At 68.5% G+C, this 57437-nt stretch carries 47 protein-coding genes and 3 pseudogenes (2 of these 50 cut by a window edge); 28 read left to right on the top strand and 22 right to left on the bottom strand.

Features of this window, described 5'->3' with window-relative positions:
* Positions 1-1470, bottom strand: partial view of a sensor domain-containing diguanylate cyclase gene (locus tag LK409_RS02890; RefSeq protein WP_010927801.1) — the 5' portion only. The gene continues 234 nt to the left of window position 1, outside the view; 1470 of the gene's 1704 nt are visible here — the first part of the coding sequence; it begins with the start codon at positions 1468-1470; the stop codon falls past the left edge of the window.
* Between the two features lie 65 nt (positions 1471-1535).
* Between LK409_RS02890 and LK409_RS02885 the strand changes: the two genes are divergently transcribed.
* Positions 1536-2453, top strand: a complete 918-nt coding sequence (locus LK409_RS02885; protein WP_010927800.1) for a LysR family transcriptional regulator — start codon at positions 1536-1538, stop codon at positions 2451-2453.
* A gap of 8 nt (positions 2454-2461) precedes the next feature.
* On the opposite strand, the gene LK409_RS02880 is transcribed toward LK409_RS02885, so the two are convergent.
* The 6 genes from LK409_RS02880 to LK409_RS02855 form a co-directional block, all read right to left on the bottom strand.
* Positions 2462-3253 (bottom strand): enoyl-CoA hydratase, encoded by a 792-nt coding sequence (locus tag LK409_RS02880; protein ID WP_010927799.1) that lies wholly within the window; start codon positions 3251-3253, stop codon positions 2462-2464.
* 16 nt (positions 3254-3269) lie between these two features.
* Positions 3270-4469 carry a CaiB/BaiF CoA transferase family protein gene (locus LK409_RS02875; RefSeq protein WP_010927798.1) on the bottom strand — a complete coding sequence of 400 codons (1200 nt, stop codon included), beginning with the start codon at positions 4467-4469 and terminating at the stop codon, positions 3270-3272.
* Positions 4470-4510: 41 nt separating this feature from the next.
* Positions 4511-5938 (bottom strand): aldehyde dehydrogenase family protein, encoded by a 1428-nt coding sequence (locus LK409_RS02870; protein ID WP_010927797.1) that lies wholly within the window; start codon positions 5936-5938, stop codon positions 4511-4513.
* A gap of 15 nt (positions 5939-5953) precedes the next feature.
* Entirely contained in the window at positions 5954-7612 is a 1659-nt protein-coding gene (locus LK409_RS02865) for a thiamine pyrophosphate-binding protein (protein WP_010927796.1), read from the bottom strand.
* Between the two features lies 1 nt (position 7613).
* Complete coding sequence (locus LK409_RS02860; RefSeq protein WP_003809104.1) at positions 7614-8591, bottom strand: Bug family tripartite tricarboxylate transporter substrate binding protein; 978 nt, start codon at positions 8589-8591, stop codon at positions 7614-7616.
* Positions 8592-8765: 174 nt separating this feature from the next.
* Entirely contained in the window at positions 8766-9194 is a 429-nt protein-coding gene (locus tag LK409_RS02855; RefSeq protein ID WP_003809102.1) for a hypothetical protein, read from the bottom strand.
* Between the two features lie 101 nt (positions 9195-9295).
* On the opposite strand from LK409_RS02855, the gene LK409_RS02850 reads away from it, so the two are divergent.
* Positions 9296-10723 carry a hypothetical protein gene (locus LK409_RS02850; RefSeq protein WP_226376507.1) on the top strand — a complete coding sequence of 476 codons (1428 nt, stop codon included), beginning with the start codon at positions 9296-9298 and terminating at the stop codon, positions 10721-10723.
* Position 10724: 1 nt separating this feature from the next.
* Here LK409_RS02850 and LK409_RS02845 read toward each other — a convergent pair whose 3' ends face one another.
* Complete coding sequence (locus tag LK409_RS02845) at positions 10725-11174, bottom strand: carboxymuconolactone decarboxylase family protein (RefSeq protein WP_010927794.1); 450 nt, start codon at positions 11172-11174, stop codon at positions 10725-10727.
* Positions 11171-11614, bottom strand: coding sequence for a cupin domain-containing protein (locus LK409_RS02840; RefSeq protein WP_003809095.1), 444 nt, complete (start codon positions 11612-11614; stop codon positions 11171-11173). Before LK409_RS02840 ends, LK409_RS02845 begins: the two co-directional genes overlap by 4 nt.
* A gap of 108 nt (positions 11615-11722) precedes the next feature.
* Between LK409_RS02840 and LK409_RS02835 the strand changes: the two genes are divergently transcribed.
* Positions 11723-12640 (top strand): LysR family transcriptional regulator, encoded by a 918-nt coding sequence (locus LK409_RS02835; RefSeq protein ID WP_010927793.1) that lies wholly within the window; start codon positions 11723-11725, stop codon positions 12638-12640.
* Positions 12641-12849: 209 nt separating this feature from the next.
* Here the strand turns inward: LK409_RS02835 and LK409_RS02830 are convergent, their stop codons facing one another.
* On the bottom strand, positions 12850-14346 hold the full coding sequence (locus LK409_RS02830) for a methyl-accepting chemotaxis protein (RefSeq protein ID WP_010927792.1): 1497 nt from the start codon (positions 14344-14346) through the stop codon (positions 12850-12852).
* Between the two features lie 156 nt (positions 14347-14502).
* On the bottom strand, positions 14503-15297 hold the full coding sequence (locus LK409_RS02825; protein WP_010927791.1) for a hypothetical protein: 795 nt from the start codon (positions 15295-15297) through the stop codon (positions 14503-14505).
* A 323-nt stretch (positions 15298-15620) separates the two neighbouring features.
* Here LK409_RS02825 and LK409_RS02820 point away from each other — a divergent pair, with 323 nt between their 5' ends.
* Together LK409_RS02820 and LK409_RS02815 are read left to right on the top strand one after the other, a co-directional pair.
* On the top strand, positions 15621-16148 hold the full coding sequence (locus LK409_RS02820; RefSeq protein ID WP_010927789.1) for a hypothetical protein: 528 nt from the start codon (positions 15621-15623) through the stop codon (positions 16146-16148).
* Positions 16109-16906, top strand: a complete 798-nt coding sequence (locus tag LK409_RS02815) for a hypothetical protein (protein ID WP_226376505.1) — start codon at positions 16109-16111, stop codon at positions 16904-16906. The genes LK409_RS02820 and LK409_RS02815 overlap by 40 nt, the downstream gene beginning before the upstream one ends.
* 72 nt (positions 16907-16978) lie before the next feature.
* Here LK409_RS02815 and LK409_RS02810 read toward each other — a convergent pair whose 3' ends face one another.
* The 3 genes from LK409_RS02810 to LK409_RS02800 are packed head-to-tail and all read right to left on the bottom strand — an operon-like array spanning position 16979 to position 18593.
* Complete coding sequence (locus LK409_RS02810) at positions 16979-17521, bottom strand: TetR/AcrR family transcriptional regulator (RefSeq protein ID WP_010927787.1); 543 nt, start codon at positions 17519-17521, stop codon at positions 16979-16981.
* A complete protein-coding gene (locus tag LK409_RS02805; protein WP_003819574.1) occupies positions 17518-17853 on the bottom strand; it encodes a DMT family transporter in 336 nt (111 codons plus the stop codon). The genes LK409_RS02810 and LK409_RS02805 overlap by 4 nt, the downstream gene beginning before the upstream one ends.
* A 2-nt stretch (positions 17854-17855) precedes the next feature.
* The gene (locus tag LK409_RS02800; RefSeq protein ID WP_010927786.1) at positions 17856-18593 is read right to left on the bottom strand and encodes an SDR family oxidoreductase; all 738 of its coding nucleotides are present in this window, start codon (positions 18591-18593) and stop codon (positions 17856-17858) included.
* Positions 18594-18807: 214 nt separating this feature from the next.
* Here LK409_RS02800 and LK409_RS02795 point away from each other — a divergent pair, with 214 nt between their 5' ends.
* The 5 genes from LK409_RS02795 to LK409_RS02775 are packed head-to-tail and all read left to right on the top strand — an operon-like array spanning position 18808 to position 23836.
* A complete protein-coding gene (locus LK409_RS02795; RefSeq protein ID WP_010927785.1) occupies positions 18808-19941 on the top strand; it encodes an acyl-CoA dehydrogenase family protein in 1134 nt (377 codons plus the stop codon).
* Positions 19942-19943: 2 nt separating this feature from the next.
* Positions 19944-20591: a TetR/AcrR family transcriptional regulator gene (locus LK409_RS02790; protein WP_003809074.1), complete on the top strand. Its 648-nt coding sequence runs from the start codon at positions 19944-19946 to the stop codon at positions 20589-20591.
* Positions 20592-20605: 14 nt separating this feature from the next.
* Complete coding sequence (locus tag LK409_RS02785) at positions 20606-21661, top strand: hypothetical protein (protein ID WP_010927783.1); 1056 nt, start codon at positions 20606-20608, stop codon at positions 21659-21661.
* A gap of 29 nt (positions 21662-21690) precedes the next feature.
* Entirely contained in the window at positions 21691-22827 is a 1137-nt protein-coding gene (locus LK409_RS02780; RefSeq protein ID WP_003809070.1) for a CaiB/BaiF CoA transferase family protein, read from the top strand.
* Positions 22828-22870: 43 nt separating this feature from the next.
* A complete protein-coding gene (locus LK409_RS02775; RefSeq protein ID WP_003809067.1) occupies positions 22871-23836 on the top strand; it encodes a Bug family tripartite tricarboxylate transporter substrate binding protein in 966 nt (321 codons plus the stop codon).
* Positions 23837-23876: 40 nt separating this feature from the next.
* On the opposite strand, the gene LK409_RS02770 is transcribed toward LK409_RS02775, so the two are convergent.
* A complete protein-coding gene (locus LK409_RS02770; protein WP_003809064.1) occupies positions 23877-25157 on the bottom strand; it encodes an arsenic transporter in 1281 nt (426 codons plus the stop codon).
* A complete protein-coding gene (locus tag LK409_RS02765) occupies positions 25154-25480 on the bottom strand; it encodes an ArsR/SmtB family transcription factor (protein WP_010927782.1) in 327 nt (108 codons plus the stop codon). The genes LK409_RS02770 and LK409_RS02765 overlap by 4 nt, the downstream gene beginning before the upstream one ends.
* 152 nt (positions 25481-25632) lie before the next feature.
* On the opposite strand from LK409_RS02765, the gene LK409_RS02760 reads away from it, so the two are divergent.
* The 9 genes from LK409_RS02760 to LK409_RS02720 all read left to right on the top strand — a co-directional run bounded on the left by LK409_RS02760 (position 25633) and on the right by LK409_RS02720 (position 42894).
* Positions 25633-26925: a TIGR03862 family flavoprotein gene (locus tag LK409_RS02760; protein ID WP_076879797.1), complete on the top strand. Its 1293-nt coding sequence runs from the start codon at positions 25633-25635 to the stop codon at positions 26923-26925.
* A gap of 351 nt (positions 26926-27276) precedes the next feature.
* Entirely contained in the window at positions 27277-28746 is a 1470-nt protein-coding gene (locus LK409_RS02755; RefSeq protein WP_010927780.1) for a TolC family outer membrane protein, read from the top strand.
* Between the two features lie 10 nt (positions 28747-28756).
* Positions 28757-28972, top strand: coding sequence for a hypothetical protein (locus LK409_RS02750; protein WP_003809056.1), 216 nt, complete (start codon positions 28757-28759; stop codon positions 28970-28972).
* Entirely contained in the window at positions 28950-31124 is a 2175-nt protein-coding gene (locus LK409_RS02745; protein WP_010927779.1) for a type I secretion system permease/ATPase, read from the top strand. Before LK409_RS02750 ends, LK409_RS02745 begins: the two co-directional genes overlap by 23 nt.
* Before the next feature lie 2 nt (positions 31125-31126).
* Entirely contained in the window at positions 31127-32569 is a 1443-nt protein-coding gene (locus tag LK409_RS02740) for an HlyD family type I secretion periplasmic adaptor subunit (protein WP_003809053.1), read from the top strand.
* A 21-nt stretch (positions 32570-32590) separates the two neighbouring features.
* Complete coding sequence (locus LK409_RS02735) at positions 32591-33256, top strand: response regulator transcription factor (RefSeq protein WP_010927778.1); 666 nt, start codon at positions 32591-32593, stop codon at positions 33254-33256.
* Positions 33257-33490: 234 nt separating this feature from the next.
* Complete coding sequence (locus LK409_RS02730; RefSeq protein ID WP_010927777.1) at positions 33491-40138, top strand: retention module-containing protein; 6648 nt, start codon at positions 33491-33493, stop codon at positions 40136-40138.
* Between the two features lie 80 nt (positions 40139-40218).
* Positions 40219-40902: a transglutaminase-like cysteine peptidase gene (locus LK409_RS02725; protein ID WP_003809046.1), complete on the top strand. Its 684-nt coding sequence runs from the start codon at positions 40219-40221 to the stop codon at positions 40900-40902.
* Between the two features lie 15 nt (positions 40903-40917).
* Positions 40918-42894, top strand: coding sequence for a bifunctional diguanylate cyclase/phosphodiesterase (locus tag LK409_RS02720; protein ID WP_010927776.1), 1977 nt, complete (start codon positions 40918-40920; stop codon positions 42892-42894).
* A gap of 48 nt (positions 42895-42942) precedes the next feature.
* Here the strand turns inward: LK409_RS02720 and ycaC are convergent, their stop codons facing one another.
* From ycaC to LK409_RS02695, 5 genes and pseudogenes are all read right to left on the bottom strand, one after another.
* Positions 42943-43569 (bottom strand): isochorismate family cysteine hydrolase YcaC, encoded by a 627-nt coding sequence (gene ycaC / locus LK409_RS02715; protein ID WP_003809041.1) that lies wholly within the window; start codon positions 43567-43569, stop codon positions 42943-42945.
* A 189-nt stretch (positions 43570-43758) separates the two neighbouring features.
* Positions 43759-44951, bottom strand: a pseudogene (locus LK409_RS02710) (amino acid aminotransferase).
* Between the two features lie 72 nt (positions 44952-45023).
* Complete coding sequence (locus tag LK409_RS02705) at positions 45024-45716, bottom strand: HD domain-containing protein (protein WP_010927775.1); 693 nt, start codon at positions 45714-45716, stop codon at positions 45024-45026.
* Between the two features lie 48 nt (positions 45717-45764).
* The gene (locus tag LK409_RS02700; protein ID WP_041937359.1) at positions 45765-48260 is read right to left on the bottom strand and encodes a heavy metal translocating P-type ATPase; all 2496 of its coding nucleotides are present in this window, start codon (positions 48258-48260) and stop codon (positions 45765-45767) included.
* A gap of 99 nt (positions 48261-48359) precedes the next feature.
* Positions 48360-48728, bottom strand: a complete 369-nt coding sequence (locus tag LK409_RS02695; RefSeq protein ID WP_003809026.1) for a cupin domain-containing protein — start codon at positions 48726-48728, stop codon at positions 48360-48362.
* 286 nt (positions 48729-49014) lie between these two features.
* On the opposite strand from LK409_RS02695, the gene LK409_RS02690 reads away from it, so the two are divergent.
* From LK409_RS02690 to LK409_RS02665, 7 genes and pseudogenes are all read left to right on the top strand, one after another.
* Positions 49015-49941 carry a VOC family protein gene (locus tag LK409_RS02690; protein ID WP_003809025.1) on the top strand — a complete coding sequence of 309 codons (927 nt, stop codon included), beginning with the start codon at positions 49015-49017 and terminating at the stop codon, positions 49939-49941.
* Positions 49942-49984: 43 nt separating this feature from the next.
* Positions 49985-50999, top strand: a pseudogene (locus tag LK409_RS02685) (zinc-binding dehydrogenase).
* Complete coding sequence (locus tag LK409_RS02680) at positions 50996-51430, top strand: PaaI family thioesterase (RefSeq protein ID WP_003809022.1); 435 nt, start codon at positions 50996-50998, stop codon at positions 51428-51430. Before LK409_RS02685 ends, LK409_RS02680 begins: the two are co-directional and overlap by 4 nt.
* A 36-nt stretch (positions 51431-51466) precedes the next feature.
* Positions 51467-51712, top strand: a pseudogene (locus LK409_RS22755) (ABC transporter substrate-binding protein); the annotation flags it as partial.
* A 115-nt stretch (positions 51713-51827) separates the two neighbouring features.
* Positions 51828-52541 carry an ABC transporter substrate-binding protein gene (locus LK409_RS02675; protein ID WP_231840525.1) on the top strand — a complete coding sequence of 238 codons (714 nt, stop codon included), beginning with the start codon at positions 51828-51830 and terminating at the stop codon, positions 52539-52541.
* Positions 52542-52552: 11 nt separating this feature from the next.
* Entirely contained in the window at positions 52553-53341 is a 789-nt protein-coding gene (locus tag LK409_RS02670) for an ABC transporter ATP-binding protein (RefSeq protein ID WP_010927773.1), read from the top strand.
* 9 nt (positions 53342-53350) lie between these two features.
* Positions 53351-54133 carry an ABC transporter permease gene (locus LK409_RS02665; RefSeq protein ID WP_003809017.1) on the top strand — a complete coding sequence of 261 codons (783 nt, stop codon included), beginning with the start codon at positions 53351-53353 and terminating at the stop codon, positions 54131-54133.
* Between the two features lie 3 nt (positions 54134-54136).
* Here LK409_RS02665 and LK409_RS02660 read toward each other — a convergent pair whose 3' ends face one another.
* Positions 54137-55231 (bottom strand): M14 family metallopeptidase, encoded by a 1095-nt coding sequence (locus LK409_RS02660; protein WP_010927772.1) that lies wholly within the window; start codon positions 55229-55231, stop codon positions 54137-54139.
* A 105-nt stretch (positions 55232-55336) separates the two neighbouring features.
* On the opposite strand from LK409_RS02660, the gene LK409_RS02655 reads away from it, so the two are divergent.
* Positions 55337-56827: a class I adenylate-forming enzyme family protein gene (locus LK409_RS02655; RefSeq protein WP_010927771.1), complete on the top strand. Its 1491-nt coding sequence runs from the start codon at positions 55337-55339 to the stop codon at positions 56825-56827.
* A gap of 141 nt (positions 56828-56968) precedes the next feature.
* Positions 56969-57437, top strand: the 5' portion of a protein-coding gene (locus tag LK409_RS02650) for a cysteine dioxygenase family protein (RefSeq protein WP_003809012.1). Its footprint extends 80 nt past the window's final position; the window shows 469 of its 549 coding nt (coding positions 1-469); the start codon lies at positions 56969-56971; the stop codon falls past the right edge of the window.

Genomic DNA, 57437 nt, shown 5'->3' with positions numbered 1-57437 from the left:
CGGGCCGCCCGATGCGGACGCGGGCACCAGCCCCACCACCACGAACTCATCGCCGCCCCACCGGCCCAGCGTGTCGCTGGCCCGCAGGCCGGCCGACATGCGCCGGCCCGCCTCGACCAGGAACTTGTCGCCGATCTCGTGCCCGTAGGTGTCGTTGATCGACTTGAATCCGTCCAGGTCGATGAACGCCACCAGCACGCGCTGCTGGAGGCGTTTCGCCAGCGCGAACAGCCGGCCCAGTTCGGCCAGCACGGCGCGCCGGTTGGGCAGGCCGGTCAGGGCGTCGTAGTTGGCCGCATAGCGCTCGTCCTGGCGGCGCATCACCATCTGCCGCGCCGCCTGGCCGGACAGCAGAATCACCACCAGGCCGACGGCCGCGACCAGCGTGGTCATCCACACGTGCTGCGTGCGCATGGGCGCCAGGTGGTCCAGCGAAGCCAGCGTCAGCAGGCGGTAATGCGTGCCCGACAGCGGCTGGCGCCGCACCAGGTAGGGCTTGCCGTCGATCAGCCATTGCTCGGCGCGGCCGGCGCCGCCCGCGGCGCGCACGTCCATGGGCTCGCCCGGCGCTTCCTCGCCGTCCGGCGGCAATACCGTGCCCGGCGGCAACAGCGCGGCCACGTTGCGCAGCATGAAGGGGTCGGCGGACGCGGTGATCACGCGCCCCTGCCGGTTGACGATCAGCGCGGTATGGCGCCCCGTCAGGTACAGTGCCACCTCGGGCGCGTCGAACTTGACCGTGACCGAGCCCAGCGGCGTGTCGTCGGCGTCCTCGATGCGGCTGGCCACGAAATACGAAGGGCTTTTGTTCAGCCGGGCGATGCCGAACGAATAGCCGTTGCCGGTGCGCAGGGCGTCGATGAGATAGGGCCGGCCCGCGTAGACCATGCCGACGATGCTGTCGGGTTCGGCCCAGTTGCTGGCCGTCACCGTGTCGTCCGACATGTTGTTCATGTAGATGCGGGCGTAGCGCAGGTCGCTGGCCAGCGCGTTCATGAAGTCGCCCACCTTGCGCACCAGGGGATCGCGCGTGAAGAGCGCGGCGCGCTGCTGGCGGGTGAGCGCGGCGGCGCCGGGCGGATCGGTGCGGTAGCGGGCGGCGAGCTCGGTGACCTGGCCCTGGCGCGCCACCATATTGGCCACGCTGACCATTTCGGTGAACAGCCGGTCCATCACCCGCGCGGTGGTCCTGGCCTCGTACTCGGCGCTGGCCGCCAGCCGGTCGAGCTGCGCCGTCACGATCCGCTGCGAGATCCACCAGCCCAGGCCGGCCGCCAGCGCCAGCCAGGCCAGGGCCACGCCCAGCGTCACATGGCGCACGATCCGCTGCATGGGCTGTGCACGCCTGCCTTGGTTGTGCAACACGTTATTCGCTCCCCTCGCTGGCCGGCCGCCAAACCGGCTTTTCCCGGCATTCGTGGTGTTTCCGGGCGTGGACGGGAGTATAGGAGGGTTCCAGCGCACGTGCATGGCCGGGGCGCCCTCGTATCCATATGTTCAAATACCCCTTCCCCACGCCCGCCCCCTTGCGCCCGATGCGATACGAACTTACCGATATGCGTCTATTCGTCGCGATTGCCGATGCGCGCAGTCTGTCCGGCGGCGCGAACGCGGTGCACCTGACGACCTCGGCCGCCAGCTACCGCCTGAAGAACCTGGAGCAGGCGCTGGGCGTGCCGCTGTTCAAGCGCGAGGCGCGCGGCATGGAACTGACCGCCGAGGGGGAGTTCGTGCTCAAGCACGTGCGCGCGATCCTGGCCGGCGTCGAGACCATGCAGGGCGAGGTCAGCAGTTTCGCGCGCGGCATCCGCGACAGCGTGAAGCTGTTCGCCAACAGCAGCTCGCTCAACGGTTTCATCGTGCCCAGCCTGGGGCGCTTCCTGGCCGCCAATCCGCAGGTCAACATCCTGCTCGAAGAGCGCCCCAGCAATACCATCGAGGCGGCCATTGCCGGGCACGAGGCGGACATCGGCATTTTTGCCGGGCAGTCGCAGTCGGTGGGCGTGCTGCCGACCCGCTATGCGCTGGACGAGCTGGTCATCGCCGCGCCGCGCGCGCATCCCGTGGCGGCCGGCGGGCCGGTGAAGTTCGCCGAGGTGCTGGATATCGAGTTCGTCTGCATGAGCCGGGCCAGCAGCAATTTCGTGTTCCTGCGCGACATGGCCAAGCTGACCGGCAAGTCGCCGCGGGTGCGCATCCACGCGCATACGTTCGAGGCCCTGCTGACGATGGTGCAAGCCGGCGTGGGCGTGGCGCTGGTGCCGCGCAGCGTGGCGGCCGAGGCGCTGGACAAGCAGCGCATCGCGGTGGCGCCGCTGGACGAACCCTGGGCGCGCCGCGAGCTGACGCTGGTGACGGCCTCGGAGGGCCCGCTGTCGCCCATTGTGAAGCAGGTGACCGCGCACCTGCTGGGCGACCCGGCGGTGTCCGCGACCCGGCCCGCCCCCGGCTGAGCGGCCGCTCAGCGGCTGCGGTTCTTCTTGCTTTCCAGGAATTCGTTCATGAACTTCTGAGGTTCGCCGGTGTTGAAGGCGGCCCCGAATTCGGCCACGCTGTCGTCGATGGCCTGATCCACCGACATGTTCTCCCAGCGGCGCAGCAGCCGCTTCTGCTGGCGCAGCACGGCCGGGCCCAGTTGCGCCAGGCCCAGGGCCATTTGCCGCATCGCGCTGTCAAGCTCCTCGGCCGGCACGCTGCGCGTGACCAGCCCCCAGGCCAGCGCCTGGCGGGCGTCGATGAGTTCGCCGGCCAGCAGCATCCAGGCGCTGTTGGCCGCGCCGATCAGGCGCGGCATCAGCGCCGCGTGGATCACCGAAGGAATGCCGACCTTGACTTCCGGCATGCTGAACTGGGCGGTGTCGGCGCATACGCGCAGGTCGCACGCCAGCGCGAACTCCAGGCCGCCGCCCAGGCACCATGCGGGGATGCGCGCGATGACCGGCACCGGCAGATGCCGCACATCGTCGCACAAGGCCTTGAGCCCGGAGATGAACCGGCGCGCCCTGGCCTCGTCGAGCTGCGCCATCTCGGCGATGTCGGCGCCGGCGATGAAGGCGCGGTCGCTGGCGCCGCGCAGGATCACCACGCGGGCGCCCGGCTGTTCCTTCAGCCAGGCCAGCGCTTCGCGCAGGCTCTCGATGACGGGCGTGCCCAGGATATTGAGCACCCCGGCGTCGCGGATGGTGAGCGTGGCGATGCCGTTGTCTTCGATGACGGCCTGCGCATGGGCCCCTGAATACACTGCGTTGGTCATTCCTGTACTCCTGAAATCAAGGTTCGGTGGCGCGGGCCGCGGCGGCGTCGTGTCCAAGCACGGCCGCGCTGTGCTCGCCCAGCAGCGGCGGACAAGCCTGCAGCGCGTGGGCCGGCGCGCCGGCCAATAACGGGTTGCGCACCAGGCGCATTTCGCCCAGCACGGGATGCCGGACGGTCTGCAGCAATTCGCGGTGCCGCACCTGCGGATGGGCGAACACTTCGTCCAGCGTGTGGATGGGCCCCCACGGCACGCCCGCGGCGTCGAAGGCATCGGTCCAGGCCTGGCGCGGCGCGCCGGCCAGCGCGGCGGCCAGCATGGGGCGCAGCGTGGGCATGTGCTCGAGCCGGGCGCTGTTGGTGGCGTAGCGCGCGTCGCCGGCCCATTCCGGATGGCCGACGACCTTGCAGAAGCGCGCGAACTGGCCGTCGTTGCCGATCGCCAGGATCAGGTGGCCGTCGGCGCACGCGAACACTTCGTACGGCGCGCAGTTGGGATGGGCGTTGCCGGTGCGCTGCGGCGCCTTGCCCGACACCAGGTAGTTGGCGCCCTGGTTGGCGTTCAGCGCCACGGCGACATCCAGCAGGCAGATGTCCAGCGGCAGCCCCTGGCCGGTCTGGTCGCGCTGGCGCAGCGCGGCCAGCACCGCCGAGGTGGCGTACATGCCGGTCATCAGGTCCACCACCGCCACGCCGGTGCGCAAGGGGCCCGCGCCCGGCATGCCGTCGGGCTGGCCGGTATAGCTCATCAGGCCGCCCATGCCCTGGAAGACGTAGTCGTAGCCCGGCTTGCCGGCCATGGGGCCGCTCTGGCCGTAGCCCGTGATGGAAAGATAGATCAGGCGCGGGTTCACGCGCGCCAGCGAGGCATAGTCCAGGCCGTACTTGGCCAGGCCGCCGGCCTTGAAGTTCTCGACCAGGATGTCGGCCTCGGCCGCCAGCCGGCGCACCGTCTGCGCGCCGTCCGGCCAGGAGAAGTCCAGCTCGATCGACTGCTTGCCGCGGTTGCAGGCCATGAAATAAGCCGACATCGAGGCCTGGCCGTCGGGCGACGTCTGGTCGGGCGGCCCCCAGCCGCGCGTATCGTCGCCGCTGCCGGGCTGTTCCACCTTGATGACCTCGGCGCCCATGTCGGCGAGGTTCTGCGTGCACCAGGGGCCGGCGAGAATGCGCGAAAGGTCCAGCACTTTGACGCCGCGCAGCGCGTTGTGAAGCATGACTACTCCAGACTTGTTTGATCCGAAAGCCGGTGCGGCGCTCAGTCGCCAATGTACACCGTTCTCAGCGTGGTGAAGAACTCGATGGCGAACTCGCCCTGTTCGCGCGGACCGTAGCTCGATGCCCCGTTGCCGCCGAACGGCACGTGGAAATCCACCCCCGAGGTCGAGGTGTTGATCGAGGCCAGGCCGCTCTTGGTGTGCGCCTTGAAGTGCTGGGCGTGCTTCATGCTGGTGGTGCACAGGCCGCTGGACAGGCCGAACGGCGTATCGTTGGCGATGGCCAGGGCGTGCTCGTAGTCGCGCGCCGTCAGCACGCAGGCAAACGGTCCGAACACTTCCTCGCGGCACACGGTGGCGCTGTTGTCCAGGCCGGTGACAAGGCACGGCTCGAAGTAATGGCCCCGGGTCGGACGCGACAGGGCCCGGCCGCCGGCCACCGTGCCGCCCTCCTGGCGCGCCAGGTCGGCATAGCGGCGGTTTTTCTCGAACTGCTCGGCGTTGACCACCGGACCGATGACGGTGGCCTCGTCCAGCGCGTGGCCCACGGCCAGGCTGGCGGTCTGCGCCAGCAGCCGCTTAACGAAGGCGGCATGGATGCCCTCGGTGACGATGATGCGGCTCGATGCGGTGCAGCGCTGCCCCGCGTACAGGAAGGCCCCGTCGATGGCGCAGGCCACGGCGGTATCGAGGTCGGCGTCATCGAGCACGATGAGCGGATTCTTGCCGCCCATCTCGAGCTGGATGCGCTTGCCCGCGGCGGCGGCGGCGATGCGCTTGCCCGTGGCCACCGAGCCGGTGAAGCTGACGGCCGCGACCGCCTCGTGCGCCACCAGCGCGGCGCCCGCCTGGCCCGCGCCCAGCACCAGGTTGAACACGCCCGCGGGCAGGCCGGCCTCGCGCATCACGTCGGCCAGGATCCAGGCGCCGCATGGCGCGATCTCCGACGGCTTCATCACCACGGTATTGCCGTAGGCCAGCGCCGCGGCCGCCTTCCAGGCCGGTATCACCACCGGGAAATTCCACGGCGTGACCAGGGCCACCACGCCCACGGGATTGCGCTGCACCTCGACCCGCACACCGGGGCGGATCGACGCATAGGTGTAGCCCTTCTGCCGGATCGTCTCGCTGGCGAAATAGCGAAAGATATCGGCGGCGCGCGTGGCCTCGGCCAGCGCGTCGCGCAGGGGCTTGCCCTGTTCGCGCGCGATCGCCATGGCCAGCTCGTCGCGCCGCCCCACCAGCCCGTCGGCGATGCCGTCGAGCAGGCGGCTGCGCGCCATCGCGTGCAGGCCGCGCCAGGCATCCAGCGCCTCCTCGGCCGCGCGCACGGCCTGGTTGACCATCTCCACCGGGGCATGCATGTAGACCCCGGCCTCCTCCTGGAGGTCGGACGGGTTGTACAGCGCGACGGGCTCGCCGCCGTCCTGCCATTGGCCCGCCACGAAGCTGCGGTATTGCGTCGACATCTCGATTGCTTCCTACTAGTCCTGCCGCGGCGTACCGGCCTTGATATACGGGTAATACATGGGCAAGGCGCCGATGGCGACCATGTCGACCTCGACCACGCACAGGCCGGGGCTTGCATAGGCCTCGGCGGCGATGCGTTCGAAGTCCCGCGCCGCCTCGACCTTCCAGAACTTCGCGCCGGCCAGCTGCGCGATGTCGGCGAAGGCCGGTCCGCCCAGCGCGTCGTAGCGGTGCCGGCCGTCGCAGACCACGTCCTGGATGCCGCGGATGGCGCCGTAGCCCTGGTCGTTCATGACGATGACGAGCATGTCGAGCCGCTCCTGCGCGGCGGTCCACAGCTCGGTCATGTTGAAATAGAAGCCGCCGTCGCCGGTCAGCACCGCCGTCTTGCGCCCCGGGCTGGCCAGCGCCGCGCCGATGCCCAGCTGCAGGCCCTGGCCGATGCCGGCGCTGACCGGATAGATGTTCTGGTGCGCCTTGCGCAAGGGAAACAGGCGATGGCCCCAGGTGCTGTTGCTCTTGGTGATGTCGCGCACCCACAGCGCGTCATCGGGCAGCACCCGGCGCAGCATCGCGGGAAAATCCCGGTACGGACCCAGGCGGCCGAGGTAATCGTCGATGGCCGCCTGCCTGGCGGCGCGCACGTCGGCGTCGAACGCCGGATCGATGTCCAGCCCATCGGCCAGGCCGGCCAGCAGCCGGTCCAGCACCTCGGCGCAATCGCCCTGCACGAACAGTTCGTTGGCGTAGCCCAGGCTGTCGCGCGCCGCGTCGATATCGACGCGCAGCAGCGGCGTGGGCAGCGGCACCGCCTGGTTATCGGTTTCCTGGCCGCGCAGCCGGGAGCCCACCACCAGCATGAGGTCGGCCGACCGGTACAGATCCAGCACGGCGGGCGAGCCGGCGCCATTCAAGGCGCCCAGATTGCGCGGATGATGGTCGTCCACGACGCCGCGCCCCGACCAGCTCGACACCACCCCGAAACCCAGGTCCACCAGGGCGGCCAGCTGGCTGGCCGCGCCCTTGGCGCCCGCGCCCACCCACAGCATGGGCCGGCGCGCCGCCTTGATGCGGCGCACCAGCTCGGCGATGGCGGCCGGCTCGGGCGGCGGCGCGGCGGCGGGCGAGACCTTCAGGGACGCGGGGTCCGGCATGGCGACCTCGCGCCCTTGCAGGTCGACCGGAATCTCCAGACTGACCGGTCCGGCGGGCGCCTGCAGGCATACGCGGATCGCCTCCTGGATGACGGCCAGCGCGCTGTCGGCGTCGGTCACCCGCAGCACCGCCTTGCCGACCGAGCGCAGCATGTCGTGCTGGCTCGGCATGTCGTGCACCGTGCCGCGCCGGCTGCCCAGGTAGGGCGTGGCCGTCTGGCCGGTGATGTGCAGCACGGGCGAGCCGGCGAACTGCGCCTCGGCCAGCCCCGGCACGGCATTGGTCGCGCCCGGGCCGGTGCTGGTGATGACCACGCCCAGGCCTTGCCGCGCCCGCGCATGGCCATCGGCCATGTGCGCCGCGCCGGTCTCGCCGCGCGTCATCACCATGCGCAGCGCCGGGCGCGCGGCGATCGCGTCCATGATGGCCATGTTGTGCACCGACACGATGCCGAAGACCGTATCCACGCCGTTGGCGGCCAGGCAATCGGCCAGCAAGGCTCCCACTGTGTATTTCATGTCAGTCGTTCGCCTTGATGTCCGCGTTCTTCACCAGGGCGGTCACGCTGTCCAGGTCGGCCTTGACGCGCTCGCGCATCACCTGCGGGTCGGTCGACGGCACGCTGTAGCCCCAGTCCTTGAGTTTCTGGCCGAAGGCGGCGCCGGCCACGATCTTCTGGTTGGCGCCCACCAGCTTGCGCGCCACGTCCTGCGGCAGGCCGGCCGGCGCCATCAGGCCGAACCAGCCCTCGAACTCCACGCCGGCCACGCCCGCCTCGGCGGTGGTGGGCACGCTGGGGAAGGCCGGATTGCGCTGCGCCGAGGTAATGGCCAGCGGCCGCACCTTGCCGCCTTCGATATGGCCCTTGGCCGTGGTGGTGATGTCGAACATGAAATCGATGCGGCCGCCCTGCAGGTCGGTCATCGCGGGCGCATTGCCCTTGTACGGCACGTGCAGCATCTTCACTTTGGCCTGGTAGGCCAGCAGCTCGCCGCCCAGGTGGTTCGAGCCGCCGGCGCCGGAAGAACCGAAGGTCACCGCCCCGGGCTGGCTGCGCGCCTGCGCGATCAGGTCGCCCAGGCTCTGGTACCTGGACTCGGTGTTCACCAGCAGCACGTTCGCATAATTGACCACCAGCCCGAGGTAATCGAAGCTGTTGAACGGATCGAAAGGCACCTTCTGCAGCGCCGGCGAAATCGTGAACGTGCCGCTCGATGCCAGCAGCAGCGTATAGCCGTCGGGCTTGGCGTTGGCCACCGCGTTGGCGCCGATGATGCCGTTGGCCCCGGCGCGGTTTTCCACCACCACCGTCTGGCCCAGGATGCCCTGCAGCTCCTGCGCATAGGTGCGGGCCACGATGTCCACCGAACCGCCGGGCGGAAACGGCACGATCAGCCGCACCGACTGCGACGGAAAATCGCCGGCGGCGTGCGCCGACATCGAAAACACCATACCCAAACCGCACAGCGCGCGCGTCCACCGCTTGATACCCAGCATGTCTTTCCTCCGAAGATGGATTGGTCGAACCAATTCTGTTGTTTTCCGCCGCGCCGAACCGCTTGCAAAAGGCCTCAGAATCCCGGAAGAAAGTGTAGGTCAGCCCCCGCCGGCGAGCGTTGGTATTATTGAAAAGCTGAGTTGAAGCGGCACGAACGTAGCGTCCGGCACGGCCTAGCCCTGGCTTGCGGCCCGCCGCGCCCGGCGCGCCGCGACATGGCTGCGGTAGCGCGCAAAATCCTTGCCGGCCAGCGCCAGGTACAGGCCCGTCGCCACCATGAAGGCGCTGAACACATAAATGTGCAGCCAGTTCTGCACGCCATAGCGCAGCATGCCCGTGCCCAGGTACATATTGAGCACCCCGAAGCCCAGCAGCATCACCATCAGGATCCAGCGCGCCCAATCGCTGCCGCGATACAGCCACAGCAGCAACAGCACGGGCACCACCAGCCGTTGCGCCGCCGCTGCGCTGCCCTGCAACGCCTGCAGGATGTCGTAGCCGCTGGCCAGCACGATGCCCGCCAGCGAAACAAACCAGAAGCGGCGTGCGCCGAGGGCGTTGCGGCCCGCGGCGCGCGGGTTGGTTCGGGATTCTCGCGCCATGCTCTCTCCTTGTGGGGTCGCGCCAGTGTAAGGCGTGCCGCGCCGAAGCCGGCGCCCGGACAGGGTAAAGTCATGCACTCAGCCCCTACGCCTTCTTGCCCATGCCCCGCAGCAGAACCGTCGTCCGCCTCGCCGCCGCCGTCCTTGTCATCGCCCTGGCGGGCTACGCCGGCGCCATACTGTGGGCCGAACAGGCCTGGACCTACTCCACGCCCCCGTCCAGGACCATCGGCCAGGCCCCCGACGGCACCGCCGCCGCCGTCACGCCGTACTGCACCGGCATCACGCGCGCCGGCGCGCACACCTGGATGCTGGGACGCGACGCGCCCGGCTTCATCACCAGGCAGAACGCCGGCCCCCAGGCCAACTGGCTGAGCGCCCAGGGCGTGTCCGGCCAGCCGCCCGAGCGCGACATCCGCGCCCGCGACTACAGCGCCCTGTGGCGCCTGGACACCGACGGCAGCTTCCGCATCGCCGCCGCCGTCACCGACTCCGCCTGCCTGGCCGCCACGCCGGACGGCGCCAGCGTGTTCCTGCTCAGCACCCTCAACAGCGCCGCGCTGCGCGCGCAGCGCGGCACGCAGCCTGGCGTGCAGCAGACCCTGGTGTTTCGCTCCGACGACGGCGGAGCCAGCTGGCAACGGCAGGAACAAGGCCTGTTCGCCCAGGCCGCCCTGGTCGCCCCGCACCAGGACATCCATTGGATCGACGCCCGGCGCGCCTGGAGCGTGCGCGACATCCAGGACATGCGCGCAGACGACCGTCGCAAGACCCCGGCGGGTTTTCCCACCGGCTGGTACTACTCCGAAGACCAGGACCGCACCGCCACCCAGGTCTACAGCGAAACCTCGCTGTTTCCCGCGCCCGCCGACTTCGGGCCCGCGCTGCACAACGCACGCCTGTTCGACCCCGGCTACGACAGCGACCAGAGCCACCTCGCCGTGCTGGACGCCGACCGCGCGCTGGGCTGGTACACCCACTGGATCGGCTATCAATCGGCGCAGGGCCGCGCCATCGCCTACCTCACCACCCAGGTGCTGCTGCAGCGCCAGGGCCAGGACTGGCGCATCGCCGGCATCACCCGCCAGCGCGGCGTGCGCATCGCCCAGCTCGCCCAGGCCCCCAACGGCGCCATCCATGCCGTGCTGACCCGCGCCGGCGGCAACGCCACCCTGGCCCGGCTCGACCCCGCCACCCTGGAATGGACCGACGAACGCCCCCTGCCGCGCGTCTTCCCCCTGGGCCTGCCCGCCTACCAGACCGCCACCGCCCTGCGCGTGTCCAACCAGGCCCAGGTCGTCTCCCTGTGGGCCGACCACACCGTGCCGCGCCTGCTCTACCCCTGGGGCGACGCGCCGGCCAGCATATCGGCCACCGGCGAATTCTGGACCGCCGACGGCGGCCAATCGTGGCGGCGGCTGCCGCAGCGCTCGCCCGACGACCTGCTGGGCATGGACGGCGCCCGGAACGTCCTGTTCTGGCCCGAGGACGACGGCAAGGCCATCTCAGGCTACGAACTGGCAAAATGAGCTACACGGCCGCCTTCGGCGTATTCCGAAAACCGATCGCCATCCGGTTGTAGGCGTTCATCAAACCGATCGCCACCGTCAGATCCACCAGCTCCTTCTCGCCGAACACCGCGCGCGCATCCTGGTAATCCTGGTCCGGCACGCCGGTCTGCGCCGCCTGCGTCACCGATTCGGCCCACGCCAGCGCCGCCCGCTCGCGCGCATCGAACAGCCCGCCCGCCTCGCGCCACGCCTGCAGCAGGGCCAGCTTCTCGACCGCCACGCCCTGGTTCAGCAGATCGCGCGTGTGCATATCCAGGCAGTACGCGCAATTATTGATCTGCGACACCCGCAGATAGACCAGCTCCACCAGCGCGGGCGCCAGCCCGCTCTTCATCACATAGCCATACACCCCGGCCAGCGCCGCCGCGGCCCCGGGAGCCACCTGGTTGTAATCGATACGCATCGTCATGGCTTCACTCCTTGATCGGCGACAGGAACGGTCAGCGCCTTGTCGCCGCTGTCCACCACGAACACCGCCAGCAGCCTGGCCGGCTCCGTCCTGCTCGCATTGCGGCTGATCGAATGCGACGCGCCGGGCGGCTCGGACCAGCTCTGGCCGGCCCGATAGACCCGCGCCGGCCCATCGTTGACCTTCGACTCGATCGCCCCCGACACCACATACGCATAGATGAACGCCGACTTCGCATGCAGGTGCGGCGCCGACGCCGCCCCCGGCGCATACGCCACCTCGACAGCAACCAGCGACTTGCCGGGGATATTCGGAATCGCCTCCTCGAAATTCACCGCCACGCGCTCGCCGCCGCCATGGGCCCAGGCGGCCGGGGCCGCCAGCGACAGCGCCGCGGCGCACAGCGCGGCAATCACGCCGCGATTGATCGGAATACCCATCGCTTGCTCCTTACCCTCCGAAAGAGAGGGCATGGCGACCACTTTATTTGATTATTTTCCCCGGATAAACGCCCTATACTCGGTTTGTTTAGACGAGTACTCGCATAAATGGCCCTGGATCGCATCGAGGCAATGCGCGCCTTCTGCCGCATCGTCGAACTCGGCAGCTTCACCCGCGCGGCCGACTCCCTCGGCGTGGCCAGCACCACCCTGTCCGAACAGATCCAGGCGCTGGAACGGCTGCTCGACATCCGGCTGCTTCACCGCAGCACGCGCAAAGTCCACCCCACCAACGAAGGCCTGGCCTACTACCAGCGCGCCCGCAAAGTCATCGAGGACATCGACGACCTGGAAGCCTCGGTCTCCATCAGCCGCGCCGTCGTCAAGGGCCGCGTCGCCGTGGAAATGCCCACCCCCGTCAGCATCCACCTCGTCATCCCCGCCCTGCACGGCTTCACGGAACGATACCCGCACATCCATCTGGACATCGGCTGCAGCGAACGCGTCGTCGGCCTGATGCAGGAAGGCATCGACTGCGCCATCCGCGGCGGCGACATCGCCGACCAGGACCTCATCGCGCGCCGCGTCGGCCAGATGCGCTTCTGCCTGTGCGCCGCCCCCGCCTACCTGGACGCGCATCCCGCCATCACCCACCCCGCCCAGCTCGCCCGGCACCGGCACCTGGGCTTTCGCTTTCCCGGCACCGGCAAACGATTCGTCGCCACCCTGCGCAAACAGCGCGACAGCCACCCGCTTGACCACCCGCCGCACGTCTACTTCAACAACGGCACCGCCGTCACCGCCGGCGCCGCCGCCGGCCTGGGCATCGCCGCCCTGCCGCGCGCCGAAGTGCGCCACCTGCTCGAAGCCGGCGCGCTGCGCGAGATCCTGCCCGACTGGACCCTGACCAGCATGCCCATGTCCGTCGTCTACCCCCAGACCCACCAGCTGTCCGCGCGCGTGCAGGTTTTTGTCCAGTGGGTGGCGGAGTTGTTCGAGGGGGATGGGTTGTGGAAGGATGCGTGACCGGATTGCGTCGTGAGAGGGCACGGGCCAGCGCATCCGCAAGTCAGCTGACGACAGAGAATCGAGGGATTCCTGCCCATTGAATGACTGGCTTGTGGCATTGATCCATCGGCAGCTCAGCCCCGCGAACGAGCGCCCAGGAACGCCCCGCAGCCAGCCATCAGCGACAACTTGGCCGGTGGCCAAGAACCTCTATCGAGACGCGCCGCTCATGAACCGGCCAACGCCGGCGCGGCCGGCCGAAACGACTCAGCCCCTGTCGACGCCACGGGCTCATCGGACCGCCGGCCGTCTTGCAAGCGGAACACGCCAACCGCCTGCAGCAATTGGGCGGCCTGGCCTTGCAAGGCCGTCGAGGCGCTGGCGGCCTGCGCGACCAGGTCGGCGGTCTGCCGGGTGAGTTCGTCCATCCTGGCCACGACCCGGTTCACCTCCTCGATATCCGTGCCTTGGGCACGGCCCGCGTCGCCGATCTGGCCGACCACGCCGGCGACCTCGTCAATGCTGGCAACGACTTCACGGATCATGCCCGCGGCGTTATCCGCCTGCCGAAAACCCTTGCCGGTCTTCTCCAGCGAGCCCTCGATAAGGCCGCGGATCTCGCGCGCCGCGCCGGCGCTGCGTTCGGCCAGCGCGCGGACCTCGAAGGCCACCACCGCAAAGCCCTTGCCGCTTTCGCCCGCGCGGGCCGCCTCCACCGCCGCGTTCAGGGCCAGGATGTTGGTCTGAAACGCGATGCTGTCGATCACGCCGATGATTTCCGAGATTTTCTGCGCCTCCTGCTGGATCTCTCCCATCACGGTCGCGACGCCAGCGACTGCCGCGCTGCCCGTGCCGACGCTCTGGCGGGCCTGGTCGGTCAGTTGCCCAGCCTGCAGGGCATGCGCCGCATTGGCATGGACATTGGCGGCCAGGTCGCGCATCGACGCCACGGTCCGCGCCAGCGACTCGGCCTGTGCGCGCGAGCGCTCCTCCAGCTCCAGGTTGCCCTGCATCATGTCGCGCGAGGCCCCCGACAGCGCCGTCGCCGTCTCCCGCACTTCGCTCATGGTCCGATGCACCGCGTCCATGGTGGTCTTGAACGCGCGGCCGAGCCCGCTTTCCATCTCCGAGCCGCCGAATCGCAGGTCGAAGACCCCAGGCTCGCGGCCGATCCGTGCGCTGAGCCGGGCCAGCTCTTCGGCGGCCACGGCGGCGCGCTCCATCCGCCAGGCCAGCCATCCCAGCGCCGCGGCCTGCACCACGACATAGGCCGCATGCAAGAACACCATCCCCAGGCTGGGCTCGGTGAAGCAGATCGCGCCATATCCCCATTGCTGGAGAAAATTGAACGACAGGTGATGCACCGCGATCACCACGGCCGCGCACAGAATGGTCCGCCAGTCCCGATATGCCAGAAGCAGCGAGAGCAGCACGAAGATGCCGAAGTGGATTTCGGTCATGCCCGACATGAGGTGGATGTGCAGCCCCGCCAACGCCATCAGTCCACAGGCGACGGCCAGGCGAGTCGACAGCTTGCCGGGACGCCAGAGGATCAACAGCGTGGGCAGGCCGGCCGCCAATACGCCTACCGTGACAGCGGCCGTCCATCGGCCGTACTGCGGCGCCATGCAAAGACCGACGATGACCAGCACCCAGAGCAGCGGCAACATCGCCCGGTCGGCCCGGCGATACGAGTCTTCCAGCAAACGGCTTGCGGTGCGCATTGACAGGTCCTTCGGCAGAGGAGACGGGCGGGTCCGCGCAAACCCAATTCTGCAACATAAATAACGAATTGTGAATATTTATTCCAAATTTGCTGCCTTTCCGCCCTACGTGTCTTCCTGCGATTGCAATACTGTTACGGTCCTGGCGAGTCCCTATCAATCGCCGACATGCCTGCCCACATAGCCGTACAACGCCTCCGGCATTCCGCACACCGCTTCGGACGGCGGCGCGTCCTCCCGCAGCTCGACATAAAGCGCCGCAGCAGCCAGCAATGCCGCGCGCACCGAGGCCCTGTCAGGCCGCGGCACCGTGGCCGCCAGTTGCGCGCCGGCCTCCCCCGCCACCGCCTCGATCCGCCTGACCCCGCGCTGCGGGCGCCCCGCCCGGCGGTGCAGCATGGGCCCCAGCACCTGCTCGCGAAAGAAGCCCAGAATCCCGATGGCCTCGTACAACTCGCCGCGCGCCAGCTTGCTCGCGCCGTAATGCAGCCAGATCCACGCCCTGCGCTCGAACCAATCGGGCGTGGCCTCCGGCCAGGCTATCGCCGCCGCATCCAGCCGGGCCTCCACCGCCTGGGCGTCGCGCGCGAACAGCACGGCCGGGCGTTCCACCAGCCGGTCCAGGTCGCCCAGGGTCACGAACTTGAAATCCACGTGCAGCAACTGCGGCCCGTACAGGCAGATCAACAGCCTGGGCTCGCCCACATGCTCGCCGGTAAAGGCAGACAGCAGCCCGCCCATCCGCTGCGCGAACTCGAGCCGTGCAGCCATGACCTCGTCGTAGCTGCGGTCGTCACAGACGATGACGAAATCCAGGTCCGAATACTCGTCGAAGCCGCCATGGATGTATGAGCCGGCGGCCAGCAGCGCAGTCAGCCGCGGGTCGGCGGCGACTGCGGTGCGGATTTTGTCCAGGAATTGGTTGTGTAGCGGGGGGAGTTTGGAAGGCATGGATTCTCCTGGGAGGGACATCCAGAGTACCGGTTTTTTAGGGGCGGGGTGGCCAGTATGACTGGCGGGCTCTCCGTGCACGCTACCTGCTAGACTGACCGGCGCGGCGGATTCGCCGCGGAGTCGAGCGACGCGAACTCGAAGGCAATTGGATATTCATCGGTTTGTCTCGGGTTGGCCGCATCGGGACTCTCCGCCTTCAGGCGCTTCGGCGCATAATCATCGGCATTTCTTCGGTAGGCGGCTGGACGCCTACTAATCACGTTACGGGCAAGGTGCCGACGTCCGTGCCCGGAAATCCAGAAAACACTGCCGACAGACTGATGAGACTCGAAAGACATTCCAAACACCACGTGGACATTGAGGTTCAGCTCGCCATTCAGCAGGTTGGAACGGCGAGCAATCCGCTCAAGGCATTGCAGGCGTTCCAGCATCACCACGCTCTCTTGAAAGATTGGCGGATCGTCTACGCCGCTGAGGACGGTCACGGCCCCTTCAAGCTGAGACGCCAGCAGTTTTCCAGCAAGGGCTTTGTCTCGACGCTGTTTCGTGGCGAGTCACTTTGGGTTATCGATCATGAAGCCGCCACTTCGGAAACGATAAATATTCACATGGGCACCGCGACCTTCGTCGATTCCAATGCGGCCAGCTTCATCCAACGGTTGGCATACCGGGAGGCACCGGCTGCTCCACTGCTGGAATTCTGCAAGGCCATGTCCGACGCCTTCACTATTGACGAACTCTCACGGATTAATCCGTTTCTTTATCTCTGGGAAGCGCAGCGCGACAAGGGGCCAAGACACTGGCCGGCGTGCGCCAGACCATGGCGGCGCTTCATGCGATCAAGTTGATCCAGCAGCCGCTCGATGCGCATTGGGGTCGGACGTTCCGCGCTCGCTATAGACAGGAGGCGGAGGCTCACGCGGACCGGTTCTTAATGGAGTTTTACCGGGACATGGATTACACCGGCCAGCATATAGAGGATCAAGTTGACCTGATGGAGGCAATGCTCATCAGAACCAAGATCATCGAATATTCGTCGCAAAAATCGTCACAGGCAAAGATGACGGCGCTCGTGCAGTTTATGCACGAGGAAATGTCGACGCTGATGCTGCGCGAACTGATCGTCTGTGCCGATATCCCGTGCCAAGGTGGTCGCTCGCAGCTATCGCAGAAACTGAATGCCTTGCATGACAAGCCAGCGCCGCTCGCCGTCCTCAGAAATTGCGCCTGGGATCTTCATCTCCTGCGATCGATGGACCGCATGTCGAATACCTCCAGCCAGGCCGGCCTGGGCGAGTTCTATGTAGCAAATCTAATCACGTTCGACCGAGATCTGGCCGACACGCTACGCTTGGCGGAATTGCGGGCGTATGCCTTGCATCGATCTTCCCCTATGTATTTTCCGGTTTACAACGAATCACTCGATTCGTGGCTGAAGGCCCGTGTCGGAGAAAAACGCATGTCCCAGCTTGGCGAATTCTTTATGGAAGACGGGATCAATCAGCGCGCGCGCAGAAGGTCACACAGCCACATTCGAGCGCTGCTCGAAGAAGATCGGCGCACACTGATCGATTTGTTCGCTCGCAAGAAGTCTGGTCAAACCTGAGGCCGGTCTTCCTGCCAGAGCACGTGGATGGGCGCTGGCCCGGGTTCGAAGTCTTCGGTCCGCCGGGCGGGTTCAGGCCGGCCAGGCGAGCATGGCGGCATCGATGATCATGCCGAGTTTGTCCGCGGTGGGCGCCAGGTCGCCTTGCGCGATGCCTTGCGCGAGGCGGTCTTGCAGCAGGGCTTCCCCGGCCAGGCGGTTGTCGGCCAGGAACGCGCGCACGCGCGCGTTCTCGGGCGCGCCCAGCAGGGATGACAGCACGATCATGCAGCCGCGCGGTCCTTCAGCCACGGTATAGGCGCGCGCGTTGGCGCGCAGCATGGTCTCGACCGCCTCGCGGGCGGTGCGGGCGTCCGCGAGGCTTTGCGAGGTGGCGCGCCCCTCGACGCGGTCGTAGAGTTCGACCGCCTCGCGAAAGATTTCTTCCTTGCAGCCGAAGGTGGCATACAGGCTGGGCTTGTTCACGCCCATGGCCTGCACCAGGTCCTGGATCGAAGTGCCTTCGTAACCTTGGGTCCAGAAGGTGCGCATGGCCGCGAGCAGGGCCGCGTCCCGGTCGAAGGCGCGCGGGCGGCCGATTTTCCGGGTGGGCGCGGCTCGGGGTTTGGCGCTCATGGTTCGATCATCCGCAGGCCCGCCACGCCGATGCCGATCAGCGCCAGGAACAGCAGCTTGGCCCATGACATGGGCTCGCCCAGCACCAGGGTTCCAAACACCGCCACGCCGAAGGCGCCGATGCCCACCCAGATGGCGTAGGCGGTGCCCACCGGCAGGTGCCTGAGCGCGAGCGCGAGCAGGACGAGGCTGAGCATGGCCACGCTTATGCCGATCAGGCTGGGCCACAGCCGGGTGAGTCCGTCCGCCTGCTTGAGCGCCAGGGCCCAGACGATTTCCAGGGCGCCGGCCAGCGCCAGGAGCATCCAGGCTGTGTGGGGAGGCATGGGCATCGCTATGCGGTGAAGCCGCCGTCGATGGCGAGCGAGGCGCCGGTGATGAACTGGCTCTCGGCCCCCGCCAGGTAGCCGACCGCGGCGGCGATCTCGTCGGGCTGGGCGTAGCGCTTGACCGCCATGAGTTCCAGCTCGGCGCTGACCGTCGGGCCGTCGGCGGGGTTCATGTCGGTGTCGGTCGAGCCCGGGTCGACGATGTTGACCGTGATGCCGCGCGGGCCGACCTCGCGCGCCAGGCCCTTGGTGAAGCCGATCAGCGCGGATTTGCTCATCGCATAAAGCGTCACGCCGCCATAGGGCACCCGCTGCGCGAAGCACGAGCCGATGGAGATGATGCGCCCGCCTTCGCCCATATGGGCAAGCGCGGCCTGCGAGGCCACGAAGACCGCCGCCGCGTGGATGGCCAGCGTGTCGTTGCCCTGCTCGAGCGTGGCGTCCTCGATGGGCCCGGCGGGGAACACCCCGGCGCTGTTGACCAGTATGTCCAGGCCGCCCAGTTCCCTGGCCGTCTGCGCCACCGCCGCGCGGACGGCGAGCGGGTCGCGGCTGTCGGCCTTGATGGCCAGGATCCTGGCCCCGCTGGCGCCGAGTTCGCGTGCGAGTTCGGCGGCGGCCCGATCCGAGCTGGCGGAGGTGAAGGCAACGGCGGCCCCCTTCTGCGCGAGCCGGCGGACGATGGCGGCGCCGATGCCGCGCGTGCCCCCTGTGACGAGGGCGGCCTTGCCTTGGAATTCCATGTCTGCGGTTTCTTTTATACCGATCGGTATAAAAGACTACGCGAAGCGGCATGGCGCGTCAACAAAGATTGGCGCAGCGCCCGGGGCAGTGGCTGGTGTGGCACGGCGGGCCGTATGATGCGGGTTTTTCCCCAATCCCGCTATCAAATACTGAGTAGTATCTTTCTCTCCAGCAAATTAAATACTGAGTAGTATGTATCACGGAGACGAACCTATGCATGGGATCTGGCAACCGGCGCTGACACAGGAAGCGGCGGCCTGGCGGGACAAGGCCGCGGTGTTGACGCGCGAGCGCTTCGCGCCGCTGGCGGCGGAGATCGACCGGGATCAGCGCTATCCGGAGGAGCATCTGGCGCCGCTGCGCGAGAGCGGGATTTCCGGGATGTTCGTGCCGAAGGAGTATGGCGGCGGCGGCGCGTCGCTGACCTCGGTGATCGCGGTGGTCGAGACGGTGGCCCAGGGCTGCGCGTCGAGCGCGGCGATCCTGGCGGCCTTGTCGCTGGGCGCGTTTCCGGTGCTGCTGGGCGGGCTGGCGCGCGAGGGCCGCGCGGTGAATTTCGCGCTGAGCGAGCGCGGCGCGGGCTCGGACGCGGGCGCGGTGCAGGCCACCGCCGAGCGCGAGGGCGCGGGCTGGCGCATCCGCGGCGAGAAGTGCTGGCTGGGCAATGGCGGGCACTCGCACCATTTCATCGTGTTCGCACGCACGGGGCCCGAGGGGCAGCGCAACAACATCAGCGCGTTCGTGGTGGCGCGCGAGGCCGACGGCGTGGTGGTCGATTTCTACGAAGACAAGATGGGCATCCGCGGCACGACGACCACCAACCTGAAGCTGGATACCTGGGTGGCCGAGGACGCGCTGGTGGGCGAGCTGGGCCATGGCCTGAAGCTGGCCCTGGCGACGCTGACGATCGGGCGCGTGGTGGTGGCGGCGCAGGCCAACGGGATCGCGCTGTGCGCGTATGCCGAGGCGTGCGATTTCGCGGTGTCGCGCGAGACTTTCGGGCGCAGCATCATCGATCATCAGGGCATCGGTTTCAAGCTGGCCGATGCAATGACGGGCCTGTCGTCGTCGCGGATGATGGTGTACGAAGCGGCGCGCGCGTACGACGCGGGCGAAGATATCAGCACGCTGGGCGCGATGGCCAAGCTGCTGGCCAGCGAGGTCTCGCACACCGTGGTCGACGACGCCATGCAGGTGCTGGGCGGGCGCGGCTACGTGAAGCCGAGCGCGGCCGAGCGCTGCTACCGCGACCAGCGCATCACCGAGATCTACGAAGGGACCTCGGAGATCCAGCGCGTGGTACTAGCGCGCGCAATCAAGAAAAGCGTGCTGGCGGCGCGGGGCTGACGATGAAGGCCCGGGCCGCGGTCGCGTACGAGGAGATGCCGCTGCGCCAGGTGGAGCTGCTGGACGCGGCCGCCCGGGCGTTCACCGAGATGGGGTTCAGCGCCGCGACGATCGATTCGGTGGCGGACCTGATCGGGGTGACCAAGGGCAGCGTGTATTACTACTACCGCAGCAAGACGGACCTGTTCTTCGCGGTGCACCGGCGCGCCATGCAGCTGAACCTGGACGCGGTCGAGCCCCTGGCGGCGGACCTGTCGGTGACGCCGGCGCGGCGCTTGTGGAACATGGCGCACGCGCATACGCACCTGATGATGGCGTACCTGCCCTACCAGCGCGTGACGGTGCAGGGCATCGAGCTGCGGCTGGCCGGGCGCACCACGGCGGGCCAGCGCGCCGAGCTGGAAGAGCTGGTGCAACTGCGCGACCGCTACGAGTCGCTGTTTCGCGCGGTGGTGGAAGCGGGCGTGGCGGCCGGGCAGTTTCGCGCGGCGCCGCCGGCGCTGGCGGTCAAGCCGCTGCTGGGCGCGCTGAACTGGACGACATTGTGGTACCGCCCGCGCGAGGGCGAGACCGAGGCCGAGCGCGAATCGATCGCGCACGGGATTGCCGACGCGATCGTGGGCAGCGTGATGCCGCTGCCGGCGATCTGAACATTTTCTGGGAATTGATGATGCAGAACCCGCAACAGGATGAGCGCGCGTGGCGCGCGGTGGCCGAGTGGTATCACGCCTATTTCACGGGCATCGTGCTGTCGACGGTGACGCGGCGCGGCACGCCGCGCGCGGCCGAGCTGGTCTACGAGATCTTCTGCCGGCAGCGCAACCAGCGCTTCCTGGCCGGGCTGGAGAAGCTGGGCATCGCGCACCTGCCGCCGGCAGTGGCCGCGGCGCAGTACCACTATCTGTCCAACCATATCGGCGGCGTGGCGGTGCAATACATGTACGAGTCGGACCGCAAGGCGTGGATCCGCTACTCGGCGCCGCGCTGGATCTGGTCGGGCACGGCCCTGTGCGGGATTCCGTCGGAGGTGTCGCGCGCGATGCTGGCGGGCTGGCATGCGCAGAACGGCGTGACGCTGAACAACCCGCGCCTGGGTTTCGTGTGCACCAAGCAGGCGGCCGACGGGCAGTCGGGCCTGGAGGGCTATTACTACGAGTACGACCGCGACCTGCTGCCGCACGAGCGGCTGCGCTTCGCGCGCAACGAGGACGCGCCGGATTTCGACCCGGCGGCCGCGCCGGTGCTGCCCACCGCCACGTGGCCGGCCACGCGCCTGGCCAAGGCCAGCCGCAACTACGCCATGGAATACGTGCGCACGGCGCTGCCGACGGCGGTGACGCTGTGGGGGCCGGACGAGGCCACGCATCTGCTGCGCGTGACGGCGCACATGATAGGCATGCAGTTCTACCACGAGACGGCGCGCGCGCTGGGGTTCGAGCCCGACGGCACGGCGGCGCAGTTCGCGCGCTTCATGCAGGCGCTGGGCCAGGCGCAGGGCGACGCCTGCGAGGTGGTCGAGGCCGATGGCGAGGCGCGCGTGCGGCAGGCCGGCTGGACGCTGATGGACGACGTGCAGGACGCGCACCCCTGCGTGGCGCAGGCCTGGCAAGGCCTGCTGACCGGCGCGCTGGACGCGCACAACCACCGGCTGGCGCTGCAGGGCACGGTGCGCCGCGGCGCGGCCGGCCATGAATTCGAGTGGCGCATCGCGCGCGCCTGAGCGCCGCGCCGCGCAAAGGAGATCACGATATGCAAAGCAGCGATAGCGGCGGCGCGCTGGCCGGCCTGCGCGTCATCGACGCCTCGCGCGTCCTGGCCGGGCCGTTCTGCGGCCAGATGCTGGGCGACCACGGCGCCGAGGTCATCAAGATCGAGTCGCCCGAAGGCGACGAGTGCCGCGGTTTCGGGCCGCCCTTCGTCGACGGCGCGTCGGCGTACTTCCGGGCGGTCAACCGCAACAAGCGCAGCATGGTGCTGGACCTGAACAGCGAGGCCGGGCGCGAGACGCTGTGGCAGCTGCTGGAGACGGCCGATGTGCTGATCGAGAATTTCAAGGCCAGCACGCTGCGCGCCTGGGGAATTGCCGACCCGGCCGAGATCACCGCGCGCTTTCCCCGGCTGGTGCATTGCCGCATCACGGGCTTCGGCGACGACGGGCCGCTGGGCCAGCTGCCGGGCTACGACGCGGCGGTGCAGGCCATCGCGGGCCTGCTTAGCATCAACGGCGAGGCCGGCGGCCCGCCGGTGCGCCTGGGCGTGCCGGTGGTGGACCTGACCACCGGCATGAACGCGGCCATCGCGGTGCTGCTGGCGCTGCAGGCGCGCCACCGCACCGGCCGCGGCCAGATGGCCGACGTGGCGCTGTACGACTCGGCGGTCTCGGTGGCGCATCCGTTCCTGACCAACTACCTGGCCTCGGGCAAGACGCCCGGCCCCAGCGGCAACGGCCACCCCAACATCGTGCCGTACAACGTGTACCGCACGCGCACCTGCCCGCTGTTCATCGCGGTGGCCAACGACCGGCTGTTCGCCAAGCTGTGCGCGCAACTGGGCGTGGCCGAGCTGGCCGCCGACGCGCGCTTTGCCACCAACGGCCAGCGCGTGGTCAACCGCGAGGCGCTGGACGCCGCGCTGTCGCAGGCTTTCGCGCAGGTCGACGGCGAGCCGTTCGGCCAGCAGCTGCTGGCGCAGAACGTGCCGGCCGCGCCCATCCTGGACATTGCCGCCGTGGCGGCCGCGCCGCACACGGCGCACCGCCGCATGGTGGTGCAACAGCCCGACTACACCGGCCCGGGCATTCCGATCAAGCTGTCGCACACCCCGGCGGCGATCCGGCGCGGTCCGCCCGCGCTGGGCGAAATGGCGGCCCCGCCGCCCAAGCGCTGAGCGCTTGCCCATTCCTATTCCTATAAAGCACAGGAGACCACTCATGCATAGCTTCAAATCCGCGCTGCTGGCCAGCGCCGTCCTGGCCCTGGCCGCCGGCACGGCGGGCGCAGCCGACACCTATCCGGGCGACAAGCCGATCAAGATCGTGGCCGCCTTCTCGCCCGGCAGCGCCACCGACACCAGCGCGCGCATCATCGCCGAGGAACTGCGCAAGGACCTGGGCGCCAACGTCATCGTCGAGAACAAGCCCGGCGCGCAAGGCCTGATCGGCACCGAATACGCCGTGCGCCAGCCCGGCGACGGCTACACGCTGACGATCGCCAGCAGCTCGCTGAACTCGATCAACCCGGGCCTGTTCAAGAAGCTGCCGTACGACGCGCAGAAGGACTTCACGCACATCTCGCGCCTGACCACCATGCCCATGCTGGTGCTGGTGCGCGGCGACGGCGACATCAAGACGCTGGACCAGCTGGTGCAGAAGGCCAAGGCGGGCTCGCTGAACTACGGCTACGGCTCGCCCGGCGGCCAGGTGGGCGCGGTGGCCTTCAACAATATCGCCGGCATACGCGCCGAAGGCGTGCCGTACAAAAGCCAGCCGCCGGCGCTGACCGACCTGGCCGGCGGCCAGGTGGACTACGTGCTGGGCGACCTGTCGGTGGCCACGCCGCTGCTGCGCGCCGGCAAGATCCGCGCGCTGGCGGTCAGCACCGAGCAGCGCCTGCCCGACCTGCCCGAGGTGCCGACCTTCGCCGAGACCGACTACAAGGCCTTCGACCTGGTGGTATGGGTGGGCCTGTCGGGCCCGGCCGGCATTCCGCCGGAAGTCGCCCAGCGCCTGAACGACTCGGTCAACAAGGCGCTGGCGCGCCCCGAGATCCAGGAGAAGTTCAAGGGCCTGGGCATGACCACGGCGCCCAACACGCTGGCGCAGCAGCAGCAGTTCGTGCAGTCGCAGCTCGACACCTGGGGCCGCCGCATGCGCGAGGCGAACATCCAGCCCGAGTGATGGGTGGCGGGGCGGCGGGGCTGCCTGCCCCGCCCTGCCCTTACGACAGCCGCAGCGCCAGCGCGCCCAGCGTGAGCAGCAGCACCGGCAGGGTCAGCACGATGCCGACCTTGAAGTAATAGCCCCACGAGATGCGCACGCCCTTGCGCGCCAGCACGTGCAGCCACAGCAAGGTTGCCAGGCTGCCGATGGGCGTGATCTTGGGGCCGAGGTCGCTGCCGATGACGTTGGCGTACACCATGGCCTCGCGCGCCGCGCCGCTGGCGCTGCTGGCGTCGATCGACAGGGCGCCCACCAGCACGGTGGGCAGGTTGTTCATCACCGAAGACAGCAAGGCGGTGACCAGGCCTACGCCGTAGGTGGCGGCCCACAGGCCGTGCGAGGCGAACCAGCCGAACAGGTCGGCCAGCGACTGGGTAAGGCCGGCATTGCGCAGGCCGAACACCACCAGGTACATGCCGAGCGAGAACACCACGATGTGCCAGGGCGCTTCGCGCATGACCTTGCGCGTGCTGATGAAATGGCCGCGCCCGGCCACGGCCAGCAGCACGGCGGCGGCCGCCGCCGCGGTGGCGCTGACCGGCACGCCCAGCGGCTCCAGGCCGAAGAACCCCACCAGCAGCAGGGCCAGCACCATCCAGCCGGCGCGGAAGGTGCGCGGGTCGCGGATGGCCGCGCGCGGCGCTTTCAGCTGCGAGGCGTCGTAGCGCGCCGGCACGCTGGCGCCAAAGCGCAGCAGCAGCACGGCCAGCGTGGCGGCCACCGACACCAGCGTCACGGGAATCATCACCGCGGCATAGCGGTTGAAACCGATGCCGAAGTAGTCTGCCGAGACGATGTTGACCAGGTTGGAGACGATCAGCGGCAGGCTGGCGGTGTCGGCGACGAAGCCGGCGGCCATGACGAAGGCCAGCGTGGCGCCGGCGCCAAAGCCCAGCGCGGCCAGCATGGCCATGACGATGGGCGTGAGGATGAGCGCGGCGCCGTCGTTGGCGAACAGCGCCGAGACGGCCGCGCCCAGCAGCACGATCCAGGCGAACAGCATGCGGCCGCGCCCGCGGCCCCAGCGCGCCACGTGCAGCGCGGCCCATTCGAAAAAGCCCGCTTCGTCCAGCAGCAGGCTGACGATGATGATGGCGATGAAGGCGGCGGTGGCATTCCAGACGATGCCCCACACAACGGGGATGTCGCTCCAGTGCACCACGCCGGTGGCCAGCGAAATGGCCGCGCCCAGGCAGGCGCTCCAGCCTATGCCCAGCCCGCGCGGCTGCCAGATCACCAGCGTCAGGGTGAACAGGAAAATGACGGCGGCGGTGATCATGCTCGGGGTTCGCGAGTGCAAGGCGCTGCGTCGCAGGGCGCGCCCTGGCAGCAATTGTCGGTGAGATAGGCGATCAGCCCGGCCATGGTGTCGTAGCGCGCGGCGTAGATGACGAAGCGGCCATCCTGGCGCGCCTCCAGCAGGCCGGCCTGGACCAGTTCCTTGAGATGGAAGGACAGCGACGAGGGCGCGATGCCCATGGCCTGCGCCAGCTGCCCGGCGGCCACGCCTTCGGCGCCGGCCTGCACCAGCAGGCGGAACGCGGTCAGGCGCGACGCGTGGCCCAGGACGACCAGGGCTTTGATGGCGGCGTTGGTTTCCATGTTTCAAGTATAGTCGAAATATCATTCCGCACTCGTCCGCCAAGACGGCGGGGCGGTGCGCGACGCGCAGGGCCGCCGGATGCGCCGAGCCGGGCGCGCGGCGTGCGAAAATCCGCCATCGCGGCATCCGGCCGCGCCCTCCCCGCCCCTGCATGTCCCCTGATTCCCTGTCCGCCGTAGCGGCGCCGCAAGCCGGCGCGCCCTCCCCGCGCGCCGCGCGCGTGGCCATCATCGGCGCCGGCCCGGCCGGCCTGATGGCCGCCGAGACGCTGGCCGGCCATGGCCTGCGCATCGATGTCTACGACGCCATGCCCTCGGTCGGCCGCAAGTTCCTGCTGGCCGGGCGCGGCGGCCTGAACCTGACGCACAGCGAGGCGCCGCAGGCGTTCGGAGCGCGCTACGGCGCGCGCGCCGATTGGGTGGCGCAGTGGCTGGCGCAGTGGGATGCGCAGGCGCTGCGCGCCTGGGCGCACGGATTGGGCGTGGAGACTTTCGTGGGCACCTCGGGGCGCGTGTTCCCGCGCGAGATGAAGGCCGCGCCGCTGCTGCGCGCCTGGCTGGCGCGGCTGCGCGGCGCCGGCGTGGGTTTTCATATGCGGCATCGCTGGCTGGGCTGGCCGGCCGGCGAACCTGCCAGCCCGCAGGCGCTGCGCTTCGGCACGCCGGACGGCGCGCTGGCGGTCCGGGCCGATGCGGTGGTGCTGGCGCTGGGCGGGGCGAGCTGGGCGCGCCTGGGCTCGGACGGCGCCTGGACCGCCACGCTGCGCGAGCACGGCGTGGCGGTGGCGCCGCTGCGCCCGGCCAATTGCGGCTTCGAGGCCGACTGGAGCGAGCCTATGCGGCAGCGCGCGACCGGCCAGCCGGCCAAGGCGGTGGCGATGGCGCTGGCGCCGGACGGGCCATGGCGGCGCGGCGAATTCGTGGTCACCGACAGCGGCATCGAGGGCAGCCTGGTCTACGCTTGCAGCGCGGGCCTGCGCGATGCCATCGACGTCCGCGGCGCGGCGACCGCCTGGCTGGACCTGTTGCCCGATTGGCCGGCCGAGCGAGTAGCGGCGGCGGTGATGCATCCGCGCGGCGCGCGCTCGATGTCCAGCCATCTGCAAAGCCGCCTGGGCATCAAGGGCGTGAAGGCCGCCCTGCTGCGCGAATGCGCGGGCGCCGAGGCCTATGCCGATGCCGGCCTGCTGGCGCGCCGCATCAAGGCGCTGCCGCTGCGGCTGCTGCGCACGCGCCCCATCGACGAAGCGATCAGCAGCGCGGGCGGGGTCGAGCGCGCGGCGCTGGACGCCCGCTTGATGCTGGCCAAGGCGCCGGATGTGTTCTGCGCCGGCGAAATGCTGGACTGGGAAGCGCCCACCGGCGGTTATCTGCTGACCGCGGTCATGGCCAGCGGCGTGGTGGCGGGCCGCGGCGTGCTGGCCTGGCTGCGCGACGGTTTATAAATGGTTACTTGAATCGACGCACCAACGCGAAATGTCAGTGGAAACATAAAGTTGCACACGCCGTTGAAAACGTTACTTGTAACCAAATCAATCAGCTAGAACGCATCGAAATTGCCGATTATTAGCATTAATCCGGCCTGGGACGCGCTTTGAAATAAAAAGATTTTCTGCGAAAACAACGGATATGCTATTGATTTATAATGGTTTTTTAAGCACCACCCGGTATGTTTGCAGGTATGATGACGCAAAGATTGTGTTTACGCAAAGAATTAACAAATTTTTAGTCGATTAAAAAAACATTCTCGTACAAACTGTCGGCCGTTTGTTCCAAACTATAACTAGAGACCGACTATGCCTACGTTTTCGTTCAAACGCACGACCGCCATCGTCGCCGTCCTGTTTGCGCCTGCCGCGTACGCACAGCAACAGGCCGGTACCACCCTGAACCAGGTTGTGGAGCAGACGCTGCTCAGCAACCCGGAGATCCAGGCCAAGTATCACGACTTCCGTGCCTCCATGGAAGGCCAGAATGTTGCACGCGGTGGTTTGCGCCCGCAGGTCAACGCCCAGGGCTTCGTAGGCAAGGAATGGCGCAGCAACGTGCCGGACCGCGGCTCGTACAACTGGAGCCGCCCCGGCTACAGCGTGGAATTGCGCCAGCTGATTTTCGACGGTTTCCGCACCAGCAATGACGTCAAGCAGGCCGGCTACGACAAGCTGGGCCGCTTCTACGAGCTGCTGGCCACCAGCGACAGCACCGCTTACTCGGCGGTACAGGCCTATGTGGACCTGCAGCGCTACCGCGAAATGGAACTGCTGGCGCGCCAGAACTATTCGCTGCACGAGGATACGCTCAAGCAGATCCGCGAACACGCCGAATCGGGCGTGGGCCGCCGCGTGGACCTGGAACAGGCCGGCGGCCGCCTGGCGCTGGCGCAGACCAACCTGATGACCGAAAGCGCCAACCTGATCGACGTGCAGCAGCGCTTCCAACGCATCACGGGCATGACGCCCGCGGTCGATCTGCAGCCCGTTCCCGACGTGGCGGGCAAGCTGCCGCAGCAGCCGGCCAACTTCGACGACTCGCTGCGCATGAACCCCAGCTTCCTGGCCAAGCAGGCCTACCTGCAGGCGGCCAACGCCGGCGTGGCCTCGGCCAAGGGCGCCTTCTCGCCCAAGTTCGAGTTCGTGGCCGCCACCGGCCGCGACCGCGAACAGCCCGAGCCGCAGTACCGCGACGTGCAAAGCTCGAGCGTGCAGCTGGTGATGAGCTACAACCTGTACCGCGGCGGCGCCGATTCGGCCCGCGTGCGCCAGACCGCCGAGCAGTCGTACGCGGCGCGCGACGTGCGCGACTACACCTGCCGCAACGTGCAGCAGGACCTGGCCGTGGCCTGGAACAACATCGTGCGCCTGCGCGAGCAGATCCCCTTCCTGCGCGACCACGAGATCGCCACCGCCAAGGTGCGCAACGCCTACCGCGAGCAGTTCCAGATCGGCCAGCGTTCGCTGCTGGACCTGCTGGATACGGAAAACGAACTGTTCGAATCGCGCCGCGCCCTGGCCAACGGCATGGCCGACCTGCAGCTGGCGCAGTACCGCTGGCTGGCGCTGTCGCACAAGATCCTGCCGGCGCTGTCCGTGCAGCCGGCGCGCGACGAAATGCCGGAAGAGAACGCCGTGCTGGAGACGACCGACGAAGTGCTCAAGCTGTGCAACTCGCCCGTGCCCGATGTATCGCGCCTGGCGCCTGTGCAGGTGATCTACAACAGCGGCGCCAAGCCGCCGACGTTCGTGCCGGCCGACAAGGCCCGGCCCTGACGCCCCGTCCATGTCCGCCAGCAACGACAACGGCTTTTCCAAGCTGGACGCGGACTTTGTCCGCGTCCTCGAAGACTTGATCGACGCCCTCATCAAGAACGGAACCCTGCGCCTGACCGACCTGCCCCCGCAGGCGCAACGCAAACTCACCGAGCGCAAGCGGCATCGGGCCCGTCTTGCCGAGGATCTCGATCTGCTGGACGATGACGACGGACAAGTTCTCTGATCCCGCCACCCGCAGCTGGCGCGCGGATCCCCACGCATCCCACGAAGACCCGCTGCTCGACTGCCTGGTCGAGCTGACGCGCATCCACGGGGTGCCCGCCACCGCGCAGGCGCCGTCGTCCGGCCTGCCGCTGGTCGAGCACCGCCTGACGCCGGCGCTGCTGCCGCGCGCCGCCGCGCGCGCGCAGATGTCGGCGCGCACCGTCAAGCGCACGCTCGATGAAATCTCGCCCGAACTGCTGCCGGCCATCCTGCTGCTGCGCGGCGAACGCGCCTGCCTGCTGCTGGGCACGGCGCCGGGCGGCAAATACCTGATCAGCCATCCCGAGCTGGGCGCCAGCGCCGTGGAGATGGACGCCGACCTGCTGCAGGAGGATTACACCGGCCTGGCCTGTTTCGTACGGCCGCAGTTCCGCTTCGACGCGCGCGCGCCGGAAGTCGTCAAGGTGCGCAGCCGCCACTGGTTCTGGGCCGCCATCGCGGAGAACCGCCGGCTGTACCGCGACGCGCTGATCGCCGCGCTGCTGATCAACGTCTTCGCCATGGCGATGCCGCTGTTCACCATGAACGTGTACGACCGCGTGGTGCCCAACAACGCCATCGAAACCCTGTGGGTGCTGGCGCTGGGCATCGGCCTGGTAGTGCTGTTCAACCTCGTGCTGACCACCGCCCGCGCGCATGTCGTCGACAGCGCCAGCAAGCGCGTGGACATCCGCCTGTCGGCCCAGATCATGGAGCGCGTGCTGGACCTGCGGATGGAGGGCCGGCCGGTGTCGGTGGGCTCGTTCGCGGCCAACCTGCGCTCGTTCGAATCGATCCGCGACTTCATCGCCTCGGCCAGCATCACCACCCTGGTGGACCTGCCGTTCACCTTGCTGTTCCTGGCCGCGCTGGCGTGGATCTCGCCCTGGCTGATCGCCCCGCCGCTGGTGGCCATCGCGCTGATCCTGCTGGTGTCGCTGGCGGCGCAGGCGCGCATGGAAACGCTGACCATGGCCTCGTACCAGGCCTCGGCGCAGCGCAACGCCACCCTGGTCGAGGCGCTGGCCGGCTTCGAGGCCGTCAAGACCCTCAACGGCCAGGGCGCGATCCAGCGCAACTGGGAGCGTTCGACCGAGTTCATCGCCCAGAACGGCGGCAAGCTGAAGCTGATCTCGGCCTCGACGGTCGGTTTCGTGCAGGCCATGCAGCAGCTGGTTTCGGTGGCGGTGGTCATCATCGGCGTATTCCAGGCCCAGGAGTCGGCCATGTCCATGGGCGGCATCATCGCCGCCTCGATGATCGCCGGCCGCTGCCTGACGCCGTTCGGCCAGGTCGCCGCCCTGCTGATGCAATACCAGAACGCGCGCACCTCGCTGGGATCGATCGACAACTACATGAACCTGCCGGTGGAGCGCCCCGCCGGCACCGAATTCCTGCACCGCCCGGTGTTCCAGGGCGGCATCGAGTTCCGCGACGTGACGTTCGCCTACCCGGGCGCCAGCCAGCCGGCCCTGAAGAAGGTGTCGTTCAAGCTGGCTCCGGGCGAGAAAGTGGGCGTCATCGGCCGCATCGGCTCGGGCAAGACCACGCTGGAGAAGCTGGCGCTGGCCCTGTACCAGCCGACCGAGGGCGCGGTGCTGGTCGACGGCGTGGACGTGCGCCAGATCGACCCGGCCGACCTGCGCCGCGCCATCGGCCATGTGCCGCAGGATCCGGTGCTGTTCTACGGCAGCCTCAGGCACAACCTGGCCATGGGCGCGCCGCACGCCGACGATGCCAGCATCCTGGCCGCCGCCAACGCGGCCGGCGTGACCGAGTTCGCCAACGTGCACCCCAACGGTTTCGACATGATGATCGGCGAGCGCGGCGAGTCCCTGTCGGGCGGCCAGCGCCAGTCGGTGGCGATCGCGCGCGCGTTGATCAACGACCCGCCCATCCTGCTGCTGGATGAGCCCAGCAGCAACATGGACCACCAGAGCGAATCGCAGCTGCGCAAGCGCCTGAAGGCCGCCAGCGCCGACAAGACCATCCTGCTGGTGACGCACCGCACCGCCCTGCTCGACCTGGTCGAGCGCCTGATCGTCATCGACAACGGCCATATCGTGGCCGACGGCCCGAAGGAGCAGGTGGTGGAAGCGCTGCGCCAGGGCCGCGTGGGCCGCGGGAGCTGAGCATGCAGAACACGCAGAACGCCACGCTTGCCGCGCCGCCGGCGCGCCAGGGCTCGCTGCTGGGCGCGCTGTGGCGCGTGCCGCGCGGCTGGATCATGGGCCTGTTCGACCGCCTGCTCGACGGCGCCGAACGCAAGGACGGGCCCAGCCCGGCCAACTACGTGGGCAACGCCGAATGGGCCATCCGCCAGGCCGACGCGCGCGGCTCGCGCGTGCTGCTGTGGGCCTCGCTGCTGGCCACGCTGGCGCTGCTGCTGTGGGCCGGCTTCGGCTACATCGACGAAGTGGTGCGCGGCGAGGGCAAGGTGGTGCCGTCGCGCCAGGTGCAGATCGTGCAAAGCCTGGACGGCGGCATCGTCGAGGAAATCCTGGTGCGTCCCGGCGAGGCCGTCGAGACCGGCCAGGTGCTGCTGAAGATCGACCCGACGCGCTTTGCCTCATCGCTGGGCGAGAACAACGCCGAATACCTGTCGCTGCTGGCCAAGGCGGCCCGCCTGAAGGCGCTGGCCACCGGTGAGCCGTTCGTGGCGCCCGAGAAAGTGCTGCAGGAAGCCCCCGCCATCGTCGAGATGGAGCGCAATACCTGGCAGGCGCGCACCAGCGAATTGAACGCCACCGTCAACGTGGCCAGGGAACAGCTCAAGCAGCGCGAGGAAGAGCTGCGCGAAACCATCGCCAAGCGCGACCAGGCCTCGGCCAGCTGCGGGCTGACCTCGCGCGAGCTGCAGGTTACCCGCCCGCTGCTCAAGAGCGGCGCTGTCTCGGAAGTGGACCTGTTGCGCCTGCAGCGCGACGTGGCGCGCTACTGCGGCGAGCAGAAAGGCGCCGAGGCGCAGATCGACCGCATCGGCGCCTCGATCAAGGAAGCGCAGAGCAAGCTGCAGGAAGCGGAACTGAACATCCGCAACCAGGCGCGCAGCGAACTGTCCGAAACCAACACCAAGCTGGCCACCCTGCGCGAGGGCCAGGCCGCCCTGGCCGACCGCGTCAAGCTGGCCGACATCCGCTCCCCGGTGCGCGGCACCGTCAAATCGCTGTTCTCCAATACGGTGGGCGGCGTGGTGCAGCCGGGCAAGGACATCATCGAAATCGTCCCGACCGACGACACCCTGCTGCTGGAAGTGCGGGTGCTGCCGCGCGACATCGGCTTCCTGCATCCCGACCAGAAGGCGGAGGTGAAATTCACCGCCTACGACTTCGCCATCTACGGCGGGCTGGAAGGACATGTGGAGCAGATCGGCGCCGACACGGTCACCGACGAGAAAGGCAATTCGTTCTACATCGTGCGTGTGCGCACCAACAGCGCCACGCTGGGCGACAGGAAACTGCCCATCATCCCTGGCATGGTGGCCGAAGTCCACATCCTGACGGGCAAGCGCACGGTGCTGCAATACCTGCTCAAGCCCATCCTGCGCGCCAAGGAAAACGCGTTTACCGAACGTTGAGGGAGATCTGCGAGGTTGAGTATGCACGCCACTCCGGTTCTGTTGGTTACCGATGACGATTTGCTCTGGCAACACTGGCGCGGCCTGGACGCGGCGCGCTGGCTGCCGGCGCGCGGGCGCGGCCTGGCCTCGCTGCAGCAATGGCAGGGCCAGGGCCGCCAGCTGGTGGTCCTGGACGCCAGCGTGGCGCGCCTGCCGGCTTGGGACGCCCCGCAATGGCAGGAGCTTACCGTCGGCCTGCGCCTGGTGGTCGCCAGCTCGCGGCCCAGCGACGCCCAGGGCACCCAGGTCTTTGCCGCGGGCGCCTACGGCTACTGCCACAGCCACGCCCCGCTGGCCTCGCTGATGCAGGTGCTCGAGGTCGTATCCGGCGGCGGCATCTGGATGGGCCGCTCGCTGGTCACCCGCCTGCTCAAGCTGGTGGACGAACGCGTGCCCAGCGCGCCGGCCCCCTGGCAGCACGACCGCCTGACCGAGCGCGAGAACGCGGTGGCGCTGCGCGCGGCCCACGGCGATTCCAACGCCGACATCGCCGGCGAACTGGGCATCACCGAACGCACGGTCAAGGCGCACCTGTCGGCCGCCTTCGAAAAACTGGGCGTCTCGGACCGCCTGCAACTGGCGCTGTGCGTGCACGGCATTTCCACCCGTACGCCTGCCCCCCGCACGGGGACTGACGGCCGTTAAGGCGCCTGCGGCCTGGGTGCCTGTCCCCGCGGGGACAGGCACCACGTTCCCCCGCACCACCCTCCCCGCTCCTAAGACGGTATCCGTCCCCGCGGGGACAGGCACCACGCCCCCCCGCACCACCCTCCCCGCCCCTGAAATTCTCCTCGCGAACCTGTCCTCGCGGACAATACCCGGGACGGCGGCGCGTCCGTACCATCATGGTCATCTCAGTCAATCCCGGAGTGGATCGCCATGGCCAATTCTTCCCCCGCTGTCGTCACCGCCGTCACCGGCCGTGCCTGGATACGCAACAGCGATGGTTCGCTGACCGAATTGCATGAGGGCAGCAAGGTGCCGCAGGGCAGCGACATCGTCACGGCCTCGGGCTCCACGGTGGCCCTGCAGGTCGATGGCGGCATGCCCCTGGTGATCGGCGAAGGGCGCGAAGTGGCCGTCACGCCGGACCTGAACGGCGGCGGCGGCGACGCTTCCGAGGCCGCGGTGGCCCTGCCGACCACGACCGACTCCGAACGCCTGCTGGCCGCCCTGCAGGATGGCCGCGACCCGTTCGACGAACTGGATCCCACCGCCGCGGTCATCGGCGGCAGCGGCGACAGCGCCGGCAGCAGCTTCGTGCGCCTGGCCAAGATTCTCGAAAGCACCACCCCGATGGACCTGGCGTACCCGAATCCGGGCCGCGGCGAAGACGGTGTGCGCACCTTCCTGGGCGGCGCCACCGCCGGCGCCGATGACGAAGCCGCGCCCGCGCCCGCCAACCAGGCACCCAACGCGCTGGACGACCTGGGCCAGACCCGCCAGGGCCAGACGCTGCGCGGCAACCTGATGCTGAACGACTCCGACCCCGACGGCGATCCGCTGGCCGTGGTTTCCGTCAATGGCCGGCCGATGACTTCCGGCGGCCTGACGCTGCCCGGCAGCGGCGGCGGCACGTTCACGGTGCAGCCCGACGGCTCGTACACCTTCGTGCCGGGCAATGAGCACCAGTCGTTGGGCGAAGGCCAGACGACCACCACCACCATCACCTATACGATTACCGACCCGTCCGGCGCAACCTCCACGGCCACGCTGACGGTCACTGTCACCGGCACCAACGACGCGCCCACGCTCACCCCGGGCGTGACCCTGGACGACCAGGCCAACGACGACGGCGAAGCCATCACCCCGGTCGACATCTCCGGCCAGTTCGAGGACATCGACAACGGCGACACGCTGACCTTCACCGCCGACGGCCTGCCCCCGGGCCTGACCCTGGATCCGGCCACCGGCATCATCTCCGGCACGCTGGATAACTCCGCCTCGCAAGGCGGCAACAACGGCGTCTATACCGTCACCATCACGGCCACCGACTCGGGCGGCAAGAGCGTCAGCCAGACCTTCGAGTGGGATGTGACCAACCCCGCCCCGACCGCCGTGGCCGACACCGGCGCGACCGACGAGGACACCACCCTGACGGTCACCGACCCGGCCCAGGGCGTGCTCAGGAACGACACCGACCCGGACAACGACGACCTGCACGTCTCCGCGGTCAACGGCCAGCCCGCCAACGTGGGCGCGGCCATCGCCGGCGACAATGGCGGCACCTTCACGCTCAACGCCGACGGCACCTATACCTTCAACCCGGGCCCTGACTTCCAGAACCTGGCCAAGGACGCCACCGCCGAGACCTCCATCACCTACACCGTCTCCGACGGCGAAGGCGGCACCTCCTCGGCCACGCTGACCATCACCGTCGCAGGCGGCAATGATGCGCCCATTCTGACCCCGGGCGTGACCCTGGACGACCAGGCCAACGACGACGGCGAAGCCATCACTCCGGTCGATATCTCGGGTCAATTCACCGACCCGGATACCGGCGATACCTTGACCTTCACCGCCGACGGCCTGCCCCCCGGCCTGACCCTGGATCCAGCCACCGGCATCATCTCCGGCACCCTGGACAACTCGGCTTCGCAAGGCGGCGCGAACAATGACGGCGTCTACACCGTCGAGATCACCGCCACCGACGCCAACGGCGCCTCGGTCAGCCAGACCTTCGAGTGGGACGTGAACAACCCCGCCCCGACCGCCGTGGCCGACACCGGCACGACCGACGAGGACACCACCCTGACGGTCACCGACCCGGCCCAGGGCGTGCTCAAGAACGACACCGATCCGGACAACGACGACCTGCACGTCTCCGCGGTCAACGGCCAGCCCGGCAACGTGGGCGCGGCCATCGCCGGCGACAACGGCGGCACCTTCACGCTCAACGCCGACGGCACCTATACCTTCAACCCGGGCCCTGACTTCCAGAACCTGGCCAAGGACGCCACCGCCGAGACCTCCATCACCTACACCGTCTCCGACGGCGAAGGCGGCACCTCCTCGGCCACGCTGACGGTCACCGTCACCGGCACCAACGACGCGCCCACGCTCACCCCGAACGTCACCCTGGACGACCAGGCCAACAACGACGGCGAAGCCATCACCCCGGTCGATATCTCCGGCCAGTTCGAGGACGTCGACAACGGCGACACGCTGACCTTCACCGCCGACGGCCTGCCCCCGGGCCTGACCCTGGATCCGGCCACCGGCATCATCTCGGGCACGCTGGATAACTCGGCCTCGCAAGGCGGCGCGAACAATGACGGCGTCTACACCGTCGAGATCACCGCCACCGACGCCAACGGCGCCTCGGTCAGCCAGACCTTCGAGTGGGACGTGAACAACCCCGCCCCGACCGCCGTGGCCGACACCGGCACGACCGACGAGGACACCACCCTGACGGTCACCGACCCGGCCCAGGGCGTACTCAGGAACGACACCGATCCGGACAACGACGACCTGCACGTCTCCGCGGTCAACGGCCAGCCCGCCAACGTGGGCGTGGCCATCGCCGGCGACAACGGCGGCACCTTCACGCTCAACGCCGACGGCACCTACTCCTTCAACCCGGGCAATGCCTTCCAGCACCTGGCCCAGGGCGACAGTGTCGAGACGTCCATCAGCTACACGGTTTCCGACGGCGAAGGCGGCACCTCCACGACGACCCTCACGGTCACCGTAACGGGCGTCAACGACACCGGCGCGATCTCCGTGAACCTGGGCGCCGACGACGGCAAGGTGTACGAAGCCGGCCTGGACAATGCGGCCGACGACAGCGAAACCACCGGCGGCACGATCACCGTGTCGGCCAGCGACGGCATCAGCAGCGTCACCATCGGCGGCCAGACCTTCACGGTCGCGCAATTGAGCGGCGACCTGAGCAGCCTGCCGGCCATCAATACGACCGAGGGCACGCTGACGATCACGGGCTATACGCCTTCGGCCGACGGCAAGAGCGCCGACATCACGTTCAGCTACACGCTGAACGAGGCGCAGACGCACAGCCAGCCGGGCAATGACACCATCACCGACAACATCGGCGTCACGGTCACCGGCAACGGCGACAGCGAAACGAGCAGCTCGTTCAATATCACCATCGTCGATGACGTGCCGACGTTCCAGACGGTGACCGATACCGTGCTGGCCAACGAGGCGGGCCAGACGCAGACCGGCACGCTGGAGTTCGAAAGCGGCGCCGACGGCGTGGGTTCGCTGAACATCACCGGCATCACCGGCCTGCCGAACGACTGGACGACGAGCGCGATGAACAACGCGTCCGTCAACATCTTCTCGCCGGACGGCACGCACGTGTTCACGGTCACGCTGAACACCGACGGCACCTATACGGTCGATCAGCTGGCGACCCGGCCCGGAACGACCGAGTCCGTGAACATGGGTTCGCAGATCACCAACTCGCCGCAGGCCAGCTACGACTTCGGCATTGCATCGGTAACGGTACTGCACAGCAACCAGCAGGTACAGTTCAACGGCAAGGGATCGAACGTTCCGAACGTCAGCCATGAGTTCGGCATCGGCAATACCTGGTTCGAAGGCGGCGAAAGTTTCCAGATGACCTTTGAGTCCCCCATGCTGAACTTCAACTTCGGCATCGCCACGGTGAACAACCCGGGGTCGGTGAAGGTCACGCTGTTCGACGGCGTCAATACGCTGACTCTCACGGTTCCGGTCAATGCGGGCGATACGTCGCTGAGCATCACGCAGGACCAGATCCAGGCAGCCGCGGCCGCCGCGGTCCCGCCCATCTCGTTCGGCGAGTTCAGCACCGCGACCCTGGAAGGCGTCGGCGGCCTCAAGGTCTCGCTGACGACGCTGTCGTACACCAACAGCGTGCCGGCCGATGACATGGACTTCACGGTACACGTCACCGGCACCGACGGCGACGGCGACCCCGCGCAGACTGAATTCGACGTCACCTCCGGCGCCGAGGCGGCCGTCGTGGACGCGTTCAACCGGGTCATGGAAGACTCGGGCGATACCGTCGGCGGCTCGGTCATGCTCTCCACGGCGCTCGCCGTCGTGAGCGTGTCCGTCAACGGCACGGACGTCACGAACGCCACGGCGGGCAACCCGGTCACCTTCCACACCGGCAAAGGCACGCTGATCGTGACCGGCTACGACCCGCAGAGCGGCGCGCTGAGCTACACCTACACCGAGAAGGGCCAGGCCCATAACCACGGCAACGGCAAGAACAGCGTGCACGACGACTTCACGGTCACGGTCACGGACAGCGACGGCCAGGAGCGCAGCGGCGACCTGGTCATCCAGATCCTGGACTCGGTGCCGACGGCGCACGCCGACCTGGACAACGTCACCGAAGGCGTGACCCAGAACGTGTCCGCCGCCGACGGCGTGCTGGCCAACGACACCAGCGCCGACGGCTGGCACCATGCCGGCGCCATCGTGGGCGTGGCGGCCGGCGATACCGGCGCCATCTCGCACGGCAAGGTGGGCCAGGCCATCGACGGCCTGTACGGCAAGCTGACGCTCAATGCCAACGGCAGCTACAGCTACAAGGCCAACGCCAGCGGCCAGGGCGCCTTGCCGGGCGACGGCCAGGACGTGTTCACCTACACGGTGCGCGACGCCGATGGCGACCTGACCTCCACCACGCTGACGATCAACATCGACCAGTTCGTGGCCGGATCCAACGACAACAACACCATCACCGGCGGCGCCGGCAACGATGTGATGCTGGGCGACCAGGGCGGCATCAAGCAGAACGTGACCGCGGGCACCAGCTACAACATCGCGCTGGTGCTGGACCTGTCCGACTCGATGAACGACAAGTGGGGTTCGGGCTCGAACAAGCCGACCCGCCTGCAAACCGCCAAGGACGCGCTCAAGGCCCTGCTGGAGAACCAGCTGGCCGTCCATGACGGCGAAATCAACGTGTCGCTGATCACCTTCAACGGCTCCAGCAGCGCGCTGAAGAAGTCGATCACGGGCCTGACGCCGGAAAACGTCGATGAGATGGTCGACATCCTGATGGGCCTGAAGGCCAGCAGCGCCACGCCGTACGGCGCGGCGTTCGACCGGACCACGCAGTGGTTCGAAGGCCAGCCCACGGTGGACAGCGAAGGCAAGCCCTACAAGAACCTGACGTTCTTCCTGACCGACGGCGAACCCAGCACCGAGTGGAGCTACAACCGCGACAACGAATTCGCCGAGCTGGCCGCGATCAGCGATGTGCATGGCATCGGGATCGGCTCGGGCGTTTCCACGTCCACGCTGAACAAGTACGACAACACCGGCGGCTACTACACGGGCGGCCAGGAAACCCACGTCAACTTCTCCGGCAACTCGAACGCCAACAACGTCAACACCTGGGACAAGGACGGCACCGGCACGGTGACCAAGAACGACAACGCGATGCGTATCACGGATACGACCGCGGATGGCCAGGCGTTCAAGGTAACCATGAACCCCGACCACAGGATGAACGTCACCAGCGCCGGCGGCGCCTCGTTCAGCTTCGCGCTCAGCATGGGCAACAAGAACCCGGCCGACAAGTTCGAATGGGTCCTGATGAAGTGGGACGGCACGCAGTGGAACGAGGTCGAGCGCGGCACCGACGCCAGCACTCGCACGGGTATCCACGGCCCCGGCCAGTACGGATTCCAGTTCATCGTCAACGACAACAGCGGCGGCGGCCAGTTCTATGCCACAGTGGACACCATCCGCAGCTACACGTCGGGCCGCACCGGCAACTCGCAGACCGTGCTCGATCCGTCGGACCTCGAGTCGGCCCTGATCGGCGGCAGCCAGAGCACCGAGCTGGCGCCGGTCGGCAACGACAAGCTGTATGGCGGCGACGGCAACGACATCCTGTTCGGCGACGCGATCAACACCGACAACCTGCCGTGGGGCGTGGCGGGCAATCCGGCCAAGCCGGCCGACCTGCCCAACGGTTCGGGCCTGGAGGCGCTCAAGGACTTCCTGTTCCTCAAGAACGGCGTGCAGCCCACCGATGCCGACTTGCACAAGTACATCTCGGAGAACCACGCGCTGTTTGACGTGGATGGCGATACGCGCGGCGGCAACGACGAGCTGCATGGCGGCGCCGGCAGCGACGAGCTGCATGGCGGCGAAGGCAAGGATCTGCTGATCGGCGGCCAGGGCGATGACATCCTGTACGGCGGTGACGGCAGCGACACCTTCAAGTGGGAGCTCAACGACCAGGGCGTGGTGGGCGCGCCGGCGCGCGACACGATCAAGGACTTCTCCAACGCCGACATTGCCGACGGCGGCGACGTGCTGGACCTGGGCGAGCTGCTGCAGGGCGAGAACAGCGGCAACCTGACGCAGTTCCTGAAGTTCTCCAGCGATGGGCAGGACACGGTGATCCAGGTCAACACCCAGGGGCATGTCAACACCCAGGGCGCGGACCAGACCATCGTGCTGGAGAACATCGACCTGACCGCTGGCGGCACCAAGGACGACGCCGCCATCATCCAGGACCTGCTCAGCCGCCACAAGCTGCAAGTTGACCAGTAAGCCCGGTGCGCGGGCGGCTCGCCGCAAGGCGTGCCGCCCGCCGGCGGCGCGGGAACGCGGAAAATGTCAAAATATGTTTCATGCCATTGTCCACCCGTCCCCGTAAAGCGCCGCGCCTGGCGCTGGCAGCCCTGCTGAGCCTGGCTTGCGGGTGGGGTGGCGTCCACGCGCTCGATGTCGATACCGGCAAGTTGCAAAGCCTGGCGGCCAGCCGCTACGGCGCGCGCGGCGCGCGCGCCGTGGACGACTGGCTGCAATTGCTGCGCAACGACACCTCCGCCAGCGAAGCCAACCAGCTGGCGCGCGTCAACGCGTTCTGGAACCAGCGCGTGCTGTCCGGCGAGGACACGCACATCTGGGGCCGCGCCGATTACTGGGCCACGCCGCTGGAAACCCTGGGCAAGGGGGCCGGCGACTGCGAGGACTATGTCATCGGCAAGTATTTCTCGCTGATCTCGCTGGGCGTGCCCACCGAGAAGCTGCGTTTCATCTATGTGCGGGCCCGCATCGGCGGACCGTACAGCAATCAACAGATCGCGCACATGGTGCTGGGCTACTATCCCACGCCCAACGCCGTGCCGCTGGTGCTCGACAGCCTGATCTCGACCATCATGCCGGCCAACGAGCGGCGCGACCTGACGCCCGTTTTCAGTTTCAATGCCGACGGCGTCTACGTCGACGGCAAGCAGGCCAGCCCGGTGGACCGGCTCAGCCGGTGGCGCGACCTGCTCCTGCGCATGGAGCGCGAGGGCCTGCGGCCCTGAGATCCAGGAAATCCTATGTCCATACTTCGTCGACTGCTGCTCAGCCTTACCCTCGCCATCGGGATCATCCTGCTGGGCACGCTCGTGCTGAGCATCAACGCGGCGCGCGGCTATCTGTCCGACCAGTTGCAGGTACAAAGCACCGACGCCGCCGTATCGCTGGCGCTGTCGCTGTCACAGCCGGCCAACAACGACCCGGTGACGCAGGAGCTGCTGGTGTCCGCGCTGTTCGACGGCGGGCATTTCTCGCTGGTGCGGCTGGCCGACCCGCAGGGCGCGGTCATGGTCGAGCGCGGCGCCCAGCCGGCGGCCAGCGTGCCGGCCTGGTTCCAGGCGCTGGCCCCGCTGGCCAACCGCGCGGCCAGCCACGCGGTCAGCGATGGCTGGCGCCAGATCGGCGAGGTCACCCTGGTCGCCAACGACGCCTACGCCTGGGAAACCCTGTGGGCCAGCAGCCTGCGCATGGCGGCGCTGATCATGGGCGCGGGGGTGCTGTGGGCCTTGTTCGCCTTCGCGCTGGTGCGCTGGATCGAGAAGCGCCTGCTGTTCCAGGTGAGCGAACAGGTGCGCGCCATCGACAGCCGAGCCAGCGGCGAACAGGCGTTCGCGCGCGTGGCGGAGTTCTCCGGCATCGTCGACGCCCTGGCGCAGACGCGCGAACGCGTGCGCGCCACGGCCGAGGAACAGAGCAGCCACATCGAATCGCTGGAAGTGGAGCTGAACCAGGACCCGGTCACCGGCCTGGCCAACCGCAAGTACTTCATCAATGAATTCCGCCGCGCCCTGGACGAAAAGCCGGCCGACTCGCCGGCGTTGCCGGCGCCCCTGTCGAGCGCCGGCGGCCATGTGCTGGTGTTCCGCCAGCGCGACCTGACGGCCCTGAACCGGCACATGCCGCGCCAGTTCATCGACCAGTGGCTGCAATCGGTGTGCCAGCGCATCAGCGCCCTGGTCACCGCCCAGGGCCTGGCGCAGTCGCTGGTGGCCCGCCTGAACGGCTCGGACTTCGCCGTGCTGCTGCCGCATTGCGCCGCGCCGCAGGCCCAGGTCATCGCCGACCTGGTGCGCGCCGAGCTGCGCACGCTGCGCATTCCGGTGGGCGAAGGCGGCCTGTGCCGCTGGGCCATGGCGCTGGCCGATTATGCGCCGGGCACGCAGTTCAACGGCGTGCTGGCGCGGCTGGATTTCGGCCTGACCCGCGCCGAAAGCGCCGGCGACGACCATGCCGTGCTGGTCGGCCCCGACAATGCCGACCCGTTTTCCGCCGCCGGCCAGTCGGCCTGGATGGATGCCCTGGTCACCGCGCTCGACCAGCAACGCTTCAGCCTGGCATTCGAGCCGCTGCACGCCGTGGACGGGCGGCTGGTGCGCATGGAAGCCATGCTGATGCTGCACAACGACGATGCGCGCGAACCGATACCGGCGATGCTGTTCATCCCGGCCGCGGTGCGGCTGAACCTGTCGGCCGAGTGCGACCTGCAGGCCGTGCGCCTGGCGCTGGACTGGCTGGCCGCCCAGCCGGGCGAGCTGGCGGTGCGGCTGTCGCTGCCCTCGCTGGGCAAGCGCAGCTTCCTGCGCCAGCTGGAGCTGATGCTGGCCGACCGGCGCGCCCAGGTGGGCCGCCTCTACCTGGAGGTGGACGCGCACGGGCTGGTCGACCGCGAGGGCGACGTGATCGCGCTGGAGCGCATCGCCGCGCATTTCGGCGCGCACGTCGGCCTGCGCCGCCTGGCCCAGCAATTCGGCGCCATGTCGCGCCTGCATTCGCTGCCGCTGGCCTATGTGAAACTGGGCGGCGGCTTCGTGGGCGGCATGTCGCAAAGCCCGGGCAGCCGCCAGCTGGCCGGCTCGGTCATCGATACCGCGCGGGCGCTGAATATCGACGTATACGCCGAAGACGTGCCGGATGCGGCCACGCGCGACATCCTGGCGAGCATGGGCGTGGAAGTGATGCGCGGCCCGGGCGTGACGCCGCCGCCGGCGCAGGAGTGAAACCGCGCCCCGGGCCGGCGCGCACGCCGGGCCGGGACGCGGCGCCGCTTACTTGCCGCCCTTGACGGTGGTGTAGGCGGCGATGAGGTTGCGATAGTCGGGAATGTGGCTGGAGAACAGCGCGCCCAGGCCCTCGATGTCGTTGCGCCAGTCGCGATGCAGTTCGCAGGCCACGCCGAACCAGGTCATGAGCTGGGCGCCGGCCTGCTCCATGCGGCTCCAGGCCGAATGGCGCGTGACTTCGTTGAAGGTACCCGAGGCATCGGTCACCACGAACACCTCATAGCCTTCCTCGATGGCCGAGAGGGCCGGAAAAGCCACGCACACCTCGGTCACCACCCCGGCGATCAGCAGCTGCTTCTTGCCGGTGGCCTTGACCGCCTTGACGAAGTCCTCGTTGTCCCAGGCGTTGATCTGGCCGGGGCGGGCGATATACGGCGCCTCGGGGAACTGGTCCTTCAGTTCCTGCACCAGCGGACCGTTGGGGCCGTCCTCGAAACTGGTGGTGAGGATGGTCGGCAGCTTGAAATACGTGGCCAGGTCGGCCACGGCCAGCACGTTGTTCTTGAACTTGTCGGGGTCGATGTCGCGCACCAGCGACAGCAGGCCGACCTGATGGTCGACCATCAGCACGGCGACGTTGTTCTTGTCCAGCTTGGCATAGCGCTTGCCCATGATGTGCTCCTTCGTGGGTACACAGGATTCGCGCGCCGCGGCAGGGTGGGCCCGGCGCGCGCGTTGAACAGGAGTACAAGATAAGATAAGGCCGGCGCCCGGCTTCCGCCTAGATGCGGGATCGGCCCCTCAGCGTCCCAAATACAGAACGCTGGGAGACCGTCCGCCGTTTCGGAGATTGCCCGTGAACTAGCCGCGCGCCAGCACGCTGGCGATGGCGTCGGCGGCCACCGCCACGTTGTCGCGGTTCAGGCCCGCCACGCACATGCGGCCCGAGCGCAGCAGATACACGCCCTGGTCGCGCCGCAAGGTCTCGACCTGCTCGGCGCCCAGGCCGGTGTAGGTGAACATGCCGCGCTGCGACAGGTAGCGCTGCAGCATGCGCGGCTCGACGCGGCCGGCCAGGCCGTCATGGATGGCGCGCCGCATCGCCTGGATACGCTCGCGCATGGCGCCCAGCTCGGCCTCCCACGATTGCCGCAGCGCCGGCGTGCCCAGCACCTGGGCGACGATGCGCGCGCCATGGGTAGGCGGGTTGCTGTAGATGGCGCGGATGGTGCTGGTCAGCTGGCCCAGCACGCAGCCAGCCTGCTCGGCGGTTTCGCACACCACGCTCAGCCCGCCGCAGCGCTCGCCGTACAGCGAGAAATTCTTCGAGAACGAGTTGGCCACCACACAGGTCACGCCCGCCTCGGCCAGGGCCCGCACGGCATAGGCGTCGTCGTCCAGGCCATCGCCGAAGCCCTGGTAGGCCATGTCGACGAAGGCGATCAGGCCGCGCTCGCGCAGCACCGGAATCAGCGCGTCCCACTGGGCGCGATCGAGGTCCACGCCGGTCGGGTTGTGGCAGCAGGCGTGCAGCAGCACGACGCTGCCGGCCGGCAGGCCGCCCACCGTGGCCAGCATTTCGTCAAAGCGCAGGCCGCCGCTGGCGTCGTCGTAATAGGGATAGGTGTGCACCGCGAAGCCGGCGCCCTCGAAAATGGTGCGATGGTTTTCCCAGCTCGGGTCGCTGACCCAGACTTCCGACTTGGGAAAATAGCGCTTGAGGAAGTCGGCGCCCACTTTCAGCGCGCCCGACCCGCCCAGCGTCTGCACCGTGGCGATACGGCCGGCGCGGCGCTGCCGGCGCCGAACACCAGCTCCTGCACCAGGTCGCGATAGGCCGGCAGGCCGGCCATCGGCAGGTAGGGGCGCGGCCCGATGTCGGCCAGCAGCGCGGCCTCGGCCTCGCGGGCGGCGGCCATGACGGGGATGCGGCCGGCTTCGTCGAAATAGATGCCGATGGTCAGGTTGACCTTGCCGGCCCGGGGATCTTTCTGGAAATCCTCGTTCAGGCTGAGGATGGGGTCGCCCGGATAGGCTTGAACGTGCTCGAACATGGAACGGCTTCCTGCAATGAATAACGGCGCGGGCACGCCCGCGCCCGCGGATACCGATACGGTAACAGGATTTTATCGAAGCTGGCCGCCGCCCCACTGCGCCGCGAAGGCGGCGCGGAAGTCGCGCAGCCACGCCAGGCGCTGCTCGCCCAGGCGGCGGCCGGCCTCGGTCTGCATGCCGTGCGGCAGGCGGGCCAGCTTGGCCTCGATGTGGTCCAGGGTATAGCGGCTGTCGTCGAGCGCGCGCTGCGCGGCCAGCGGATCGGACGGATGGGCCAGCGCGCGGCCCAGGCTGCCGCCCACATGGAACATGCGCGCCAGTCCCACCGGGCCGAGCGCGTCCAGGCGGTCGGCGTCCTGCACGATGCGCGCCTCGATGGTGCGCGGCGCGATGCCGGCCGAGAAACTGTGCGCTTCGATGGCGTGCGCCACCGCGTCCAGCCGCGCGGCCGGAAAGCCCGCCCGCGCCAGGCGCTCGCGCGCCGCCGCGGCGGCCTGGCGCGACGCCAGGTGGCGCTCGGGATGGTTCTTGGGCAGGTTGACCAGATCGTGCAGGTAGCTGGCGGCCAGCACGACCAGCGCGTCGGCCTCGGGATGCGCCTGCAGCATGGCGCGCGCCGCGCCCCACACCCGCCGCAGGTGGCCCAGGTCATGCGCGGCGTCGTCCTGGCCGGCGGCCGCGGCAATGGCGGCCAGGCGCGGCCGCCAGTGGTCGAGGGTGGCGCAATCCACCGCGCCTGCCGCGCCATCGCCAGGGTTTGTCATCGTCCGGACCTCCGTGCGGGGCCGCCGCGACGGCCCGAAACGGGGATCTTAACGCGCCGCGAACGGCGCGGCGAAGCGGCGCAGCCGCAGCGCGTTGCTCAGCACGAACACGCTGGACAGCGCCATCGCGCCAGCCGCGAACACCGGCGACAGCAGGCTGCCGTTGACCGGATACAGCACGCCGGCGGCCACCGGGATCAGCGCCACGTTGTAGGCGAAGGCCCAGAACAGGTTCTGCCGAATGTTGGCCATGGTGGCCTGCGACAGCGCGATGGCGTTGGGCACGCCGCCCAGGTCGCCCGACATCAGCACCACGTCGGCCGCCTCGATGGCGACGTCGGTGCCGGTGCCGGTGCCGATGGCGATGCCCACGTCGGCCTCGGCCAGCGCCGGCGCATCGTTGATGCCGTCGCCCACATAGGCCAGCGCGCCGTGCTCGGCCTTCAGGCGCTTGACCGCGTCGACCTTGCCGTCCGGCAGCACTTCGGCGATGACCTCGTCGATGCCCAGCTGGCGCGCGATCGCCTCGCCGGTGCGGCGGTTGTCGCCCGTGATCATGGCCACTTTCAAGCCCAGGCCATGCAGGGCGCGGATGGCCGCGGCGGTGGTGTTCTTGATGGGATCGGCCACCGCGATCATGGCCGCCAGGTGGCCGTCGATGGCGGCGTACAGCGGCGTCTTGCCCTCGTCGCCCAGGCGCGCCGCCTCGGCGGCGAACACGGCCACGTCCAGCTCCAGCCGCGCCATGTAGCGGTCGGCGCCGATCTCGACCCGCGCGCCGTCGACCCGCGCCGCCACGCCGTAGCCGGTGATCGACTCGAACGCCTCGATCGCGCCCGGCCGGGCGCCCTCGACCTGCGCGGCATCGACGATGGCGCGCGCGATGGGGTGCTCGGACTTGGCCTCGACCGCGGCCACCTTGCCCAGCACCGCCGCGCGCTCGAAGCCTTCGGCCAGCACCAGGTCGGTCAGCTCGGGGCGGCCCTTGGTGAGGGTGCCGGTCTTGTCCACCGCCACCACGCGGGCGTCCTTGAGCGCCTGCAGCGCCTCGCCCTTGCGAAACAGCACGCCCAGCTGCGCGGCGCGCCCGGTGCCCACCATGATGGAGGTGGGCGTGGCCAGCCCCATGGCGCACGGGCAGGCGATGATGAGCACCGCAACCGCGTTGACCAGCGCGAAGGTCAGCGCCGGATCGGGGCCGAACACGAACCAGATGGCGAAGGTCGCCAGGGCCACGGCCATGACCGCCGGCACGAACCACATGGTGATGCGGTCCACCAGCGCCTGGATGGGCAGCTTGGAGCCCTGGGCCTGCTCGACCATGCGGATGATCTGCGCCAGCACGGTATCGCCGCCCACCTTGGTGGCGCGCAGCGCCAGCGCGCCGTTCTGGTTGACCGTGCCGCCCACGATCTCGGCGCCCGGCTGCTTCTCGACCGGCACGGGCTCGCCGCTGATCATGGACTCGTCCACGAAGCTGGTGCCCTCGATCACCTGGCCGTCCACCGGCACGCGCTCGCCCGACCGCACTTCGACCACGTCGCCCGCCGCCACCTGCGCGATCGGCACTTCCACGGTGGCGCCGTCGCGCCGCACGCGCGCCGTCTTGGCCTGCAGGCCCATCAGGCGCTTGATCGCCTCGGAGGTGTTGCCCTTGGCGCGCGCCTCCAGATAGCGGCCCAGCAGGATCAGCGCCACGATGACCGCGGCGGCCTCGTAATAGACGTTGACCGTGCCCGGCGGCAATACGCCGGCGGCGAACGTGGCGATGACCGAATACGCATAGGCGGCCGCCGTGCCCACGGCCACCAGCGAGTTCATGTCGGGCGCGCCGCGCAGCAGCGCCGGCACCCCCTTGCGGAAAAAGCGCAGCCCCGGGCCGAACAGCACGATGGAGGCCAGCACGAACTGGATGTACCAGCTGTTCTGCACGCCGATGCTGCCGGCCACGGCATGGTGGAAGGCCGGGATCATGTGCGAGCCCATTTCCAGCACGAACACGGGCAGCGCGAACACCGCGGCCACGATCAGCGCGCGGCGCAGGCCCTGCAGTTCGGCCGCCTGGCGCCGGGCCGCGGCATCGGCGGCGGCGCCGCCCGGATCCAGCGGGCGGGCCTCGTAGCCGGCGGCGGCCACCGCCTGGACCAGCGCCTGCGGCGCCACCGCGCCCGCGATTTCGACATGGGCGCGTTCGGTCGCCAGGTTGACGCTGGCCGCGCGCACGCCCGGCACCGCCTTCAGCGCGCGCTCGACCCGCCCCACGCACGAAGCGCAGGTCATGCCGGAGACGGCCAATTCCATGGTGCTGGCGGCCACGGCGTAGCCGGCCTGCTCGACCGCCTGCACCGCCGCGCCGACATCCGGCGCGCCGGCAAAGCGCACGTCGGCGCGCTCGGTGGCCAGGTTGACCACCGCGTCGCTGACGCCGGGCACCGCCTTCAGCGCGCGCTCGACACGCCCCACGCACGAGGCGCAAGTCATGCCCTCGATAGGCAGGCTGATGGCGCCCGTCGAGGGCGCGCCGGCTAGGGAACTGGCATTCATCATGGCTCCTTCAAACAATGGGATTCGACAACATGACCCCACTGTAGACCTTGCCATGATTGGAAGGTCAAGCGTCCGCGGCGCGCGGCGCCGTGCGCCTTACGCCAGATGCGTGACGAAATAGATCTTCTTGACGTGGCGGTCCACTTCCCAGCGGCCGGTATAGCCTTCGGGCATGATGAAGGCGTCGCCCGCCTTGACCGCGTGGACCGTGCCGTCCGGGTCCACCAGGCGCGCCTCGCCCTCGATGATGTGGCAGTACTCGATGTAGCCGGTGGTGTTGGACTGGAAGCTGCCGCTGGTGCTCTCCCACACGCCGGACTCGACCTTGCCCTGCCCGCCCTCGAAGGCGGTCACCGTGCGAAACGACGCGTCGCCGGCAATGGGCCGGCTGGGCTTGCCCGCCACCGGGTTGATCATGGGGCCCGTATCGATGCGGACCAGGCGCGATTTGTCGTGTTGCGGCATGGGTTCCCTTTGCAAGTTCACTGGAAGGCCAGCACCGCCACTGCGGCGGCCCGGAACCGGACTATAGCCAATCACGGCTCTGGCAGGCGCGGCGCGCCCGCCGCGGGCCTCTATATGCCTAAAGCGTATAAACACCAGCCTAAAATTTCATGGAAAACCCTAGTTTTAGTATGCGAAACTCAGGTCAAACTCCGTTCTGGAAAAAAAAACTACTTTTCCGGGATTTCGCAGTTTTCATGAGCACGTTATTTCGCCGCGCGCCGCGTACCATCATTGCTGCCCGCGATTGACCTCGCACTCTACCGACCACGACACCATCGGCATGCCCAACCTGAACCTCAGCCTCGACCATACCGGATTGATCGTCTTCAAGCTGGAAGACGCGCGCCAGGCCTTCGAACGCCTGGGCTTCACCCTCACGCCGCGCAGCATGCACGCCGGCGCGCTGACCCCGGGCGGCCCGGTGGTGCCCTGGGGATCGGGCAACCATTGCGCCATGTTCCGCAACGGCTACTTCGAACTGCTGGGACTGGTGGAGCCGGACAAGCCCAGCACCGCGCGCCGCATGCTGGACCGCTACGAAGGCCTGCACATCGTGGCCATGGACTGCGAGTCGGCCGACGCCATGCACCCGCAGCTGACGGCGGCGGGCGTGCCGGCGCCGGCGCCGGCCACGCTGGAGCGCGACGCGGCCTTCGGGCCGGCCAACGACCAGACCCGGCGCGCGCGCTTTCGCAACATCAACCTGGATGGCGAGGCCTATCCCGAGGCGCGCTTCATCGTCATCGAGCACGGCACGCGCGACGTGCTGTGGCAGCCCCACCTGCTCGACCACCCGAACGGCGCCACCGGCCTGGCGGCCATGTATTTCGCCGCCGCCGACCTGTCGGCCACGCTGGAGCGCTTCCAGCGCCTGCTGGGCACGCCCAGCGCGCACGGCGACGCCTATTGCTTCGAGCTGCGGCGCGGCCGCTTCTGGGTCATGTCCGAGGCGGCCATGCGCGAGCACTGTCCGGTGCTGGCCGACGGCCCCGTGCACCGGGTCGCCGCCGCCTGCATCGAGGTCCGGTCGCTGCCGGCGCTGCAGGAATACCTGCAAGCCCGCCAGATCGATTACGTCGCCGCCCCGTACCTGGACGGGGCCGCGCCGTCCATCTGGGTGGCGCCCGCGCAGGCCAGCTGCGCGGCGCTGCAATTCATCCAGGCCCGATAACCTTCCAATAACACCCAATAACCCCTTCCTGACAGGAAAAGCAATGAGAGCAGCAGTCATTTACGAACACGGTGGTCCCGGCAGCATCAAGTACGAGACCGCCTTCCCCGACCCGGTCGCCAAGCCCGACGAGGTCATCCTCAAGGTCGGCGCGGCCACGCTGAACTACCACGACGTGTTCACCCGCAACGGCATGCCCGGCATCACGGTGCCCATGCCCATCATCATGGGCCTGGACTTCGCCGGCGAAGTCGTCGAGGTCGGCGCGGACGTCAAGGACTGGAAGGTCGGCGACCGCGTGCTGGTCGACCCGTCGGACCGCAAGACCTTCGGCGGCGTCATCGGCGAAGCGCGCCACGGCGGGCTGGCCGAGTACTGCGCGGTGCCCGACCACCACCTGGTGCGCCTGCCCGACGACGTCAGCTTCGAGACCGCCGCCTGCCTGCCTGCCGGTGGCCTACGGCACCGCCTGGCGCATGATGCAGACCATCGGCAAGATCCAGTCCGGCGAACGCGTGCTCATCCTGGGCGCCTCCGGCGGGGTCGGCACCTGCTGCGTGCAGCTGGCCAAGATGGCCGGCGCCGAGGTCGTCGCGGCGGCCTCCAGCCCCGAGAAGCTGGCGCGCCTGACCGAGCTGGGAGCCGATCACGTGATCGACTACAAGCAGGAAGACTTCATGAAGGCGATCTTCGCCAAGTTCGGCAAGCCGCACCGCCGCCTCTACGAGAACGGCGTGGACGTGGTGGTCAACTTCACCGGCGGCGACACCTGGGTCAAGTCGCTGCGCACGCTGCACCGCAACGGCCGCGTGCTGACCTGCGGCGCCACCGCCGGCTACGACCCCAAGGAAGACCTGCGCTTCATCTGGAGCTACGAGCTGCAGATCCTGGGCTCGAACGGCTGGACCCGCGACGAACTGATCGCCCTGCTCGAGCAGGTGCGCGCCGGCAAGCTGCAACCCATCATCGACCGCACCTACGGGCTGGCCGATATCAACGACGCGTTCCGTCAACTCGAAGACCGCCAGGTCTTCGGCAAAATCCTGGTGAAACCATGAGTCAGCAAGCCGCACGCAAACTGGAGAAGGCCGACATCGAGGCCATCTTCGCCCGTTCCCGGTTCATCAGCGCGATGAACCTGGAGATCCTCGACATCGACCATGCCGGCTCGCGCTTCTCGGTGCGCATGCCGCTGCAGGACACCTACGAGCGCGGCGCTCCCGGCACCAAGCAGTTCCACGGCGGCGCGCTGGCGGCGCTGATCGACGTGGTCGGCGACTTCGCCATCGGCATGCTGGTGGGCGGCGGCGTGCCGACCATGAACCTGCGCATCGACTACCTGCGTCCCGCCGTAGGCGACTACGTGGACGGCGTGGCCGTGGTCCGCAAGGCCGGCAAGTCGGCCGCGGTGGTCGATATCGACATCCTGTGCCCGGCCGGCAAGCTGGTGGCCATCGGGCGCGGCACCTATGTGCCGATCACGGGCTGAATTTCCGCAAACCGACCGAACCTGAAGGAGCCGAACATGCTGCTTGTACCGAGTAACCTTGCGCGGGCCGCCTGCGCCATTGTGATGTCCACGGTGTTGTACTCCCCGGCGCATGCCGAACTGACCAAGCTGAGATACGGCAACGTCACCGACATGACGCTGTCGCAGGCGCCCATGGTCGCCGCCAAGCAGCTCGGCTACTTCAAGGAAGAGGGCCTGGATGTGGAGCTGATGGGCTTCAAGGGCACGGGCACCCTGATCCCGCAGATGCTCGCCAAGCGAGTGGACATCGGCTATCCCAACCCGGACACGCTGATCATTTCGCGCGCCGGGCAAGGACAAGCTGCCGCTGAAGTTCTTCTACAACGCCACCCGCGCCTCGGGGTGGGAGTTCGCCGTGCTGGCGGACTCGCCCCTGAAGTCGCTCAAGGACCTCGACGGCCGCAAGGTCGGCGTGGGCGCGATGACCTTCGGCAACGTGCCCATCACCAAGGCCGAGTTCAAGGAACTGGGCATCGACGCGAGCATGGTGCCGGTGGGCATCGGCAGCGCCGCCTTCCTGGCGCTGCAGAACAAGCAGATCGACGCGCTCAACCTGTTCGATTCGCAGCACGCCACGCTGGAGACGCAGGGCACCGCCATCCGGCGCCTGCCGCAGTTGCCGCGCTACGAGGCGCTGTTCAGCAATGGCATGGTGGCGCACGAGGACATGATCCGCGACAAGCCCGAGGTGCTGGCCGGATTCGGCCGGGCCATGGCCAAGGCCACCGTGTTCTGCGAGACCAACCGCGAGGCCTGCGTGCGGCTGTTCTGGAAGGAGTACCCCAACACCAAGCCGGCCGGCGACGACGCCAAGGTGCTGGCCGACAGCGTCAAGGTGTTCTCGGCGCGCTTCAACAAGATGCTGGTGTTCCCGGAAGGCAAGCCGCGCCAGTGGGGTCAGTACAATCCGGATACCTGGCGCGACTTCGCCGCCGCCCTGCACGAAGGCGGGCAGCTCGAAACGCTCGACGTGGACCTGGACAGCGTCTATACGAATGCGTTCGTGGACAAGTTCTCCGACTTCGACACGGCTGCCGTGCAGGCGCAGGCCAAGGCGTTCAAGGACTAGGAGCCGGCAGCGTGAATCAGGCACAACACAATGGCAGCGCACCGGTCTTCCGCGTCCAGGGCCTGGAGGTGACCTACCGGTCCTCGCGCGGCCCGACCACGGCGCTCGAGGGATTCAGCACCACGGTCGCCGAAGGCGAATTCCTGTCCATACTGGGCCCCTCGGGCTGCGGCAAGTCCACCTTGCTCAAGGTGGCCGCCGGCCTGCTCAAGCCATCGGCCGGCGTGGCCGAGCTGCGCGGACAGGCCATCGACGGCCCGCGGCGCGACGTCGGCATCGTGTTCCAGCACGCCACCCTGCTGCCCTGGCAGAACGTGCTGGACAATGTGCTGCTGCCGATCCGCACCATGGGCATGGACATCGCGGCGGGCACCGCGCGCGCGCATGCCCTGCTCAAGACCATGGGGCTGGAGAAGTTCGAGCAGCATTATCCGCACGAACTCTCCGGCGGCATGCAGCAGCGGGTGGGCATCGCGCGCGGCCTGATCCACGACCCCAGCCTGCTGCTGATGGACGAGCCGTTCGCCGCGCTCGACGCGATGACGCGCGAGGCCATGATGGTGGAGCTGCAGCGCATCTGGAGCGAGACCCGCAAGTCGGTCATGTTCATCACCCACTCCATTCCCGAGGCGGTGTTCCTGTCGAGCAAGGTGGTGGTGCTGGGGCCCAGGCCGGCCAGGGTGCTGCGCGAGATCGACATCGACCTGCCTTTCCCGCGGACCGAGGAAACGCTTGCCAGCCCGAAGTTCGCCCAGCTGTGCGCCGAGCTGCGCTCGCTGTTCTCCAACGTGGCGCACTAGGGGGCCGACATGAAAGAGCGCACCAAATCCATCGTCTACCCCCTGCTGCTGCTGGCCGCGCTGCTGGTGCTGTGGTTCATCGCCAACCGCTACCTCGGCGTGCCGTACTACGTGCTGCCGCCGGTCGAAGGCGTGCTGGCGGCGCTGTACCGCGGCTATGTGCAGGGCGATTTCTGGGGAGATTTCGGCTTCACGCTGGCGTCCATGGCGATCGGCTACGTGGGCGGCTGCACGGCGGCCTTCATCATCGGCGTGCTGTTCGCCGAATATCGCTGGCTGGAACGCCTGCTGTATCCCTTCGTGCTGGCCCTGCAGTCCATGCCCAAGGTGGCCCTGGCCCCACTGATCCTGGTGTGGTTCGGCTTCGGGCTGGAGTCCAAGGCCATCATGGTGGCCCTGGTCTGTTTCTTCCCCATGTTCATCAACACGGCGGTGGGCCTGAAGGCCACCGATCCGGCCCTGCTGGACCTGATGCGGGCGTTCTCCGCCAGCCGCTGGCACATCCTGACGCGCATCAAGATCCCGTCGGCGGCCAGTCACATCTTCGCCGCGCTGCAGATCTCGGTAGTACTGGGGCTGATCGGCGCGGTGGTGGCCGAGTTCGTCTCGTCGTCGAAGGGGCTGGGCTACCTGATCAACGCGGCGACGACCACGCTGGACACCAGCACCATGTTCGCCGCGCTGATCAGCCTGGCGGTGCTCGGCATCGCCGGCAGCCAGCTGATCAGGGCCCTGCATCGCAAGCTGGTGTTCTGGGACCGCGGCGAAGCCGGACGGACCCTCACCGAGTAGGCGCTAATCTTGCCCCAGTCCCGCCAAGGCGCGGTCGAAGATCTCGCGCGATTGCACCAGCACCCCGGCGCGCCAGTCCGGCGCGCTGGGGTAGAACGCCTCGCGGATGTCGCGCATCAGCGTGGCGCGCAGCGCGCCGTCGGCGTCCTGGTGCTCCCACAGCCAGCGCGCCGCCATCGAGGCGCGCTGCATGCGCGGACGCGGCAGCGTGCCGAACTCCACCACCACCGCCGTGGTCTCCGCCTCGGGCAGCATGGCCACGAAGGCATCGACCAGCAGGCCCTGGTAACGCGCCACGGCCTTGTGCGTCACGCCGTCGCGGTTGACCGCGCGCTCGCCCCACCAGCGCCTCGCCCGTTCGTAGGCCGGGCTGCCGGCCTCGTGGAAACACAGGAACACGTGGCCGCGCTCGGGACCGATGCCGGTGTGCAGGTCGATGAAGGCGGCCTGGCGCACGCCGGCCAGATGGGTGGCGATGGCCTCGCGCAAGGCGCGGTTGGACCATTGCTGGCGCGTGCCGCCATAGAAGATGCCGGTCGGGTGGCTGTACTGCCCGCCGTTGAAGGCATCCGAGTAGACCTGCTCGCCCACCGATTCGCGGAAATCCGACAGCTTGCGGAATATCGCCTCGACGTCCTGCTCGTCCCAGTGGTCGCGCGCGATCAGCGCATGCACCTCGGCGTAGCGCGGATTCTGCGGCAGGGGCTGGCTGAAGTCGACGAAGTTGCGGTTCAGGTCGACGTTTTCCTCGGTGAACCGCAAGGCATGCGCGACCCCCCACGGGTTGTGCGCGTGCAGCAGCAGCAGCACGCCGGTATCGCGCGGCAGGCGCGACGGATCGAGACGGCGCAGCCAGTCGGTCTGCGCCGCCGAGCCGCTGTAGCCTTCGATGCCATGCGTGCCGCAGCCCACCACCAGCATCCGGCTGGCCTGCGCGCCGCCCAGGCGCGCCACGTCGAGATACAGCGCTTCACCGTCGGGGCCGCGCTGTGTATCGTGGCAATACGAATGGATATCGGCCCCGGCGGCGCGCGCCGCCTCCAGGAATTTGGCGCGGGCCTGCGCATAGGTTTCGGAGAAAGGATCGGACGCGTGCACATTGGCTCCTAGATAGGGGTTGGCAAATTCAATCCCATTCTACGGAATGGTTCTGGAATTTTTTTTCGTTTTCCCGCTCGAGATATACCGTTTACAGGTGAAATCATGTCGTTGAATCTGGGCCAGCTCACTGACCCGAACAAGAACCCCGCCGCCATTGCGCTGATCGACTGCCTCGACCACGAGGCGCCGCGGATCTACACCCACGGGGACCTGGACCGGCTGGCCAACGCCTGCGCGCGCGGCCTGTTGCGCAAGGGCCTGAAAACGGGCGACGCCGTCGCCCTGATGGGCATCAACCGCGCCGAGTTCCTGATCGCCTACCTGGGCATCATGCGCGCGGGCATGGTAGCTGTGCCGGTCAACTACAAGCTGGCGCCCGACACGCTGTCGTTCCTGCTGCAGGACTGCCAGGCGCGTCTGGCCTTCGTCGACGAGCCGCGCGCGGCGCTGGCGCCGGCCGGGCTGGACACGGTGCGCTTGGACACCGCGCAATGGGACGAATTCCTCGACCCGGGTCCGTTCGAGACGTACGCGCCGCCGCCGCGCACCACGGCCATGATCCTCTACACCTCGGGCTCGACCGGCCGCCCCAAGGGCGTGCAGCTGTCGCACGACGGCCAGCTCTGGACCATCCGCTCGCGCTTCCTGAACCGCAAGGACTTCGACAACGAGCGCTTCATCGTGGCCGCGCCGATGTTCCACATGAACGCGCTGGCCAACTGCAAGTTCGCGCTGGCCGCCCACGCCAGCATCGTGCTGCTGCCGCAGTTCGACACGCATCGCTTCATCGAGGCGCTGGGACGGCACGAAGTGACGTGGATCACCTCGGTGCCCACCATGATGGCGCTGGTGGTCAAGGAAAAACAGGCGCTGGCGCAGATCGACACCGCCCGCATGCGCTATATCCGCATGGGCTCGGCGCCGGCCACCGACCAGCTCTACGAGGCCGTGCGGCGCGCCTTCCCCAATGCCGCGATCGCCGGCGGCTACGGCACGACCGAGGCCGGCCCCATCGTCTTCGGCCCCACCCAGGGCCGCGCGCTGCCGGGCGGCGGCGGGCTGGGCTGGGTGCTGCCCGACGTGGAAGTGCGCCTGGTGGACGCGCAAGGCCGCGACGCCGACGAAGGCGAACTGTGGATGCGCACGCCCGCCAACATGCTGGGCTACCTGAACCTGCCCGACAAGACCCGCCAGGTCCTGACCGAGGACGGCTGGTATATCTCGGGCGACGTGTTCCGGCGCGACAGCGACGGCTGCTACTACTTCATCGGCCGCGCCGACGACATGTTCAACTGCGGCGGCGAGAACATCTACCCGGGCGAGATCGAGCAGGTCATCGAGCGCCTGCCCGCCGTCATGCAGGCCTGCGTGGTGCCGGTGGCCGACGAGATCAAGGGCCACAAGCCGGTGGCGTTCGTGGTGCTGCAGCGGGGCATGAGCCTGTCGGAACAGGACGTCAAGTCGTACGTCCTGGCCAATGCGCCGGCCTACCAGCATCCGCGCCGCGTGTTCTTCGTCGAGTCGCTGCCGCTGGCGGCCACCAGCAAGGTGGACCGGCGCGCCCTGGCGCTGCGCGCCCAGGCCGAGGCGTAGCGCCAGAAGGCCGTGCCGATCGGCAATGGGCTGCTCCATGAGCAGCCCATTCCAATTCCGGGCCCGGACACGCCCGAGAAGGCACTTATTTTCCACGCGCCGGCGCGTAGCATGGATCCATCGCATCAATAAGGTGGAGACATGCGCTTCAATGCCACATCGGTTGCCGGCGCCGCGCAGCCGCAACGCCTGCACGGCCTGGCGGCCGACATCGACCGCGCCGTCGCCTCGGCCAGCGCGGCCCAGACCCCGGCCGCGGTAGCCGGCGTGCTGGCCGCCTACCGCGAACCCGACGAACTGCTGACGCCGGCCCAGCAGGCCGGCAACGCCGAGCACTACGCCCGCCACCTGCTCTACGCCCATCCGCTGGGGCGCTTCAGCATCGTCGCGCTGGCCTGGCAGCCGGGGCAGTGCACGCCGGTGCACGGCCATTTCACCTGGTGCGCCTACGCCGTGCTGCGCGGCGCCATGCAGGAGGAACAATACGATTGGGACGCGGCCGGCCAGTGCGCGCTGGCCACGCGCGTGGTCGCGCGCGCGCCGGGCGATTGCGTGGCCAGCCTGGCGGGGCTCGACGCCATCCACCGGCTGCGCAATGTCGGCGCCGGCA

This window comes from Bordetella parapertussis (assembly GCF_020735925.1).
In the GTDB taxonomy this organism is placed as follows: Bacteria; Pseudomonadota; Gammaproteobacteria; order Burkholderiales; family Burkholderiaceae_B; genus Bordetella; species Bordetella pertussis.
Note: the sequence above shows the minus strand (reverse complement) of the source record. Positions and strands in the feature narration are given on the sequence as shown.

What these genes read in the sequence shown, in the direction of transcription:
- LK409_RS02885 (WP_010927800.1), top strand. Translation starts at nt 1,536, where the DNA reads ATGCGATACGAACTTACCGATATGCGTCTATTCGTCGCGATTGCCGAT.
- LK409_RS02880 (WP_010927799.1), bottom strand. Translation starts at nt 3,253, where the DNA reads ATGACCAACGCAGTGTATTCAGGGGCCCATGCGCAGGCCGTCATCGAA.
- LK409_RS02875 (WP_010927798.1), bottom strand. Translation starts at nt 4,469, where the DNA reads ATGCTTCACAACGCGCTGCGCGGCGTCAAAGTGCTGGACCTTTCGCGC.
- LK409_RS02870 (WP_010927797.1), bottom strand. Translation starts at nt 5,938, where the DNA reads ATGTCGACGCAATACCGCAGCTTCGTGGCGGGCCAATGGCAGGACGGC.
- LK409_RS02865 (WP_010927796.1), bottom strand. Translation starts at nt 7,612, where the DNA reads ATGAAATACACAGTGGGAGCCTTGCTGGCCGATTGCCTGGCCGCCAAC.
- LK409_RS02860 (WP_003809104.1), bottom strand. Translation starts at nt 8,591, where the DNA reads ATGCTGGGTATCAAGCGGTGGACGCGCGCGCTGTGCGGTTTGGGTATG.
- LK409_RS02855 (WP_003809102.1), bottom strand. Translation starts at nt 9,194, where the DNA reads ATGGCGCGAGAATCCCGAACCAACCCGCGCGCCGCGGGCCGCAACGCC.
- LK409_RS02850 (WP_226376507.1), top strand. Translation starts at nt 9,296, where the DNA reads ATGCCCCGCAGCAGAACCGTCGTCCGCCTCGCCGCCGCCGTCCTTGTC.
- LK409_RS02845 (WP_010927794.1), bottom strand. Translation starts at nt 11,174, where the DNA reads ATGACGATGCGTATCGATTACAACCAGGTGGCTCCCGGGGCCGCGGCG.
- LK409_RS02840 (WP_003809095.1), bottom strand. Translation starts at nt 11,614, where the DNA reads ATGGGTATTCCGATCAATCGCGGCGTGATTGCCGCGCTGTGCGCCGCG.
- LK409_RS02835 (WP_010927793.1), top strand. Translation starts at nt 11,723, where the DNA reads ATGGCCCTGGATCGCATCGAGGCAATGCGCGCCTTCTGCCGCATCGTC.
- LK409_RS02830 (WP_010927792.1), bottom strand. Translation starts at nt 14,346, where the DNA reads ATGCGCACCGCAAGCCGTTTGCTGGAAGACTCGTATCGCCGGGCCGAC.
- LK409_RS02825 (WP_010927791.1), bottom strand. Translation starts at nt 15,297, where the DNA reads ATGCCTTCCAAACTCCCCCCGCTACACAACCAATTCCTGGACAAAATC.
- LK409_RS02820 (WP_010927789.1), top strand. Translation starts at nt 15,621, where the DNA reads ATGAGACTCGAAAGACATTCCAAACACCACGTGGACATTGAGGTTCAG.
- LK409_RS02810 (WP_010927787.1), bottom strand. Translation starts at nt 17,521, where the DNA reads ATGAGCGCCAAACCCCGAGCCGCGCCCACCCGGAAAATCGGCCGCCCG.
- LK409_RS02805 (WP_003819574.1), bottom strand. Translation starts at nt 17,853, where the DNA reads ATGCCCATGCCTCCCCACACAGCCTGGATGCTCCTGGCGCTGGCCGGC.
- LK409_RS02800 (WP_010927786.1), bottom strand. Translation starts at nt 18,593, where the DNA reads ATGGAATTCCAAGGCAAGGCCGCCCTCGTCACAGGGGGCACGCGCGGC.
- LK409_RS02795 (WP_010927785.1), top strand. Translation starts at nt 18,808, where the DNA reads ATGCATGGGATCTGGCAACCGGCGCTGACACAGGAAGCGGCGGCCTGG.
- LK409_RS02790 (WP_003809074.1), top strand. Translation starts at nt 19,944, where the DNA reads ATGAAGGCCCGGGCCGCGGTCGCGTACGAGGAGATGCCGCTGCGCCAG.
- LK409_RS02780 (WP_003809070.1), top strand. Translation starts at nt 21,691, where the DNA reads ATGCAAAGCAGCGATAGCGGCGGCGCGCTGGCCGGCCTGCGCGTCATC.
- LK409_RS02775 (WP_003809067.1), top strand. Translation starts at nt 22,871, where the DNA reads ATGCATAGCTTCAAATCCGCGCTGCTGGCCAGCGCCGTCCTGGCCCTG.
- LK409_RS02770 (WP_003809064.1), bottom strand. Translation starts at nt 25,157, where the DNA reads ATGATCACCGCCGCCGTCATTTTCCTGTTCACCCTGACGCTGGTGATC.
- LK409_RS02765 (WP_010927782.1), bottom strand. Translation starts at nt 25,480, where the DNA reads ATGGAAACCAACGCCGCCATCAAAGCCCTGGTCGTCCTGGGCCACGCG.
- LK409_RS02760 (WP_076879797.1), top strand. Translation starts at nt 25,633, where the DNA reads ATGTCCCCTGATTCCCTGTCCGCCGTAGCGGCGCCGCAAGCCGGCGCG.
- LK409_RS02755 (WP_010927780.1), top strand. Translation starts at nt 27,277, where the DNA reads ATGCCTACGTTTTCGTTCAAACGCACGACCGCCATCGTCGCCGTCCTG.
- LK409_RS02750 (WP_003809056.1), top strand. Translation starts at nt 28,757, where the DNA reads ATGTCCGCCAGCAACGACAACGGCTTTTCCAAGCTGGACGCGGACTTT.
- LK409_RS02745 (WP_010927779.1), top strand. Translation starts at nt 28,950, where the DNA reads ATGACGACGGACAAGTTCTCTGATCCCGCCACCCGCAGCTGGCGCGCG.
- LK409_RS02740 (WP_003809053.1), top strand. Translation starts at nt 31,127, where the DNA reads ATGCAGAACACGCAGAACGCCACGCTTGCCGCGCCGCCGGCGCGCCAG.
- LK409_RS02735 (WP_010927778.1), top strand. Translation starts at nt 32,591, where the DNA reads ATGCACGCCACTCCGGTTCTGTTGGTTACCGATGACGATTTGCTCTGG.
- LK409_RS02730 (WP_010927777.1), top strand. Translation starts at nt 33,491, where the DNA reads ATGGCCAATTCTTCCCCCGCTGTCGTCACCGCCGTCACCGGCCGTGCC.
- LK409_RS02725 (WP_003809046.1), top strand. Translation starts at nt 40,219, where the DNA reads ATGCCATTGTCCACCCGTCCCCGTAAAGCGCCGCGCCTGGCGCTGGCA.
- LK409_RS02720 (WP_010927776.1), top strand. Translation starts at nt 40,918, where the DNA reads ATGTCCATACTTCGTCGACTGCTGCTCAGCCTTACCCTCGCCATCGGG.
- ycaC (WP_003809041.1), bottom strand. Translation starts at nt 43,569, where the DNA reads ATGGGCAAGCGCTATGCCAAGCTGGACAAGAACAACGTCGCCGTGCTG.
- LK409_RS02705 (WP_010927775.1), bottom strand. Translation starts at nt 45,716, where the DNA reads ATGACAAACCCTGGCGATGGCGCGGCAGGCGCGGTGGATTGCGCCACC.
- LK409_RS02700 (WP_041937359.1), bottom strand. Translation starts at nt 48,260, where the DNA reads ATGAATGCCAGTTCCCTAGCCGGCGCGCCCTCGACGGGCGCCATCAGC.
- LK409_RS02695 (WP_003809026.1), bottom strand. Translation starts at nt 48,728, where the DNA reads ATGCCGCAACACGACAAATCGCGCCTGGTCCGCATCGATACGGGCCCC.
- LK409_RS02680 (WP_003809022.1), top strand. Translation starts at nt 50,996, where the DNA reads ATGAGTCAGCAAGCCGCACGCAAACTGGAGAAGGCCGACATCGAGGCC.
- LK409_RS02665 (WP_003809017.1), top strand. Translation starts at nt 53,351, where the DNA reads ATGAAAGAGCGCACCAAATCCATCGTCTACCCCCTGCTGCTGCTGGCC.
- LK409_RS02655 (WP_010927771.1), top strand. Translation starts at nt 55,337, where the DNA reads ATGTCGTTGAATCTGGGCCAGCTCACTGACCCGAACAAGAACCCCGCC.